The organism is Streptomyces atratus, assembly GCF_040655115.1.
Lineage (GTDB): Bacteria > Actinomycetota > Actinomycetes > Streptomycetales > Streptomycetaceae > Streptomyces > Streptomyces atratus_D.
This window is the reverse complement of the sequence record NZ_JBFAJH010000039.1, coordinates 1-56,945: the sequence shown is the minus strand read 5'-3', so window position 1 is coordinate 56,945 and position 56,945 is coordinate 1. Positions and strand designations below refer to the sequence as shown.

Annotated in this window: 50 protein-coding genes and 6 pseudogenes (1 of these 56 running past the window's edge); 43 read left to right on the top strand and 13 right to left on the bottom strand. The window is 69.8% G+C overall.

Going from position 1 to position 56,945, the window contains the following annotated elements:
• From AB0I23_RS30545 to AB0I23_RS30510, 8 genes and pseudogenes are all read left to right on the top strand, one after another.
• Positions 1-835: the 3' portion of an LLM class flavin-dependent oxidoreductase gene (locus AB0I23_RS30545; RefSeq protein ID WP_359114118.1), read on the top strand. 350 nt of this gene lie to the left of the window's left edge; the window shows 835 of its 1,185 coding nt (coding positions 351-1,185); the start codon falls outside the window, past its left edge; the stop codon is at positions 833-835.
• A gap of 76 nt (positions 836-911) precedes the next feature.
• Positions 912-1,439: a cupin domain-containing protein gene (locus AB0I23_RS30540; protein WP_359114116.1), complete on the top strand. Its 528-nt coding sequence runs from the start codon at positions 912-914 to the stop codon at positions 1,437-1,439.
• Positions 1,436-2,395 carry an isocitrate lyase/PEP mutase family protein gene (locus AB0I23_RS30535; protein ID WP_359114114.1) on the top strand — a complete coding sequence of 320 codons (960 nt, stop codon included), beginning with the start codon at positions 1,436-1,438 and terminating at the stop codon, positions 2,393-2,395. Before AB0I23_RS30540 ends, AB0I23_RS30535 begins: the two co-directional genes overlap by 4 nt.
• Positions 2,396-2,532: 137 nt before the next feature.
• Positions 2,533-3,303 (top strand): SDR family NAD(P)-dependent oxidoreductase, encoded by a 771-nt coding sequence (locus tag AB0I23_RS30530; RefSeq protein WP_359114112.1) that lies wholly within the window; start codon positions 2,533-2,535, stop codon positions 3,301-3,303.
• A 70-nt stretch (positions 3,304-3,373) separates the two neighbouring features.
• The gene (locus AB0I23_RS30525; protein WP_359114110.1) at positions 3,374-4,306 is read left to right on the top strand and encodes an SDR family NAD(P)-dependent oxidoreductase; all 933 of its coding nucleotides are present in this window, start codon (positions 3,374-3,376) and stop codon (positions 4,304-4,306) included.
• A gap of 5 nt (positions 4,307-4,311) precedes the next feature.
• A complete protein-coding gene (locus AB0I23_RS30520) occupies positions 4,312-4,854 on the top strand; it encodes a flavin reductase family protein (protein ID WP_359114108.1) in 543 nt (180 codons plus the stop codon).
• Positions 4,855-4,953: 99 nt separating this feature from the next.
• Positions 4,954-5,724 carry an SDR family NAD(P)-dependent oxidoreductase gene (locus AB0I23_RS30515; RefSeq protein WP_359114107.1) on the top strand — a complete coding sequence of 257 codons (771 nt, stop codon included), beginning with the start codon at positions 4,954-4,956 and terminating at the stop codon, positions 5,722-5,724.
• A 211-nt stretch (positions 5,725-5,935) separates the two neighbouring features.
• Positions 5,936-6,031, top strand: a pseudogene (locus AB0I23_RS30510) (SDR family oxidoreductase); the annotation flags it as partial.
• Between the two features lie 136 nt (positions 6,032-6,167).
• On the opposite strand, the gene AB0I23_RS30505 reads toward AB0I23_RS30510, so the two are convergent.
• Positions 6,168-6,338, bottom strand: coding sequence for a hypothetical protein (locus AB0I23_RS30505; protein ID WP_359114105.1), 171 nt, complete (start codon positions 6,336-6,338; stop codon positions 6,168-6,170).
• A 452-nt stretch (positions 6,339-6,790) separates the two neighbouring features.
• Here AB0I23_RS30505 and AB0I23_RS30500 point away from each other — a divergent pair, with 452 nt between their 5' ends.
• The 3 genes from AB0I23_RS30500 to AB0I23_RS30490 all read left to right on the top strand — a co-directional run bounded on the left by AB0I23_RS30500 (position 6,791) and on the right by AB0I23_RS30490 (position 8,933).
• Positions 6,791-7,735 (top strand): SDR family oxidoreductase, encoded by a 945-nt coding sequence (locus AB0I23_RS30500; protein WP_359114104.1) that lies wholly within the window; start codon positions 6,791-6,793, stop codon positions 7,733-7,735.
• Complete coding sequence (locus AB0I23_RS30495) at positions 7,732-8,247, top strand: MaoC family dehydratase (protein ID WP_359114102.1); 516 nt, start codon at positions 7,732-7,734, stop codon at positions 8,245-8,247. Before AB0I23_RS30500 ends, AB0I23_RS30495 begins: the two co-directional genes overlap by 4 nt.
• Before the next feature lie 146 nt (positions 8,248-8,393).
• The gene (locus AB0I23_RS30490; protein ID WP_359114100.1) at positions 8,394-8,933 is read left to right on the top strand and encodes a nuclear transport factor 2 family protein; all 540 of its coding nucleotides are present in this window, start codon (positions 8,394-8,396) and stop codon (positions 8,931-8,933) included.
• 113 nt (positions 8,934-9,046) lie between these two features.
• Here the strand turns inward: AB0I23_RS30490 and AB0I23_RS30485 are convergent, their stop codons facing one another.
• A complete protein-coding gene (locus tag AB0I23_RS30485; protein WP_359114098.1) occupies positions 9,047-9,838 on the bottom strand; it encodes an IclR family transcriptional regulator in 792 nt (263 codons plus the stop codon).
• A gap of 160 nt (positions 9,839-9,998) precedes the next feature.
• On the opposite strand from AB0I23_RS30485, the gene AB0I23_RS30480 reads away from it, so the two are divergent.
• The 17 genes from AB0I23_RS30480 to AB0I23_RS30400 all read left to right on the top strand — a co-directional run bounded on the left by AB0I23_RS30480 (position 9,999) and on the right by AB0I23_RS30400 (position 31,932).
• Complete coding sequence (locus AB0I23_RS30480) at positions 9,999-12,662, top strand: acetate--CoA ligase family protein (protein ID WP_359114096.1); 2,664 nt, start codon at positions 9,999-10,001, stop codon at positions 12,660-12,662.
• Positions 12,662-13,810: an FAS1-like dehydratase domain-containing protein gene (locus AB0I23_RS30475; protein ID WP_359114094.1), complete on the top strand. Its 1,149-nt coding sequence runs from the start codon at positions 12,662-12,664 to the stop codon at positions 13,808-13,810. Before AB0I23_RS30480 ends, AB0I23_RS30475 begins: the two co-directional genes overlap by 1 nt.
• Before the next feature lie 51 nt (positions 13,811-13,861).
• Positions 13,862-15,466, top strand: a complete 1,605-nt coding sequence (locus AB0I23_RS30470; RefSeq protein WP_359114092.1) for a flavin-containing monooxygenase — start codon at positions 13,862-13,864, stop codon at positions 15,464-15,466.
• Between the two features lie 73 nt (positions 15,467-15,539).
• Positions 15,540-17,066, top strand: coding sequence for a CocE/NonD family hydrolase (locus AB0I23_RS30465; RefSeq protein WP_359114090.1), 1,527 nt, complete (start codon positions 15,540-15,542; stop codon positions 17,064-17,066).
• A 44-nt stretch (positions 17,067-17,110) separates the two neighbouring features.
• Complete coding sequence (locus AB0I23_RS30460; protein WP_359114088.1) at positions 17,111-17,899, top strand: enoyl-CoA hydratase/isomerase family protein; 789 nt, start codon at positions 17,111-17,113, stop codon at positions 17,897-17,899.
• Between the two features lie 534 nt (positions 17,900-18,433).
• Positions 18,434-18,556, top strand: a complete 123-nt coding sequence (locus tag AB0I23_RS30455) for a hypothetical protein (protein ID WP_359114086.1) — start codon at positions 18,434-18,436, stop codon at positions 18,554-18,556.
• An 86-nt stretch (positions 18,557-18,642) separates the two neighbouring features.
• Complete coding sequence (locus AB0I23_RS30450) at positions 18,643-19,200, top strand: nuclear transport factor 2 family protein (RefSeq protein WP_359114085.1); 558 nt, start codon at positions 18,643-18,645, stop codon at positions 19,198-19,200.
• 62 nt (positions 19,201-19,262) lie between these two features.
• Positions 19,263-20,843, top strand: a complete 1,581-nt coding sequence (locus tag AB0I23_RS30445) for an FAD-dependent oxidoreductase (RefSeq protein WP_359114083.1) — start codon at positions 19,263-19,265, stop codon at positions 20,841-20,843.
• A gap of 15 nt (positions 20,844-20,858) precedes the next feature.
• Complete coding sequence (locus tag AB0I23_RS30440; protein WP_359114081.1) at positions 20,859-21,164, top strand: muconolactone Delta-isomerase; 306 nt, start codon at positions 20,859-20,861, stop codon at positions 21,162-21,164.
• 5 nt (positions 21,165-21,169) lie between these two features.
• Positions 21,170-22,297, top strand: coding sequence for a 12-oxophytodienoate reductase (locus AB0I23_RS30435; RefSeq protein WP_436847023.1), 1,128 nt, complete (start codon positions 21,170-21,172; stop codon positions 22,295-22,297).
• A 50-nt stretch (positions 22,298-22,347) separates the two neighbouring features.
• A complete protein-coding gene (locus tag AB0I23_RS30430) occupies positions 22,348-23,607 on the top strand; it encodes a M24 family metallopeptidase (RefSeq protein WP_359114078.1) in 1,260 nt (419 codons plus the stop codon).
• A gap of 84 nt (positions 23,608-23,691) precedes the next feature.
• A complete protein-coding gene (locus tag AB0I23_RS30425; protein WP_359114076.1) occupies positions 23,692-25,875 on the top strand; it encodes an alpha-ketoacid dehydrogenase subunit alpha/beta in 2,184 nt (727 codons plus the stop codon).
• Positions 25,875-27,209, top strand: coding sequence for a dihydrolipoamide acetyltransferase family protein (locus tag AB0I23_RS30420; RefSeq protein ID WP_359114074.1), 1,335 nt, complete (start codon positions 25,875-25,877; stop codon positions 27,207-27,209). The genes AB0I23_RS30425 and AB0I23_RS30420 overlap by 1 nt, the downstream gene beginning before the upstream one ends.
• 156 nt (positions 27,210-27,365) lie before the next feature.
• Complete coding sequence (locus tag AB0I23_RS30415; protein WP_359114072.1) at positions 27,366-28,619, top strand: hypothetical protein; 1,254 nt, start codon at positions 27,366-27,368, stop codon at positions 28,617-28,619.
• 39 nt (positions 28,620-28,658) lie between these two features.
• Positions 28,659-29,588 (top strand): SDR family NAD(P)-dependent oxidoreductase, encoded by a 930-nt coding sequence (locus tag AB0I23_RS30410; RefSeq protein WP_359114070.1) that lies wholly within the window; start codon positions 28,659-28,661, stop codon positions 29,586-29,588.
• 827 nt (positions 29,589-30,415) lie between these two features.
• The gene (locus tag AB0I23_RS30405; protein ID WP_359114068.1) at positions 30,416-30,775 is read left to right on the top strand and encodes a hypothetical protein; all 360 of its coding nucleotides are present in this window, start codon (positions 30,416-30,418) and stop codon (positions 30,773-30,775) included.
• Positions 30,772-31,932 (top strand): FIST signal transduction protein, encoded by a 1,161-nt coding sequence (locus tag AB0I23_RS30400; protein ID WP_359114066.1) that lies wholly within the window; start codon positions 30,772-30,774, stop codon positions 31,930-31,932. Before AB0I23_RS30405 ends, AB0I23_RS30400 begins: the two co-directional genes overlap by 4 nt.
• A 37-nt stretch (positions 31,933-31,969) precedes the next feature.
• Here AB0I23_RS30400 and AB0I23_RS30395 read toward each other — a convergent pair.
• A pseudogene (locus AB0I23_RS30395) lies at positions 31,970-32,557 on the bottom strand (TIGR03842 family LLM class F420-dependent oxidoreductase); the annotation flags it as partial.
• Positions 32,558-32,563: 6 nt separating this feature from the next.
• Between AB0I23_RS30395 and AB0I23_RS30390 the strand changes: the two are divergent.
• Positions 32,564-33,503 (top strand): annotated as a pseudogene (locus AB0I23_RS30390) (ISAs1 family transposase); the annotation flags it as partial.
• 64 nt (positions 33,504-33,567) lie between these two features.
• Here AB0I23_RS30390 and AB0I23_RS30385 read toward each other — a convergent pair.
• Positions 33,568-33,801 carry a helix-turn-helix transcriptional regulator gene (locus AB0I23_RS30385; RefSeq protein WP_359114064.1) on the bottom strand — a complete coding sequence of 78 codons (234 nt, stop codon included), beginning with the start codon at positions 33,799-33,801 and terminating at the stop codon, positions 33,568-33,570.
• Positions 33,802-33,883: 82 nt separating this feature from the next.
• Here AB0I23_RS30385 and AB0I23_RS30380 point away from each other — a divergent pair, with 82 nt between their 5' ends.
• A complete protein-coding gene (locus AB0I23_RS30380) occupies positions 33,884-35,497 on the top strand; it encodes a tyrosine-type recombinase/integrase (protein ID WP_359114063.1) in 1,614 nt (537 codons plus the stop codon).
• 230 nt (positions 35,498-35,727) lie between these two features.
• Here AB0I23_RS30380 and AB0I23_RS30375 read toward each other — a convergent pair whose 3' ends face one another.
• The 3 genes and pseudogenes from AB0I23_RS30375 to AB0I23_RS30365 all read right to left on the bottom strand — a co-directional run.
• Complete coding sequence (locus AB0I23_RS30375) at positions 35,728-36,096, bottom strand: hypothetical protein (protein WP_359114061.1); 369 nt, start codon at positions 36,094-36,096, stop codon at positions 35,728-35,730.
• A 44-nt stretch (positions 36,097-36,140) separates the two neighbouring features.
• Complete coding sequence (locus AB0I23_RS30370; protein WP_240634269.1) at positions 36,141-36,365, bottom strand: hypothetical protein; 225 nt, start codon at positions 36,363-36,365, stop codon at positions 36,141-36,143.
• A gap of 11 nt (positions 36,366-36,376) precedes the next feature.
• Positions 36,377-40,669, bottom strand: a pseudogene (locus tag AB0I23_RS30365) (RHS repeat-associated core domain-containing protein); the annotation flags it as partial.
• Between AB0I23_RS30365 and AB0I23_RS30360 the strand changes: the two are divergent.
• The 6 genes from AB0I23_RS30360 to AB0I23_RS30335 all read left to right on the top strand — a co-directional run bounded on the left by AB0I23_RS30360 (position 40,660) and on the right by AB0I23_RS30335 (position 45,256).
• Positions 40,660-40,794 carry a hypothetical protein gene (locus AB0I23_RS30360; protein WP_359114059.1) on the top strand — a complete coding sequence of 45 codons (135 nt, stop codon included), beginning with the start codon at positions 40,660-40,662 and terminating at the stop codon, positions 40,792-40,794. The pseudogene AB0I23_RS30365 and the gene AB0I23_RS30360 sit on opposite strands and share 10 nt — an antisense overlap.
• Positions 40,795-40,836: 42 nt before the next feature.
• The gene (locus AB0I23_RS30355) at positions 40,837-41,055 is read left to right on the top strand and encodes a hypothetical protein (protein ID WP_359114057.1); all 219 of its coding nucleotides are present in this window, start codon (positions 40,837-40,839) and stop codon (positions 41,053-41,055) included.
• Positions 41,056-41,925: 870 nt separating this feature from the next.
• A complete protein-coding gene (locus tag AB0I23_RS30350; RefSeq protein WP_359114055.1) occupies positions 41,926-42,267 on the top strand; it encodes an ArsR/SmtB family transcription factor in 342 nt (113 codons plus the stop codon).
• Positions 42,268-42,270: 3 nt separating this feature from the next.
• Positions 42,271-42,777, top strand: a complete 507-nt coding sequence (locus AB0I23_RS30345; RefSeq protein WP_359114054.1) for an SRPBCC family protein — start codon at positions 42,271-42,273, stop codon at positions 42,775-42,777.
• Positions 42,777-43,445, top strand: coding sequence for a dihydrofolate reductase family protein (locus AB0I23_RS30340; RefSeq protein ID WP_359114053.1), 669 nt, complete (start codon positions 42,777-42,779; stop codon positions 43,443-43,445). The genes AB0I23_RS30345 and AB0I23_RS30340 overlap by 1 nt, the downstream gene beginning before the upstream one ends.
• A 434-nt stretch (positions 43,446-43,879) precedes the next feature.
• The gene (locus AB0I23_RS30335) at positions 43,880-45,256 is read left to right on the top strand and encodes a DUF6056 family protein (RefSeq protein WP_359114051.1); all 1,377 of its coding nucleotides are present in this window, start codon (positions 43,880-43,882) and stop codon (positions 45,254-45,256) included.
• Here the strand turns inward: AB0I23_RS30335 and AB0I23_RS30330 are convergent.
• Positions 45,231-46,370, bottom strand: a complete 1,140-nt coding sequence (locus AB0I23_RS30330; RefSeq protein WP_359114049.1) for a PP2C family protein-serine/threonine phosphatase — start codon at positions 46,368-46,370, stop codon at positions 45,231-45,233. The two genes, AB0I23_RS30335 and AB0I23_RS30330, sit on opposite strands and share 26 nt — an antisense overlap.
• 150 nt (positions 46,371-46,520) lie before the next feature.
• Here AB0I23_RS30330 and AB0I23_RS30325 point away from each other — a divergent pair, with 150 nt between their 5' ends.
• The gene (locus AB0I23_RS30325; RefSeq protein WP_359114047.1) at positions 46,521-47,021 is read left to right on the top strand and encodes a hypothetical protein; all 501 of its coding nucleotides are present in this window, start codon (positions 46,521-46,523) and stop codon (positions 47,019-47,021) included.
• A 150-nt stretch (positions 47,022-47,171) separates the two neighbouring features.
• Here the strand turns inward: AB0I23_RS30325 and AB0I23_RS30320 are convergent.
• Positions 47,172-47,264 (bottom strand): annotated as a pseudogene (locus AB0I23_RS30320) (monovalent cation/H(+) antiporter subunit G); the annotation flags it as partial.
• Between the two features lie 30 nt (positions 47,265-47,294).
• Between AB0I23_RS30320 and AB0I23_RS30315 the strand changes: the two are divergent.
• Entirely contained in the window at positions 47,295-47,501 is a 207-nt protein-coding gene (locus AB0I23_RS30315; protein WP_436847022.1) for a hypothetical protein, read from the top strand.
• 49 nt (positions 47,502-47,550) lie between these two features.
• On the opposite strand, the gene AB0I23_RS30310 is transcribed toward AB0I23_RS30315, so the two are convergent.
• Both AB0I23_RS30310 and AB0I23_RS30305 read right to left on the bottom strand, forming a co-directional pair.
• Positions 47,551-47,952 (bottom strand): RidA family protein, encoded by a 402-nt coding sequence (locus AB0I23_RS30310; protein ID WP_359114045.1) that lies wholly within the window; start codon positions 47,950-47,952, stop codon positions 47,551-47,553.
• A complete protein-coding gene (locus AB0I23_RS30305) occupies positions 47,949-49,148 on the bottom strand; it encodes an acyl-CoA dehydrogenase family protein (protein WP_359114044.1) in 1,200 nt (399 codons plus the stop codon). The genes AB0I23_RS30310 and AB0I23_RS30305 overlap by 4 nt, the downstream gene beginning before the upstream one ends.
• Positions 49,149-49,236: 88 nt before the next feature.
• Between AB0I23_RS30305 and AB0I23_RS30300 the strand changes: the two genes are divergently transcribed.
• The 4 genes and pseudogenes from AB0I23_RS30300 to AB0I23_RS30285 form a co-directional block, all read left to right on the top strand.
• A complete protein-coding gene (locus AB0I23_RS30300; RefSeq protein WP_359114042.1) occupies positions 49,237-50,859 on the top strand; it encodes an AMP-binding protein in 1,623 nt (540 codons plus the stop codon).
• 9 nt (positions 50,860-50,868) lie between these two features.
• The gene (locus AB0I23_RS30295; protein ID WP_359114040.1) at positions 50,869-51,696 is read left to right on the top strand and encodes a PaaX family transcriptional regulator; all 828 of its coding nucleotides are present in this window, start codon (positions 50,869-50,871) and stop codon (positions 51,694-51,696) included.
• 40 nt (positions 51,697-51,736) lie between these two features.
• Positions 51,737-52,558, top strand: coding sequence for a GNAT family N-acetyltransferase (locus AB0I23_RS30290; RefSeq protein WP_359114039.1), 822 nt, complete (start codon positions 51,737-51,739; stop codon positions 52,556-52,558).
• Positions 52,555-53,001: pseudogene (locus tag AB0I23_RS30285) on the top strand (hypothetical protein); the annotation flags it as partial. The gene AB0I23_RS30290 and the pseudogene AB0I23_RS30285, both read left to right, overlap by 4 nt.
• 14 nt (positions 53,002-53,015) lie before the next feature.
• Here the strand turns inward: AB0I23_RS30285 and AB0I23_RS30280 are convergent.
• Both AB0I23_RS30280 and AB0I23_RS30275 read right to left on the bottom strand, forming a co-directional pair.
• Positions 53,016-55,352 carry a bifunctional salicylyl-CoA 5-hydroxylase/oxidoreductase gene (locus AB0I23_RS30280; protein WP_359114037.1) on the bottom strand — a complete coding sequence of 779 codons (2,337 nt, stop codon included), beginning with the start codon at positions 55,350-55,352 and terminating at the stop codon, positions 53,016-53,018.
• Between the two features lie 4 nt (positions 55,353-55,356).
• Positions 55,357-56,184, bottom strand: a complete 828-nt coding sequence (locus tag AB0I23_RS30275; protein ID WP_359114035.1) for an enoyl-CoA hydratase family protein — start codon at positions 56,182-56,184, stop codon at positions 55,357-55,359.
• A gap of 225 nt (positions 56,185-56,409) precedes the next feature.
• Between AB0I23_RS30275 and AB0I23_RS30270 the strand changes: the two genes are divergently transcribed.
• On the top strand, positions 56,410-56,859 hold the full coding sequence (locus AB0I23_RS30270; RefSeq protein WP_359114033.1) for an ATP-binding protein: 450 nt from the start codon (positions 56,410-56,412) through the stop codon (positions 56,857-56,859).
• The last annotated feature ends 86 nt before the right edge of the window (positions 56,860-56,945 follow it).

Genomic DNA, 56,945 nt, shown 5'->3' with positions numbered 1-56,945 from the left:
CCACGTGCCGTTCTTCCACCCGCTGATGGCCGCCAAGATGGCCTCCACAGTCGACCACATCAGCGGTGGCCGCTTCGGCCTGAACGCGACTGCCGGGTACTTCGAGCCGGAGTTCCGGATGTTCGGCGTGGACCTGCCCCCGCACGACGAGCGCTACGAGGTCGCCGAGGAGTGGATGACCATCGTCGAGCGCCTGTGGAAGACCGAGGGCGCCGACTACGAGTTCGACTTCCAGGGCAAGTACTACAACCTGGAGGGCGCGCAGTCCTACCCCCAACCGGTCCAGACTCCCGGCCCTTTGGTGATGAGCGCGGGCGCCAGCCCGGCCGGCCAGCAGTTCGCGTTCAACCACGCCAACATCCTCTTCGCGCAGATCCCGAACGTGGACGCCGCGAAGCCGATCGTGAGCAAGCTGCGCGCCAACGCCGACGCGGCCGGCCGCGAGGACCTGGCCCTGTGGGCGGGCGTCCACATCGTGTGCAAGGACACCGAGAAGGAAGCCTGGGACTACGTCCGTTACGTCGAGGACAAGGGCGACTGGGAGAGCGCCGTGCGCTACCAGCAGATCTGCATGACGGGCGACGCCCGCAGCATGGACTGGGATGTCTACAAGCAGAGCAACGACCCCCGCCAGGACGAGTCCGTCCGCATCTTCCTGCGCGCCGGCCTGACCCCGCTGGTCGGCACCCCCGAGATGATCGCCGAGGGCCTGCAGAAGCTCTACGACGCCGGCATCACGGGCATCTGCACCGGGATGGTCGATTACGACGAGGGCCTGGACCGCATGGACCAGCAGATCTTCCCCCTGATGCAGGAGATCGGCCTGCGCGCCTGACACCCCACCCTGGCCGGGCGCCGAGGCGCCCGGCCGGTCCCCCCCTTCCCCGTCCTTCGCAAAGGAGCGCAGAGACATGAGCACGTTCCCCGACCCCAAGAAGTTCCGCCTGGTCGTCGCCGGCCGGAACGAGGCGGGCGAGGCAGACTTCCTCGACCCGAGCCCTGCCGCCGAGTTCGACTTCCCCGGTGTGTCCGCCGGCGCCTTCTACTGGGCCGTCGAGGGCGGCCACAGCAAGACCTCCTTCGGGGCACCGCCCACCAAGGTCTCCCTGGCCGGGCCGAACGGGTCCACGTTCGGCGTCAGCAGCTTCCCGGCGCACTCGTCGGGCGAGGTCGACGCCTCGACCCTCGACGAGAGCATGTCCGCGACCGAGGACGACGGCGACGCCGGGATGCACGCCAGCGACACCATCGACTACGAGGTCGTCATCTCCGGCAAGGTCGACCTGGTGCTCCCGGGCGGCAAGAAGCGCACCCTCGTGCCCGGCGACCTGCTCGTCATGGCCGGCGTGCCCCACGCCTGGAAGAACCCTTACGACGAGGACTGCGTCTACATCGTCGTCACCGTCGGCTTCAACACCGCCGAGGGGGCCGCAGCGTGAGCCTGACCTCTCCCGGCAAGGCGCTGCGCGCGGTCTTCGAGAGCGAGAAGACCGAGCTGCTGCCGCTCGGCTCGGTCCCGATCCACGCCCAGATGGCGCAGCACGCGGGTTTCGGCGCGTTCCAGCTCTCCGGCGGGGTGTCGGCTTGGTGGCAGGGCATCTCCGACGTCGGCTGGCTCACCATGACCGAGGTCGTCGACCTCGCGCGCCGCACGGCGCGCGCTGCCGACATCCCGATCTACTGCGACGGCGACACCGGCTACGGTGCGCCCCTCAACGTGCAGCGCACGGTGCTCGAGTTCATCGACGCCGGTGTCGCGGGCATCCACATCGAGGACCAGCGCGAGCCGAAGAAGTCGGGCGGTGTCGCCGGCGTGGAGCTCGTCTCCGACGTCGAGGCGATCGGTCGGCTGAACGCCGCGTGCGACGCGCGTGACAAGCTCGACGAGGACTTCGTCATCGTCGCGCGCACCGACGGGTACGGAGCGGCCGGCGGCGGCCTCGAGGACGCGATCCGCCGCGCGCAGCTCTACAAGGCCGAGACCGGCGCCGACGTCATCTTCTACGAGGGCTTCCACACGTGGGAGCAGGCCGAGATCGCCCTCAAGGAGACGCCTGGCCCCGCGTACGTCGTCGGTGTCCCGATGATCGGGACCAGGACGGTTGCCGAGATGACGGCGATGGGGCAGGCGGTGCAGTCGCTGCCAGTCTTCCTGCCCGGGGTCCGCGAGGTCTACCACTTCATGGTCGACGCCATCGAGAGCGGCGAGGCGACGGGCTTCCCCGAGTACCTCCAGAAGGTGAACGGTGACGCCGGGACGAAGTACGACATCGGCTGGGGCGCCATGTTCGGCCGCCCCTCCTCCGAGGAGGTGCGTCGCATCGAGGAGAAGTACCTCCCGGAGGACGCGCAGCGCGACTACGAGAGCAGCGCGCACGCAGGAGAGACGTACTGACGACCCACCCCGTGGCCTGCCGGGGCCGCACCGGCTCCGGCAGGCCACGGATCGCTCGGCCGGGACCCCTGCCCCCGGCCGGGCGGACCCTGGCGCCCCCGCGTGGTCGCATCCGATCTGACAAGGGAGTCTGATTCGTGGCGAGTTCGATGAGTGGCAAGGCCGGTCTGGTGACCGGCGCAGGGTCTGGGATCGGGCAGGCGGCCGCGGTCGCCCTGGCCCGGGCCCGGGCCTTTGTGATGGTCTCGGACATCGACGAGACGGCCGGTACCGAGACGGTCAGGAAGATCGAGGAGGAGGGCGGCACCGCGGCGTTCCTGCGCTGCGACGTCAGCGACGAGGCACAGGTCGAGGCGCTCGTCGACGCGACGGTGTCCACCTTCGGGAAGCTGGACTTCGCGTTCAACAACGCGGGCACCAACGGTGTCTTCGCGCCGATCGGCGACATGGACAGCGCGGTCTGGGACCGCGTGATGAAGATCAGCCTCTACAGCGTCTTCTACTGCCTGAAGCACGAGGTGCGCGCGATGGAGGAGAACGGGGGCGGGTCGATCGTCAACACCGCCTCCGGCGCCGGGCTGATCGGCATCGCCTACAACGCGCCCTACACCGCAGCTAAGTTCGGCGTGGTCGGCATGACCCGGAACGTCGCCATGGACTACGCGCCCAAGGGCATCCGGGTCAACGCACTCGCCCCCGGATCCACGGCCACCCCAATGATGATGAACGCCTTCGAGCAGAACCCCGGCGAGGAGTTCAGGAACAGCATCCTGGCTGGCATCCCGATGGGAGTGCTGGCCGAGCCGGAGGACCAGGCCCACGCCGTCGTGTGGCTCTGCTCCGACCAGGCGCGGATGGTCACGGGCGTGACGCTGCCGGTCGACGGCGGCTACCTCGCGGGCAAGTAGACGGCCCACCGCGGGGCCGCAGGAGCGGCCCCACACAGACACAGCAGAACTTCTCAGGAGGAGCGCGGACATGACTGCACAGAACCTCGACTTCGGCGGCCGCGTCGCGATCGTCACCGGCGCAGGCCAGGGCATGGGTCGCACGCACGCCAAGATGCTCGCCTCGCGCGGCGCGCGCGTCGTCGTGAACGACCTCAAGGCGGACAACGCCGCCTCGGCCGTTGCCGAGATCATCGCTGACGGCGGTACCGCCGTGGTCGACACCAACAACGTCGTCACCGGCGCGGAGGCCATCGTGCAGACCGCGATCGACGCGTGGGGCCAGCTCGATGTCGTCGTGAACAACGCGGGCATCAACGCGTTCGGCACGTTCTGGGAGATGGACCGCGACACGTGGTGGCGCGTCTTCGACGTCACGGTCAAGGGCGTCGTCGAGGTGTCGCGCGCCGCGATGCCGCATCTCATCGCCTCGGGCACGGGTCGCCTGATCAACATCTCCTCGAACGGCCTCATGGGTGTGCCGCTCGACTCGGCCTACTCCGCGGCCAAGGCCGCGGTGTGGGGCCTGAGCATCGGTCTCGCGGCCGAGGCGCGCGAGGTCGGCGTGCAGGTCACGACGCTCATGCCCGTGGCCTGGACACCGATGACGCAGGACGCGTTCCCGAACCCCATCGTGCAGGAGGCCATGAAGGAGAACGTCCCGCCGGAGGCAGTGTCGGCCTTCGTGACCTACCTCGCCCACCAGGACACCACGACGTACGCCGACACCTTCGAGATCGCGGGTGTCGCGGCGGGCCGTGTGGCCATCGCGGGCATGAAGCGCGTCGATGCTGCGGCGGCCACGCCCGAGGCGTGGGTCGAGCAGACCGAGGCCCTGACGAAGGACGGCGAAATGCGCGTGTTCCACAACGCGAGCGAGTCGTTCCGCGACCAGATGGTGCACCTCGCTCCCGAGCTGGACTCGGTGCTGCCCGAGGACGCCGCGAACGTGGAGAGGGTGTGAGTCCGGTGACCGTCATAGAGCAGGAGGTCAGGTCGGTGAGCAAGGTGCGCGAGATCGTCGGGGACCCTCGAGCCGTGCGCGACGCGTTCGCACAGTTCCCGTCGGGCGTGGCCGTGCTCGCGGCCGACGTCGACGGCGAGAAGCACGCGCTCGTGGCGTCCTCGTTCATGGTCGGCGTCTCCCTGGAGCCGTGCCTCGGCGCGGTCGCGGTGCAGAAGTCGTCCGAGACCTGGGACCGGATCAAGGAGGCGGGCACGCTCGGCGTCTCCGTCTTCGGCAAGGGGCAGGGCGACCTGACTCGCAAGCTGGCCGGCAAGGACCGTGCGGCACGCTTCGACGAGGTCCCGATAGAGGTCGGGGCCGGAGGTGCCGTCTTCCTCGAGGACGCGGCGCTGTGGTTCGAGTGCTCGATCCACGACGTGACCGAGGCTGGTGACCACTGGATGGTGCTGCTCGAGTTCAACAAGCTCGGGGTCGGCGAGAACGAGCCCCTGGTGTGGCACGGCGCGCGGTTCCGCGAGCTCGTCGCGCACGAACAGGCCGCGTGACGCCCACACCCTGACGGTACGGAGCGGGACCAGCAGCAGTCCCGTCCGCACACCCCGACGACCGTGCGACGGCGCACGGCAGACAGAAGGAGGAGAACCATGGGCATCCTGGACGGCAAGGTCGCCATCATCACCGGCGGTGCGAAGGGAATGGGCGAGGCCCACGTCAGGAAGTTCGTCGAGGAGGGCGCGAGGGTTGTCGTCGCCGACCTGGACGTCGCGAGCGGCAAAAAGCTCGCGGACGAGTTGGGCGGTGACGCCCTCTTCGTCGAGCTCGACGTCACCGACCCGAGCAGCTGGGCGGAGGCGGTCCAGGAGACGAAGGCGGTGTTCGGCACCGTCGACGTCCTGGTCAACAACGCCGGGATCGCCGGCCCGATCGTCGGTCTCCTGGAGGTCAGTGAGGACCTCTACCGCAGCATCATGGACATCAACCTGGCCGGGACCTTCTTCGGCATGCAAGCGGTGCTGCCCACCATGGTCGAGAACGGCAAGGGCTCCATCGTCAACATCTCGTCCCTGGCCGGCATGCGCTACGACACGACGGTGAACCCTGCGTACTCCGCGTCCAAGTTCGCCATCCGGGGCTTCACCAAGCAGGCGGCCTTCGAGTTCGGCAAGCACGACATCCGGGTCAACGCCGTCATGCCGGGCGCCATCATGACGCCCCTGACCCGGGCGTCGTTGTCGGACGAGGCGATCGCATCCGTGTCGAAGCACATCCCGGCGAAGCGGTTCGCGGACGCAAGCGAGGTTTCCGAAGCCGTCGTCTTCCTCGCCTCCGACAAGGCCAGCTACATCAACGGCGTCGACCTCGTGGTCGACGGCGGCAAGGGTGCGATCAACCAGGACATCCTCGGGTCCGAGTAGGGCGGCCCCGAGGGCCGCTCGGCCAGACGATCGACGACGCAGCCCGGAGCCACGGGTCCCCTCCGCGGCTCCGCATTCGGTGAGGATCGCGAGGTGCGCCATGATGCGGTCGCGGGTCGCGGGAGCCTTGTCCTTGTCGGCCGCGGCGAGGGCCTGGCCGAGCTGCTCCAAGTCGAGCTCGGTGCAGTAGGCAGGGTTCGAGCCCGAGGACCAGGCCGACGCCGCGGTCTGGCTGTGCTCGGACATGGCGCGCATGGCCACCGGCGTGACCCTCGCCGTCGACGGCGGGTACGTGGCCGGCAAGTAAGGTCAGCCCGCCCCGCCCGCGGCGAGGCACGCACGATGCCGGCCCCGCAACCCAAGCCAGGAGGTGGCGGGGCCGACGTCACGGCCTGGGTACTCGACCGTGTGGTGAGGACCCTGTGCCAGTGTCCGGGCAAGACCTACTTCATGTCGGTGACGGGGTAGCCAACCTCCATGACGGTGGGGATGGCCCACCGCTGCTCCGCCCAGCCCTTGCTCGGCTCGGAGGCGTAGAACGGGCGGGTCTTCAACGACTTGTACTTCCACTTGCCGTCAACCTTGACGTACTTGTCGTAGTAGTGCCCGCACATCACCAGCGCCTTTCCGTTGGAAGCGAGGATCGCCTCTGTCCGGACATCACGACGCTAGGGGACCTGGTGACCCGGGACCGGGTCGAGGCGATCTCACCGAGGTCCTGTCCGGCCCCGACCGGTTCGCGGGAGACCGCATAGATCTTCCGCGAGGTCGCCCTCCGCGACGAGTTCCCGCCGTTCCTGACCAACGCCGCCTACGACCGGTTCCTGGCCCGCTGATGCAGGGTGCGGAACCCGGTGGTCGCCCCGCGGCCCGAGAGGCTCCTCGCTCTCGGGCCGTGGGGCCGCGCCCGTTCCCACGGGGACCTCTTGGGGAGCGACGACAATCATTTTCTGAAAAATGATCGCATTGCGAAACTGACACCCATATTGTGAGCGTAACGGAATTGCGGGGTGCGCCGGCCGCCCCCGCAGCTTCCCCCTCATCGCGCGAACACGAAGGAGTGCTCATGGACCTCACCGGCAAGGTCGCCGTCGTCACCGGGTCGGGCTGCGGGCTCGGCCTGGCCTATGCCACCGAGCTCGCACGGCTCGGCGCGGCCGTCGTCGTCAACGACGTCGACGAGCAGGTCACCGCCGACGCCGCCGCAGGCATCCGCGCGGCCGGTGGCGCCGCCAGCCACCTCGCCGCGCCGGTCGGTCCCACCGCCACCGCCGAGGCCCTCGTGGCGCACGCCGTGGAGACCTACGGCCACCTCGACGTCATGGTCTGCAACGCCGGGATCCTGCGCGACAAGGTGCTGTGGAAGATGACCGACGCCGACTTCGACGCCGTCATCGACGTTCACCTGCGCGGCACCTTCACCTGCGTGCGCGCCGCCGCGATCCAGATGAAGGCCCAGGACACCGGCGGGCGCATCATCACCGTCGGCTCCTCCACCGGACAGCAGGGCAACTTCGGCCAGGGCAACTACGCCGCCGCCAAGGCCGGCATCGTCGGCATGGTCCGCACGTGGGCCATGGAGCTTGCCCGCGACAAGATCACCGTCAACGCCATCACCCCGATCGCCGCCACCGCCATGACCGCCACGGTGCCCGGCCTGGAGGAGCTCGTCGCGGCGGCCGCCGCGGGGGAACCGCTGCCGTCCTTCGCCCGCCGCCTGCTGGGCTTCGGCACCCCCCAGGACGTCGCCGGGGTCGTCGGGTTCCTCGCCTCCGACGAGGCCGCCGACGTCACCGGCCAGGCCGTCAACATTGGCGGGGACCGCCTCGGCATCTGGTCCCACCCCCACGAGCTCACCACGGGCTTCAACACCGGAGGCTGGACCGCCGAGCAGATCGCCGAGGACTGGAACAGCCTCCTCGCACCCTGGCACCAGCCGGTCGGTTCGACCCTCGTGCTCCCGGAGATGAAGAAGCCTGCCGCTCCCGTCGCAGAGAAGAACAACGCATGAGCACCCGCACCATCACCACCATGGACGAGCTCCCCGGCCTGGTCGGCCAGCAGCTCGGGCAGTCCGACTGGCTCACCATCGACCAGGAGCGCATCAACAGGTTCGCGGACGTCACCGAGGACCACCAGTGGATCCACGTCGACGTCGAGCGCGCGAAGGCCGGGCCGTTCGGCGGCACGCTCGCCCACGGCATGCTCACGCAGTCCCTCGCCGTGGGCCTGTCCACCGACCTGCTGCAGGTCACCGACGCCGCGAGCGCCGTCAACTACGGCACGAACAAGGTCCGCTTCCCCAGCCCCGTGCTGGGCGGCTCCCGTGTCCGTCTGACGATGCCCCTGCTCGACGTCACCCCGATCCCGGGCGGCGTGCAGGCTGTCACCTCCTACGTGATGGAGGTCGAGGGCTCGGAGAAGCCGGCGCTCGTCGCCGAGCAGGTCATCCGCTACTACCGCGCCCCGGAGGAGCCCGCTCCGCCCGACGACGCCCTGCAGGCCGCCGACACCGCGGCGTGAACGACAGCGCCGAACTTTTTGGCGTGCAATCTCGTGGGGATGTCGTCTCTTCGCAACACGGTCCCCGGCGGCCTCCTCATACCGTTGTTCCTGGCGAGGGTCAGCAGCGACGCGGCCCTCGACTTCACAGGAGGACGAGGCATCCGATGTCTTTGACCGATGCTCAGCTGATGGAGCTGTGGGACAAGCAGGCTCTCCACGACAACCTGATGATGTACGTCCGCGGTGCCGACCGCCACGACCACAACCTCATCCTGTCGACCTACTGGCCCGACTCCTGGGACGACCACGGAGCGTACGTCGGTGACGGACCGGGCTGGGCAGATGCCGCTCTCGCCTGGGAGAACCAGGTCCTCAGCTGCAACCACCACGTCACGAACGTCCTGTCCGAGATCGACGGCAACCGCGCCAAGCGCGAGTCGATGTTCATCTGCGTCGTGCCGTTCAAGGAGACCGGCGTGACGATGTACCAGGCGGGCCGCTACCGCGACCTGTGCGAGAAGCGCGACGGAGAGTGGAAGATCCTCCACCGCACCTGCGTCTGGGACTGGATCGACGTGAGGGAGACCAACACCGACTGGGGCATCGTGGGCGTCCCCCGGGTCTCGCACTGGGGTTCCTGGCGCGAGGACGACCCGGTCTACAAGGACTGGATCAAGAGCGCCCCCACCGAGTTCACTCGGTGAGCGCGCCCCGCCGTGCCTGATCACGCGGAGGCGCGGCGACGGGGTGGAGAGCGGCGCCGCCCTGCATCCTGTCACCGCACCCCCGGCGGGCCTCGGGCTCGCCCCAGGCAGGTTCAGCCCATCGACGCGTCGAGCTCCCGCACCCTGCGCAGGGCCTTGACGTACAGCTCGCGCTGCTCGGGGTCCTCGTAGCGGTGCAGCGGCGTCGTGATCGCCAGGGCCGTCTGCGGCCACCGCGCGCCCTCGAAGAGCGGGACCGCGAGCCCGCACGCACCGGTCACGTACTCCTGCTCGTCGATCGCGTACCCGCGCTCGCGCGTCCCCTCGAGCTCGACGACGAGGGCCTCGCGGGACGTCAGCGTGTTCTCGGTGCGTGCCGGCAGGTTCCCGTCGGCGTCCCCGAGCCTGTCGACCGCTGCCGGCGGCCCGTACGCGAGCAGCGCCTTGCCCGACGCGCGCGCATGGATGTCTCCGGACACCCCCACGCGCAGGTCGGCCACACGCACCGAGTGCGACCCCTCCTGGATCGCCACGATGGTCACGTCTCCGTCGTGCCACGCCGACAGGTACGCCGTCTCGCCGATCGCGCTGACGACCGTTTCCAGCATGTCGTAGGCCTCTCGGCTGGGCCGCCAGTCCGCCTCGACGCGCGAGCTCAGGGAGAGGATCTTGCGACCCCCGAGGCTGTACTCGCGCTCGTGGCGCTGCAGGTAGCCGGTGTAGACGAGGGTGGACAGCAGATGCGACACCGTGGCCAGGTGCAGGCCCGCGCGCTGCGCGATGACCTGCGCACGCAGCGGTGTGTCGCTCTCGGCGACGATGTCGACGATGTCGAGGGCCCGGACGACCGACTGGACCAGGTCGCGAGGTGCCGCAGGGTCAGATGCAGGGTTCCTGGCCGTCATTTCTCCAGGCTATCACTCACATGGTGAGAGTTTGGCGATGATCGATCGCAATGTGGTTGCGCTCACCTGTTGACATCACACTTCGCCGCCCACTAAGAATGCCATCACGAAAGCTGCTATCACATGACGATAGTTTTCTAACGGCGGAACTGGAGACACCATGACGGCAACGTCGCTGGCAGCCATCCCCATGGTCTCGACGCCGATCGGCGACATCGGGCAGATCGGGATCCTCGTCAACGACTTCGACGCCGCGCTCGACCGCTACGGCCGTATGTTCGGGATCGAGGAGTGGACCTGCTACCACTACACCCCTGAGTTCTTGCGCTGGTCCCGCTACGGCGACGCCGAGGGCAGGTTCGAGATGCTGCTCGGCATGGGCGGCTCCAGCCCGCAGGTCGAGCTCATCCAGCCGCTCGCCAGCCCGAGCATCTATCAGGACTTCCTCGACGCGGGCCACGTCGGCCTGCACCACCTCGGGGTCTTCGTGGACGACCTGGACGAGGCGATCGCCCGCATGGCCGAGGCGGGATACCACGTGACCCAGACGGCCCGGGGCTACGGCCTGAACGGTGATGGCGGGTTCGCCTACTTCGACACCGAGAACGACCTCGGCGCCGTGATCGAGGCGATCGAGGTCCCCAGCGTGCGCCGCCCCGGCGAGGTCCGCCGGACCGCCGGGGCGGCGGAGCCGGCCCCGGCACCGGTCGTCGAGGCTGGCCCGCGGGCGCCCCGGATCGACAACCCCCTCCGGGCCGAGAGCGTGGCCGTCGTCGGCCCCTCCCGCGACCCGTGGAAGACGTCAGGCCGCACGCTCGACTACCTGTCCCGGCTCGGGTTCGACGGGCGGTACTACGCGGTCAGCCCCGTCCACGACGAGGTGCTCGGGGTCCCCACGTACCCGTCGCTCTCCGCCCTGCCCGAGGTCCCGGACGTCGCGGTGCTCGTCGGCCCCGCAGACCGCGTGATCGAGGACCTGCGCGAGTGCGTGGCGATCGGCGTCCCCTTCGCGGTCGCCTTCGCCAGCGGGTTCGGCGAGACCGGCCGGCACGACCGCGACGAGAAGATCCGTGCGGTGCTCGCCGAGGGCAGCACACGCCTGGTCGGCCCCAACTGCATCGGCTTCATGCACGTCGGCCGGTCCCTCACCGCGACGTTCTCGTCGGTCCTGCAGCGCACCCCTCTCCCGGCCGGCCACGTGGCGCTGTTCAGCCAGAGCGGCGGCCTGGGCAACGCGCTCATGCAGTCCCTGGTCGCGCGCGGCGTCAGCGGGCTGAGCGCCTGGGCCAGCTCCGGCAACGAGATCTCGCTGGGCTTCACCGACTGGGTCGGCTGGCTCACCGCCGAGGAGGACACGCACGTCCTAGCCTCCATCGTCGAGAGCTTCCGCCCGGGCGACGACCTCGAGGCCGCGGCCGCGGCAGCCGGCGAGCGCGGGGTCCCCGTGGCGGTGCTCAAGCTCGGGCGCTCCGCCCGCGGTGCGCTCGGCGCGCAGTCGCACACGGGGAAGCTCGCGGGCAGCGGCCGGGTCGCCCAGAGCGTCCTGCGCCACCGCTTCGGGACGGTGTGCACCTCGCCCGAGCAGCTCCTCGACCTGGCCGAGACGTTCGACGTCTTCGCCGGCAGGCTCGCCAGGGACGACCACGAGCTCACGGTCGTCACGACCTCCGGCGCACAGGCCGTCCTCTGGAACGACCTCGCCGAGGACCGCGACCTCACCTTCCGCGACCTCGGTACCGAGGCGGCCGCCAGGATCGCCGTGGCCGTGGGCAGCGACCACGTGGGCAACCCCGTCGACGTCGGGGTGCAGCTGACCACCGCCGACTACGTGCGCATTGTCGACAGCGTGGTCACGACCTCGACGGGCGGGTGGGTCATCGTCACCGCGACGCGCCTGGCGCACGACTTCGACGAGCTAGCCGCCGGCATCGCGGCGATGGACGTCCCGGAGGGTGTGCGGGTCGTTGTCGTCCCGCTGTCCGAGGACGACCGTGTCACGACCGAGCAGGCGCAGGTGTTGCGCGCCGCGGGAGCGATCGCGCTGCCGACCGCCGCACGCGCCCTCGACGCGATCGCGTCCGCGGCCTCGTGGGCGAAGGTCCAGCGCACGCGTGCCGCGCGCGGCCAGCTCGTCGGCGCCTCCCTGCGCTCGGCGGCCGCTGCCGGCGGCACCGAGCACCTCACGTTCCGCGAGGTCGCCGAGGAGCTCGCTGCGGCTGGAGTCCCCGTGCCCGCCAGCCGTGCCGTGCGCGACGTCGAGTCCGTCGTCCGCGCCGCCGAGGAGATCGGCTTCCCCGTCGCGATCAAGATCGACGACCCCGACATCCTCCACAAGGCCGACGCGGGCGGCGTCTTCATCGGCGTCGACAGCACCGAGGCCGCGCGCGACGCGGCGGTTCGCCTGACCGCCATCCAGTCCGAGAACGCCACGATCTCCGTGCAGACCATGGCCCCCGGCAAGACCGAGGTCCTCGTGGGCCTGCGCCGCGACCCCGAGTTCGGCCCCGTGCTGGTCCTGGGCGCCGGCGGCGGCATGACGGAGGCGATCGACGACATCAGCATCCTGCCGCTGCCCACCTCGCGCCCCGAGGTGCGCGACGCGATCGCCGCCGTGCGCGTCGTCGCCGCCGGGCTGCGCAAGGACCCCGGCGCGCAGACCCTCGACGCCCTGACCGACGCGGTGAGGGACGTCGTCGCGTGGGCGGAGCAGCGCGGGGACGTCCACGAGTTCGAGTTCAACCCGATCCTGGCAGACCCCGAGACGGCCACCGTCACGGTCGTCGACGCCGTTGTGTCTGTCCTCACCCTGGAAGGAACCAACTGATGAGCACCGCCACCCCCACCGGCAAGGCCGTCCCCAGCAAGCAGGTCAGCGACGAGGACGTCGCCTACATGAAGAGCTTCCTCGGCCAGTCGGCCGTGATCGTCCAGTGGAACGAGGAGGCAACCGCCGACACGATCCGCCACTACGCGTGGGGCATCGGTGACGAGAACCCCCTGTGGCTCGACGAGACCTACGCGAAGAACACCCGCTTCGGCACCCGCGTCGCCCCGCCGACCTTCCTGTACTCGGTCTGCGACGCCGAGCTCGCGATGGGCATGTCCGAGGGCCTGCAGGCGCTCCACCTCGGCGCCGACGTCGAGTTCCACCGCCCGATCCGCCTGGGCGAGCGCATCCGGGCCCGATCCTTCGTCGAGGACGTGCGCGAGCGCGAGGGCCGCCGCTCCGGCCGCCTGGTCGAGCAGGTCGGCCGCACCGACTACTTCGTCGGCGAGGAGCTCGTCGGCACCGTGCGCAACACGATCGTCTGCGTCGCCCGCAGCACCGAGAGCACCCGCATGCACGAGCCCCGCGACCCGCACGTGTACACCGACGAGGAGATGGCCCAGATCCGTGCCGAGATCCTCGCCGAGGAGATCCGCGGCCCGCGCGCCCGCTTCGCCGGCACCGTGCACGTCGGCGATGTGATCCCCAAGGTCGTCAAGGGCCCCCTGGACCTGATCACCATGACCGCCTACTACGCGGGTGCGATCGGCACCGCCGGCTACCGCGGCGTCGAGACTCGCGTGCGCCAGCAGGAGCGCGTGCGCAACGGCGACCCGACGGCGCCGACCAACCTCGGCCCCGAGCACTTCCTGTCCGAGCCGTTCCCGAGCCTCGGCCACCAGGACGCCGCGATGGCCCGCGCCATCGGAATGCCCGGCGCCTACGACAACGGCAACCAGCGCGTGTCCTGGATGACGCACTGTGTGACCAACTGGATGGGCGACGACGCCGACCTCCTGAAGATCTCCGTGCGCATCAAGCAGCCCGGCGTCTTCGGCGACACCCAGTGGATCGGCGGCGAGGTCACCCGCGTGTTCGAGGACGAGACGCACGGCGCCTGCGCCGAGCTCACGCTCAAGGCCGTCAACCAGCTGGGCGTCGAGACCACGACCGCCGTCGCGATCGTCTCCCTGCCCGAGGCCTGAGCGACCCGCACCCCCGGTGCCCGAGGACGTGCACAGAAGAAGGAGTGACCAGTGAACGGTCAGGTTGAGGAGTATTCGGTCGTCGTGGTCGGCGCGGGGATGGGCGGCATCTACGCCCTGCACCGCTTCGCCGAGCTGGGGCACTCCGTGCACGGCTTCGAGGGGGCGCCCGGTGTGGGCGGCGTCTGGTACCACAACGCCTACCCGGGCGCCCGCGTCGACATCGAGAGCGACAGCTACTCGTACATGTTCGACGAGGAGCTCTACGCCGGCTGGGACTGGAGCGAGCGGTACGCCGCCCAGCCCGAGATCCTGCGCTACCTCAACTACGTCGCCGACCGGCTCGACGTGCGCCGCAACCTCTCGCTCAGCACCCGGGTGACGTCGGCAGAGTGGAAGCCGGGGAAGAACAGGTACCTGATCACGACCGACACCGGCCGCACGGTGCGGGCGCGCTACCTGGTCATGGCGACGGGCAACCTGTCCCGTCCCAAGGACCCCGAGTTCGAGGGCCTGGGCGACTTCGAGGGCGAGTGGTACCAGACGGCCCACTGGCCGCAGACGCCCGTCGACTTCGCGGGCAAGCGGGTTGCCGTCGTCGGCACGGGTTCCTCGGGCGTCCAGGCGGCGACCGAGATCGCCAAGACCGCCGGGCACCTCTACGTCATGCAGCGCACCCCGAACTACGTCGTCCCGGCGCTCAACCGCCCGGCCGACCCGGTGAAGAAGGAGCGCCTGTCGCGGAAGGTCCTGGAGTTCCGCGACGAGAGCTACGCGACCCCCGTCGGGTACGTGATGCCGCCGCCCGTGGGCCGCGGCGTCGACTACTCGCCCGAGCAGCGCCTGCAGATCCTGGAGACCCGGTGGGCGTTCGGCGGGCAGTGCCTGCTCGGCACGTTCACCGACCAGGGAACGAACATCGAGATCAACGACGTGGTCTCGCAGTTCGCTCGCAGCAAGGTCGCCCAGCAGGTCGACGACCCGGAGACCGTGGCGAAGCTCATACCGACGTCGTACCCCCTCGGCACCCGCCGACTGGTCATCGACACCGGCTACTACCCGATCTTCAACCAGGACAACGTCTCGCTCGTCGACCTGCGCAGCGACCCGATCGAGCGCATCACGGCGACCGGTATCAAGACCCGGGACGCCGAGTACGAGGTCGACGTCATCGTGTTCGCCCTCGGGTTCGAGGCGTTCACCGGCGCCCTGGACCAGGCCAACGTCCGCAACGAGCACCGGCAGCAGCCCAGCGACCGGTGGACGTACAAGCCGCAGACCTACCTGGGGCTCATGTCGAACGGGTTCCCCAACCTATTCACCCTCACCGGGGTCCAGAGCCCCAGCGTGCTGGCGAACTTCTTCACACTGAACAACTATCACGTCGACCTCGTCGGCAAGATCATCGGCCACGCCCAGGAGGCGAGGGCCGAGCGCGTCGAGCCGACCCTCGAGGCCGAGAAGAAGTGGGGCGACCGCTGCAACGAGATCGCCGAGCCGATGATCCGCCGGGCCGTGGACAACTACATGGTGCACGTCAACCGGTACGACGGGTCGCGCTTCTTCCTGCCGTACGCGGGCGGGTTCGACCGCTACGTCGCTGACGTCGACGAGTACCTCGGCGAGAAGTACGACGGGCTCGAGTTCACCAGCTGACCCGGACCCGCCGGTCGGCGGGCCAGCCCGCTGGTCCGCCGACCGGCACCAGAGACACCACGAGGAGGTGGTCATGAGTCTCGTCGTCGACAAGCACGTCCCCGTCGCCATGCGCGACGGCACGGTCCTCGCGGCCGACGTCTACCGGCCCGAGGGGGCGGAGCCCCGCTCCACCGTGCTGATCCGCACCCCCTACAGCAAGGACGACCCCGCGCACGCCAACACCTGGATCAACGTGCTGCGCGCCGCCGAGAGCGGGTGGGCCGTCGTCGTCCAGGACGTGCGCGGCCGGTTCCGCAGCGGCGGAACCTTCGACCCCTTTGTGCACGAGGCCGACGACGGAGCCGACACGATCGCGTGGGTCCGCGAGCAGCCGTGGTCCGACGGGCACGTCGGCATGGTCGGCGGCTCGTACGTGGGCATCACCCAGTGGCTGGCCGCCACCCGGGCGCCCGAGGGGCTCCTCGGCATCGTGCCGGCGAGCACCGCGGACGACGTCACCACCGGCTGGACGCACGAGGAGCAGAACCTGACGTTCGGGTTCCTCGCGCACTGGGCGTCCGTGCTCGCGGCCAGCAGCAAGGATCTCTCTCCCGAGGACCGCGCCCGTGCCGCCGCGCTCGTGCAGGGCGTGACGGACGGGCGGTACCGCACATTCGACGACCTCGTCGAGGCCGCGGGCGACCTCGCCCCCTACCTGCCGGACTGGCGGGACCGGAGCGGGGAGATCGTGGACCCCGAGGCGGCCGGGCGCGTCCGCGTGCCCGCGCTCGTGATCGCCGGGTGGTTCGACATCTTCGGCCCGGGAGCCGTCGCCAGCTACACCCGCCGCGACGCCGCCGGCACCCGGCAGCCGCACGACCGGCTGCTCGCCGGTCCCTGGGCGCACGGCGTGATGGGCGGCTGGTTCCCCGGGCGCACCTACGGCCCGGCGGCGTCGTTCGACGCCCTCGACCCGACCGGGCTCCAACTCGGCTGGTTCGAGGCGCTGCGCGACGGCGGCCCGGCCGCCGCCGACCCCGTCACGGTGTTCGTCATGGGTGCGGACGAGTGGCGGTCCTTCTCGACCTGGCCTCCGCAGGAGGCCCTGCCGGTCGAGGTCCCGCTGCGCGTGGACGGTTCCCGGCACGCTCTCGTGTCGGCCGAGCCCGTCCCGACGATCGGCGGGCGCACGTTCTTCCCCGGGTACAAGGTCGCCGCGAACGCCGGCCCCCGTCCCCAGGGATCCCTGGGCGAGCGCGACGACGTCGTCGTGCTCGTCTCCGACCCGCTGCCCGAGGACACCGACGTCCTCGGGGGCATCACCTGCACGCTCACCGTGGCGAGCGATGCACCGACCGCGGTCGTCGTCAAGCTGTCGACGGCCGACCACGACGGCGAGGTGGTGCTGCTGGCCGAGGGTTCCAGCCGCACCACCGCGAGCGCCGGGCAGGGCGAGACGATCAGCGTGGATCTCGGGCCGACCGCCGTGCGGCTCGCCCGGGGAACGCGCCTGTCGCTGACCGTCGCCGCGTCGGACTTCCCGCGTCTCGAGGACGGGCCCCGCGCGGGCGTCTCCGTGCTCGAGCCGGCCCCGGCGCTGCACCTCGACGTCGTCTGACCCTCCCCCCCAGGGCAGCACCCCACCACCAAGGAGAAGGCACAATGGCTGTGACTCGCTTCGACGACTACAAGGGCAAGTACAAGCACCTCAAGCTGGAGCGTGACGAGGACGGCATTCTTCTCGTCACGATCCACACCGATGGTGCCGAGGTCTACTGGGGCACGGACGTCCACGACAACCTGTCGTCGGTCTGGGGCGACATCGGCAAGGACCCAGAGAACAAGGTCGTCATCCTCACCGGCGCGGGCGAGACCTTCATCGACCGGGAGGTCCCGATCCCGGACAAGAGCTGGATCACTCCGGAGATCTGGCTCAAGCTCCACGCCGACGCGAAGCGTCTCGTGCTCGACCACCTCGAGATCGAGGTGCCCATGATCGCGGCGATCAACGGTCCCGCGCGCGTCCACAGCGAGCAGGCGCTGCTGTGCGACATCTCGATCGCATCGGAAGACACCGTGTTCGGCGACCACCCGCACTTCTCGGTGGGCGTCGTCCCCGGTGACGGCATGCAGGTCATCTGGCCGGCCGTGATCGGCCTCAACCGCGCCCGCTACATGCTTCTCACCGGCGTGGAGATCGACGCGCAGAAGGCCCTCGAGTGGGGTGCCGTCAACGAGGTCGTCCCCAAGGACCAGGTGGTGCCGCGCGCCTACGAGCTGGCCCGCCAGATCGCCAAGCAGCCCCAGCTGACGCTGCGCACCACGCGCATGCTCATGCTCACGGAGCTCAAGAAGGTCATGCTCCACGGCGTCAGCCACGGCCTGATGACCGAGGGCCTCGTCGCCATCGGCACGGGCTGGCAGCCCACGAAGGTGGAGGAGTCGGCCTGAGCCGACCCCGCTGCGTGGGGGCCGTGAAGGCGTTCGAGGTACGGCGCATCGCCGAGGCCGGCGACTTGTCCGCCTGACCGACCTGCTTCCTCGCCCTCTGGCCTTCGCGGTACTGACGGCGCAGCCTGCCGTCGTCTCCGTGTAGGGCCACCGCGGCCACGCCGTGCCCGAGCACGACCAGCTCCACGATCTCGAGCCGGAAGGTGCGTGACCCTGTGCTGAAGGTGATCGAGAAGAGCACGGCACCCCGGTCCCGTCCACGCAGGACGGGACCGGGGAGCCCGTTGAACGGTCCGTCCACTCCTGGGTCGTCCAGCCATCGCCCTGGCCAAGGTTCGCCGGGGCCGCTGTCGGCGTGTCCCCGCAGGTCCCGCGCGAGGTCGTCGGCGTCCTGACCATGGTCCTTCTGCTGTTCCTGAAGGTGTCGGTGGCCTTCGCGATGGTCGTCTCGTCACTGCTCGGCATGTACGTGCTGTGCGGCGAGACGCTCGTGCGAGGCCAGCCGGCCACCGTGCCGTACGCCGAGGTCGCCAGGTGGTCGCTGACATCTTCTCGGCGACCTTCTGGCTACTGCCCGTCGCCGTCCTGGTCGCGGTGGTCCTGATCCTCTTCCCGGAGATCGTCACCTGGCCGCCCGACCTGGGCGCGACGCAGTAGTGCCACGACGCGGCAGCACCACCCGTCCCCGGGGCCTGCCGTGGCTCCGGGGCCGCCCCGACAGCACACGCAAGGAGGCATCGAAGATGGCCGACACACCATTGCCGAGCGCGACGGACCCTTTGACGGGCGCCGAGCAAGAGCAGCTGCGCACCCTGCTCGCCAAGCAGGAGCTCTCCGAGAACATGGCGCGCTACTGCCGCGGCATGGACCGCAAGGAGCTCGGCCTCATGAAGTCGACCTACTGGCCCGAGTCGACCGAGAACCACGGCATGTTCGTGGGCACCTCCCACGACTTCTGCGACTGGACGATGGAGCTCCAGGAGCAGCTCGGCCACCGGGCCAACCACTACGTGACGAACATGCTGGTGGACCTGGACGGCGACCGCGCACGGCGGGAGACGGCGTTCATCTACGTGCGGGTGCGTCCGGGCGACGACCCCTCGGACGTGCTCTGCGGGCGCTACCGGGACCTCTGCGAGCGCCGCGAGGGCGTGTGGAAGGTGCTGTCGCGCACATGCGTGTGGGACTGGGCGCAGCGCCTCGGCCCCGAGGCGGATTACGCCGAGCTGTTCAAGATCCCGCCCACGTCGACCTTCGGTGGCCTGTACCCGGACGACCCGACCTACGACGCCGACTGGTGAACCCACCTCGCGCCAGCACAACTTTCATATTGTGACGGCTGCTTTCATGTTAGGATAGTTTTATGAGTCGCATCGATGTTGCTGTGGTCGGCGCCGGCCCCGTCGGGCTGAGCGCGACGATCGACCTGGCCCGCCGGGGTGTCAGCGTCATGGTGATCGACAAACATGCCGAGCCTGCGCTCCACCCGAAGTCCCGCGCCGTGAACGTCCGCACCATGGAGATCTTCCGCTCGTGGGGCATCGAGGAGCGGGTGCGCGCCGCCGGGCTCGCGACCCCTCCCGTGCGCTATCTCGGCAAGGACGCCGCCTCCCCCTGGAGCGACGTCGTCGAGTCCTCGGTGGTCGCCGACGGGGGCGAGAACGACCTCTCCCCGCTCCCTCTCGAGGTGTTCCTGTGCTCGCAGGACATCCTGGAGCCGGTCCTGCGCGAGGCCGCGCTGCAGCCTCCCGTGGACGTCCGCCTGTCGACGGAGGTCCTGTCGGTGATCGAGATCGAGGACGGTGTGCGGCTCGAGCTGCGCTCCCGGCTCGACGGCAGCACCGAGACGGTCGAGGCGGCCTACGTGATCGGCGCCGACGGTGCGCAGAGCGGCATCCGCGAGCAGCTCGGCATCGAGCGTGACGGCGAGCCCTCGCTGCAGCAGTCGGTGAGCGTGCTGTTCCGCTCGGACCTCATCACGTCGCGCACGGACAGCGAGTCCGCCTTCATCTACATCGACAACCCCGACACCGTCGGCACCGTGGTGTTCGTACCGGTCGACACCGAGGGACGTGTGGCGATGCTCGGCCGACCTCCGGTCCTCGACCGTCTGCCGGTCGACCAGGTCGACTGGCAGGAGCAGGTCCGCCTGGCCGCCGGGGACCCCGACCTGGACGTCGAGATCATCGACTACCGCACGTGGGAGGTCGGCGCCTGGGTGGCGAGCGACTACCAGAAGGGCCGGATCTTCCTCGCGGGAGACGCGACGCACGTCATGCCTCCTTACGGCGGGTTCAACCAGAACGCCGGCATCCAGGACGTCCACAACCTCACCTGGAAGCTCGCCGCCGTCCTGCGGGGCTGGGCCACCCCCGCGCTGCTCGGGACCTACGGCCCGGAGCGGCGCCCGGTCGCGCTGTTCGACCGCGAGGAGGCGGTCCTGAACTTCCGGTCGCACGTGGGGGCCGAGCACGATGGCCCGCGCACGTTCCGCACCGAGAACTTCCACCACCTCGGCCTGGACATCGGCTACCGCTACGACCAAGGCGCGGTCGTCCTGGAGCCCGACCAGCCCCGCGGCCCGTGGCCGGTCAGCACGTACACCCCGAGCGCCGCCCCCGGCGAGCGGGCCCCGCACGTGTGGCTTGACGAGGCGCGCACCACCTCAACGCTCGACGTGCTCGGTTCCGGGGTGACGGTCTTCGCGGCCATCGGGGCGCGCGCCGCGGGCGAGGCGGTCCGTGCGGCTGCCGACCACGGCGTGCCCGCCACGTCCGTCGACCTGGCCCCAGGGGCGCTGGCCACCTACGGGATCGACGCCGACGGCGCCGTGCTCGTGCGCCCGGACGGCCACGTCCTGGCCCGCGTCACCGACGACGCCCCCACCACTGTCGCGAAGGCGCTGGCCGCGATCACCGGTGCGCCGGTGGTCCAGCCCGCGTGAGAGAGGAGAACAGACATGCTCTTCCTGGTGGACATCCAGGTCCGCAAGCCCGAGACGCTCGACGCCGACGCGTGGGAGGCGCTGACGCAGGCCGAGAGTGACTACGGGATGGAGGCCCGGCGCGCGGGCAAGCAGCTGCACGTCTGGCGCAAGGCCGGGGCGTATGCCACGCTCGCAGTCTGGGACGTCGAGGACAACGACGAGCTGCACACGCTGATCAGCGGTTTGCCGCTGTTCCACTACCTCGACATCACGGTGACGCCGCTGGTCGTCCACCCATCGACGGTCCGGTGGGAGCAGATCCAGGCGGGCGGTGCGTGATGGGCATGCACACCCGCGGCACCCTGGATGCGCTGCACTCGCCCCTGGACGTCAGGTCGCTCCACCTGCGCAACCGGTTCGCGCTCGCCCCGATGACCCGCGAGATGTCACCGGGCGGGATCCCCGTGGCCGAGAACGCCGAGCACTACCGGGCCCGCGCTGCGGGCGGGGCCGCGCTGATCATCACCGAGGGCACATACGTCGGCGGCGAGGCGTCAGGGCACAGGGTGACGGTGCCGCACCTCACCGAGGCCGCGGCCGACGGCTGGAGACAGGTCGTCGACGCCGTGCACGCCGAGGGCTCGGCGATCGTCTCGCAGCTCTGGCACGTCGGGGCGCTGCGTGGCCCCGCCTCCCCGCTCAACCCGGGGGTGCCACCGCAGTCGCCGTCCGGCCTCGACCTCGACGGGAGACCGCTCGGCGAGCCCCTGACGACCGCCGGGATCGACGCGGTCGTCGCGGGCTTCGCCGAGGCGGCCGCGCTCGCCCGCAGGATCGGGTTCGACGGGGTCGAGCTGCACGGCGCCCACGGCTACCTGCTCGACGAGTTCCTCTGGCACCGCACTAATCAGCGCGAGGACCGCTACGGCAGCCGCACCGTCCTGCCGACGGAGGTCGTGAAGGCCGTGCGGGGCGCCGTGGGCGACGACCTCGCGATCGTCTTCCGCTTCTCGCAGTGGAAGGCCGACCGCTACACGGAACGCATCGCCGAGACTCCCCGCGCGCTCGAAAGCCTCCTCGTACCGCTGGTCGACGCCGGGGTGGACATCCTCCATGCCTCCACCCGGCGCCACTGGCTGCCCGAGTTCCCCGAGGACGACCCAACGCTCAGCCTGGCCGGGTGGGCGAAGCACCTCACCGGGGCCGGCGTCATCACCGTCGGGTCCGTCGGGGTCGACACCGAGTTCCGCGGCGCCGGATCCTCTGCCGAGAAGGTGCCCGTCGTGATCCGCGAGTCGCTCGAGGAACGCCTCGAGCTGCTCGCCGAGCAGTTCGACGCCGGCGAGTTCGACGTGGTCGCCCTCGGCCGCGCCCTGATCGCCGACCCCGCGTGGGTCGAGAAAGTCCGCGACGGCGCGCTCGACCGAGTCGTCCCGTTCGACCGGAGCCGGCACACGCTCAGCGGCGCCTGAGCCCACCTTCCCCGCCCCGCGCGGTACCAGTACACGGAGAAAGGCACCCGATGCACCCTCGACACCACCAGAAGCTGCACTTCGGCCCCGCCCGCTCCGAGCTCCACGTCGGCGTGGACGTCGACCGGATGCGCCGCGAGCGCGCGGACCGGATGCGAGCCCTGATGCACGAGAAGGGTGTGCCGGCGCTCCTGCTGGCCGGGGCCGACAACGTTCGCTACCTGACGGGGTTCCACTGGGGGGAGTACCAGCTGCAGACCGGCTACGCCCTGTTCTTCGCCGAGGGCGACCCGGTCGTGTTCTCCCCCGCGGGCTCCCTGCAGCAGATGCCCGACCAGGCGCCGTGGGTGCCCGAGTGGCGTCCGGCCATCTCCTGGCTGGGCGGGGTGGCCCCTGCGTCGGCGATCGCGGAGCTGTCCGTCGCCTTCGCCGCGCAGATCCGTGACGAACTCGCCGAGCGGTCCCTCACGGGCGAGCAGCTCGCCGTGAGCGAGATCGACGAGGCGGGGATGCGTGCTCTCCACGCCGCGGGCATCGACACGGTCCCGGGCCTGCCGCTGCTGCTCGAGTGCGGGACCGTCAAGACGGCCGACGAGATCGCCTGCATCTCCATGGCCGCCAGCCTGACGACCGCCGGCTACGAGACAGTCCGTGCGAACCTGCGCCCCGGCGTCCGCCAGGCACAGCTCTCGACCGCAGCCCGCCGCGCCATCGAGGACGCGGGCGCCGAGATCGGCGCGGCCCGCCTGCTGTCGGGCCCGCTGTCTTTCCCGCGGGGCATCAGCGGCGGCGACCGCATCGTCGAGTACGGCGACCTCGCCTACCTGCTGACCTGCGGGACGTCCTACATGGGCTACACCGCGTGCCTGTACCGCCAGTTCATCGTCGGCCGCGCGCCATCCGCGGCGGAGAGTTCGTCGTACGCGAAGCTCACCGACCGCCTCGACCACGCGATCTCCCTGATGCGCCCCGGCGCGAGCACCGCGGACGTCGCGGCCGTGCTCGCCCCCGCCGAAGAGCTGGGCTTCGGGTCCGAGACCGAGTGCTTCAGCCTCGAGCTCGGGCACGGGGTCGGCCTGGTCAACGCCGGTTCGCGCGCCATCCACTACAACCCCCCGGTGATCACCCGCGAGTGGTCCTTCGACCACCCCGAGCAGATCAAGGAAGGCATGGTCATCGCGATCGAGGGCATCGAGGGGCAGCACCGTGTGGGCGGCGTCCGGCTCGAGAACCTCCTCGTGATCACCGCCGACGGCGCCGAGCTGCTCGACCACTACAAGCGCGAAGAGATGATCCAGACCGTCGGCTGAGACCGGCGGGGCACCTTCTTCCACCCGACCCGCACCACTTCCACGAGGACGACGCGCACGCTGGCGTGCGTTGAAGGGACGACCATGGCGAAGCATCGCCGACTCGACACACAGACCCCGTGGGTCGAGCTGAGCACCACCCCCGCGGACTGGAAGCGCGCCGACCCGGCGCTCCTCGCGGGCATGCTGGCACAGCTGCACCTGGTCCGCGCCTTCGAGGAGACCGTGCTGGAGCTCGCCGGCGAGGGGCTCGTCCACGGGCCTGCCCACTCGAGCATCGGCCAGGAGGGCGGCGCGGTCGGCTCGATCATCGGCCTGCGCTCGACGGACGCCGTCAACGGGTCCCACCGCGGGCACCACCAGTTCCTGGCGAAGGCGCTGACCCACGTGGGCGGCGTCCGCTCCGACCTCACCACCCTCGTCACGACCGAGATACGCGACGTCCTGCAGAAGACCCTCGCCGAGATCCTCGGTCTCGCGCAGGGGTACTGCCGTGGGCGCGGCGGGTCGATGCACCTGCAGTGGTTCGAGGCGGGGGCGCTCGGCACCAACGCGATCGTGGGCGGCGGCGCCCCGATGGCCACCGGCAACGCGTGGGCGCAGAAGCACGCGGGCACCACCGACCTGACAATCAACTACTTCGGCGACGGAGCCAGCCAGATCGGCTCTGTGCTCGAGAGCATGAACCTCGCCGCCACGTGGAAGCTCCCCACCGGGTTCTTCATCGAGAACAACCTCTACGGCGTCTCCACGCACGTCTCCGAGATCACCGCCGACACCCGTCTGTCGGTGCGCGGCCAGGGCTTCGGCGTGCCGGGCTGGCGCGTCGACGGCATGGACCCCCTCGCCGTGCACCTTGCGACGACCGAGGCCGCCGAGCGGATGCGTGCGGGGGAGGGCCCGGCCGTCATCGAGGCCACGGTGTACCGCTTCTTCCACCAGAACGGCCCCTACCCCGGCAGCGCCTTCGGCTACCGCACCAAGGACGAGGAGGATGCCTGGCGCGAGCGCGACCCGCTGCTGCGCGTCGCCGCCGAGATGCAGGGGCTGGGCCTGGTGAACGAGGCCGAGGTCGCCTCGGTGCGCGAGCAGACGCAGCAGGCGATGCGGGAGGTCGCCGCGCAGTTGCTCGAGGCCGACCCGGATACCGACGGCAAGCGGCGCATCCGCCCCGAGCTGTGGCCCGAGCCCGAGTTCGTCGACGTCGGCCTGCGCGGCGACACCAGCGAGCTGGACGGTGCGCGCACGCTCGACCCGGCGACCGCTCCGTTCACCGGCAAGGGCGGCAAGTTCATCGACGCCGTCTCGGCCGTGATGGGCCGCCGCATGGAGCAGGACGACCGGATCGTCGTCATGGGCGAGGACGTGCACCGCCTCGGCGGTGGCACCAACGGTGCTACCAAAGGCCTGGCCAAGCGCTTCCCCGAGCGGGTCCTCGGCACCCCGATCAGCGAGAACGCCTTCGTCGGACTCGGGGGCGGCCTTGCGCTCGACGGCCGCTTCCGCCCCGTGGTCGAGTTCATGTACCCCGACTTCATGTGGGTCGCCGCCGACCAGGTCTTCAACCAGATCGGCAAGGCCCGCCACATGTTCGGCGGCGTCAACCCCGTGCCGCTCGTGCTGCGCACCAAGGTCGCGATGGGCTCCGGGTACGGCTCCCAGCACCTCATGGACCCCGCGGGCGTCTTCGCGACCAGCCCCGGCTGGCGGATCGTCGCACCGTCGACGGCCGCCGACTACGTCGGTCTGATGAACGCCGCGCTCGCCCTGGAGGACCCGGTGCTCGTGATCGAGCACGTCGACCTGTACGCCCGGGCCGACGAGGTCCCCGAGGACCTCGACTACCAGCTGCCGTTCGGCAAGGCCGCACTGCGGCGCGAGGGCTCCGACGTCACGATCATCAGCTACCTGTCGATGGTCCACTACGTCCTGGAGTCGGTCGAGGAGACCGGTCTCGACGCCGACGTCGTCGACCTGCGCTGGCTCGACCGCGCCTCGATCGACTGGGAGACCATCGAGGCGTCGGTGAAGAAGACCAACGCCGTGCTGATCGTCGAGCAGGGTGCCGAGGGCACCTCGTACGGCGGCTGGCTCGCCGACGAGATCCAACGCCGCCTCTTCGACTGGCTCGACCAGCCCGTACAGCGGGTCACCGGCTCGGAGGCCAGCCCCAGCATCTCCAAGGTGCTCGAGCGCGCCGCGATCGCCCGCACCGAAGAGGTCATCGCGGGGATCGAGCAGGTCCGCGCCGGGATGGGGGGTGCCTGATGGCCACCGTCGTGCGCATGCCCGAGGTGCTCGCCGGCACCACCGAGGCCGCGATCACCACCTGGCTGGTCGCGCTCGGCCAGGAGATCGTCGTCGGCACAGCCCTCGCCGAGATCGAGACCGACAAGGCGGTCGTCGAGTACGCCTCCGAGGTCGAGGGGACCGTGCTGCACGTCTTCGCCGACGAGGGAGCCCCCGTCGCGGTCGGGGACCCGATCGTCGCGGTCGGCGCGCCGGGCGAGGCCGTCGAGGGGGTGCCCGACGGGGACGCCCCGGTGGTCTCGGCACCGGCCGCCTTCTCCCCCGCGGCCGCTGCGCCTGCGCCTGCCGCCCTCTCGGCGGCGGCAGGGACCGCGAGCGCCGTGCCGCAGTCCTGCCCAACCCCCGGGGGGCCGGGCGATCCCTTCGGCCGACCCTTTTCCAGCCCGCTCGTGCGCAGGCTGGCGAAGGAGCGCGGCATCGACCTCGCCACGATCACGGGGACGGGACCGAACGGCCGGATCGTGCGCCGTGACATCGAGAGTGCGGTCCCGGAGGGACGCGACGTCCCCACGCACACGGCGGCGTCCGGCGCCGAGCCTGCAGCGGCTGCGTCGCCCGTCGCGGCACCAGTACCGGTACCCGCTGCGCCGGTTTCTGGCGCCGCAGTCCCGGACGGCGTGGAGGAGGTCCCGCTGACCTCCATGCGGCGCGCGATCGCGCGCCGTCTCACCGAGAGCAAGAGTTCGGTGCCGCACTTCTACCTCGTCGCGGACGCGCGGGTCGACGAGCTGTTCGCCCTGCGCAAGCAGGTCAACGCGGTCGCCGACGTCAAGGTGTCGGTCAACGACTTCGTGCTCAAGGCCGTCGCGGGAGCCCTGCGTGCGGTCCCGGAGGCGAACGCCACCTGGGGCGAGACCGTCCTGCACCGCCACCTCACGGTCGACGTCGCGGTGGCCGTCGCGATCGAGGGCGGGCTCGTCACCCCCGTCGTGCGCGACGTGGACCGGCTGGCCGTCAGCGAGATCGCGCGCACGGTGCAGGACCTCGCCGAGCGCGCACGGGCCGGGCGCCTCAAGCAGCACGAGCTCGAGGGCGGCTCCTTCTCCGTGTCGAACCTCGGCATGTATGGCAGCCAGGAGTTCTCCGCGATCCTCAACCCGCCGCAGGCGGGGATCCTCGCGGTCGGCGCGGCCCGCCAGGTGCCCGTCGTGGACGACGGGGAGCTGGCCGTGGGCACGGTGATGACGGTGACGCTCTCGGCCGACCACCGCGTCATCGACGGCGCGCTCGCCGCGCAGTGGCTCGCGGCGTTCGTCGAGCGGATCGAGAACCCGATGCTGCTGCTGGTCTGACCCGCTCCGTCGGGTACCTACCCAGCCCAGTCGCACGCGTATGGTGAGAGCAACCCTCGGAAGGCGGATGTTTTGAGGAGGCTCCCGGTAACGGTCCCAGGTCACGACGTCATCCCTGTGCGGTGCTCCTCGTGCCCATCACACAGAGGCGTGGACATGACTGCACACAACGATCGGGGCACAAGGACGCGCCCAGCAGGTGCCGCAGCGGCAACCGCCGCGCTGCTCGCGCTCGCCAGTCGCTGCGCGGGCGGCAGCAGCGCCGACACCGGCGCAGGCTCCGCCGGAGGAGCAGTACGTCGCGGCGTTCGAGGGCATCGAGCCGATCGAGCTCTACGCCCAGACCCCGCCCCGCAGGGGGCGGCGAGCCACCTGAACACGGAGAACTTCCTGGCCCGCATCGAGGAGTGGTCGGGCGGAAAGATCACGTTGGAGATCGCCTACACCAACGCGGCGGCCGGTGCGACCGAGATCGACGACGCGCTCGCCGACGGGCGGCTCGACGTCGGCAGCGTCCTCATCTACTACGAGCCCAGCGGCTACCCCGCGACGAACGCGCTCATCGACGCGGGCATACTCAACGAGGGCTCGCCTGTCGTCGGGGTGTTGCAGTCCAACACCTGGGCCAACGAGGTCGCGTTCAGCACCCTCGAGATCATGGCCGAACGGGACGCCCACTGCCTCGTCCCCCTTGTGCCGGTCTGGAGCGGCGGTGCGAACGGGCTCCTCTGCACCGAGGAGAGCGGCTCGCTCGAGCAGACGCTGGGGGTCGCCGTCGCGGCCACCAGCACGATCCAGAACCAGCCGGTCGAGGCACTCGGTGCTACCCCCGCGTCAATCGTCTACACGATTTCTTCGAGAGCGTGCAGCGCGGGTGGTCGACTGCATCATCGCGGACGGCCCCGCGGCCCTCCTCGGTGGCGTCGCGCCGGAGGCCCCTCACGGCGTGTTCGACTCCGATGCGACGTTCGCCGCCGTCGGAGGCGGCCTCGCGTTCAGCAACGGCCGGTAGGAGATCCTGCCCCTCGTCGCCCAGCAGCTGATCCGGGACAGCACGAGCGTCTACTTGAGGAGAACATCACGGCCATAGCCTGGCCCACCTGGCCGAGGTCGCGACAGAGGCAAGACGGGGCGTTCACCCGTCTGGACGAACCGGCGCGGGCGGCCCTGGCCGCGACGAACGAGGAGGTCCTCCATGGCCTGCGCGCCTCGACCGTCCGCGACGGCGAGGAGCTCGTGGAGGAGTCCACCGCTGCCGCCGAGAGGTGGACGGACAAGGTCGAGGATCTCGGCTTCGACCAGGACGTCGACTACTCGACCTTCACGGAGTGGTGGGACGACTCCGACGACCTCTCCACCTACACCGACACGGTGATGACCAACGGCTTCGGGCCGCACCGGTCCAAGTGACCGGACGCCCAGACCAGCTCAGACAAGGGAGTTTGAACCATGACCAGCACGGGAGTCCTCCAGGGCAAGCACGTCCTCATCACCGGCGCAGGCCGCGGTCTCGGCGAGGCGTACGCGCGCGCGGCCGTCGCCGAGGGCGCGCGCGTGGTCATCTCGGACATCAACGCGGAGGCCGTCGAGGCAGTCGCCGCTTCGATCAACGACGCGGGCGGCGAGGCGCTCGCCGTCGTCTCCGACGTCACCGACTGGGACAGCTGCGAGAAGCTCGTCGCGGCCGCCGTGGAACGCTTTGGCAAGCTCGACGGCCTGGTGAACAACGCCGGCTACCTGAACCCTGTGGTCGCGGGCACCGAGACCGAGGCCGACATCCGCCGGCACATCGACATCGGCGTCTACGGGACCTACTTCATGTCGGTGCACGGGCTCGCCGCGATGCAGGGAAGCGGGTCCATCGTCAACGTCACCTCGGCCGCGCAGGTCGGTCTGCGGATGATGAACGCGTACGCGGCGGCCAAGGGTGCGGTCGCCTCGCTCACTTACGCCTGGGCGAACGAGTTCGGCGCCCAGGGCGGGGACATCCGTGTCAACGCCATGGCCCCGCACGCCTCCACCCCCATGATGGACGCCGGTACGGCCGCCTACACGAAGTACTTCGGCGGGCAGGCGGTCGCGCCGCCGCCCGCGACGAACGCGCCCATCGTCCTCTACCTGCTGTCCGACCTAAGCAAGGGCGTCAACGGTCAGGTCGTACGCCTCGCGAACGGGCGCGAGCTGCACCTGATGACCCACCCCCAGGTCCTCGACCAGCCGCTGACGCGCGACTCCTGGACCGTGCAGGACGTCGAGCGGGCCTTCGACGACGTGTTCCGCGACCGCCTGCAGCCGTACGGCACCCTGACCAACACCGACGCGCGGCTAATCGAGCCTGGCGTCGTCGCGTTCGACCCTGCCACCGCGTCCGCGGGCTGACAGGCCGACGCCCCGGTACTGCCTGTACTTGGTGACCCCACCGGCGCGAGCGCGACGGAAGGCGAGAAGCTCGTCACCCGCTGGGCCGCAGACTTGATCAAGGCGTTCGACGCCCACTTCGGCGACCTGGCCGACCGCGGGAAAGCGAGCGGACATACGTCAGTGGTGATGTCTCAGATCGAGACAGTTATGAGTGTGTCGACCGGCGCATAGTGCTCCTCCCGCCCCGTGCCGCACGAGCTGCCCCGCACCGTGCGCCACGGGGCGCATCCGATCCACTCTCAGCGCTCTGGAAGCCGGTGTGACAGACGCCTATCCCCCTCCCCCGCGGCCGTCCGCCGAGAACCTGCGCACCGTGCAGTTCTCCTGTCAGCTGCTCTTCCGCAGGGAACACGAGTTCGTCGAGCTCTTCTACGCCTGCATGATCGACATCCTGCCCGCCATCCGGGAGTTGACTCCTCAGCAGGGGCGGCCGCTCTGCGACGGGCTGGTCCGCTCGGTGCTGTGGGCGGCTCTCACCCAGGACACCCCGGAGGTCGTCGAGTCGACCCTGCGCCGGGTCGGCGCCGCGCACCAGCGCCAGGGCTTTCCGGAGGCCTGGTACCGCTCGTCCGGGCGAGCGTTGCTGGACGCCGCTCACGAGATCCACAAGGGCGAGTGGGGCTCGCTGCTCAGCTCCCATTGGATCGCCTGCTACACCTGGTTGAGCGCGAGCCTGGTCTCGGGCTCGGCACGGGCCCGATCGGGGGGGCGGTCACGACGAGCCGCCGCGATCCGGCACGGGTGCGGCGTTCACGACGGCCGGGCCCGTCGACTCGCTCGGCGACGTGTTCACCGAGCTCCGCACCCGCCACTTCCCCGGCGACGAGCGTGCCCTCGCCGCCATCTGCACGCGGGTGGCTCTGCGCACCGGCGCGGACCTGCGCAATCCGCGCCCGGACCAGCACACCGACCCATCAGTCGTCCACAACGTCCTGCGCATCCTGCTCGTCCTGGGCTACTCCCTGCCGTCGTTCGCGCCCGATTCCGTCCTCCCCGGCCCGGACACCTCCGGCCGAACCTCGGACTCGTACGGCGCCACTCACCCGTCCTATCCCGCCACCGCCCTGGGCACCTCAGCCAGGTCCGTCCCGGCCGACGGTCCGCTGCGGCGCTGGAAGCGGCTCTTCTCCAAGGCGACCCGATGACCTTCCCTCCTCCCTCACGCTCCGGTGTTGTCCGCGCCCACGCCACCGGTCCCGCGCCACAGGCAATCGCCCGGCTGTTCCGCGACCTCGACCACGGCCTGGCCGGACGCACGCCCACCGCGCTCCTGTACTTCGCTTCCAGCGCGTACGACCCCGGCGTCCTCGCCCCCGCCATGAGCAGCCACTTCCCCGGCACCACGGTCGTCGGCTGCTCCACCGCCGGCGAGTTCACCGACCTACGCAACGGCACCGGCGGCATCTCCGCCGGAGCGCTGCCTGGCGACGTGCTCAGCACGGCCACGGCGGTGCTCGGAACGATCGGCGCGGACGCGGGCGAGGGCACCGCCGCAGCGGTACAGGCCCTGGAGGAGCGCATCCGCATCCAGCTCCGCCATATCGACCCCACCCACCACTTCGGCTTCCTCCTTGTCGACGGCATGCACGCGGCCGAGGAGCAGGTCAACGACATGCTGGGGAACGCCGCACCCCTGCTGGACTTCGTCGGCGGCTCCGCCGGCGACGATTTCGCCCTCCAAGCCACCTGGGTGGCGGTCGGTGCGGAGGTGTCGTACGAGGGCGTGGCCCTGATGCTGTGCCGCAGCGCCGTCCCCTTCCAGATCGTCAAGACCTGTTCCTTCACGCCGACCGGCACGGTACTGCGCGTCACGAGCGCCACCCCGGCTCTCCGCACGGTGCACGAGTTCGACGGACGGCCTGCGGCCCAGGTCTACGCCGACGCGGTGGGTGTGGTCGTCGAGTCTCTGGACGTCGACATCTTCATGGAGCACCCAGTGGGGCTGATGCTCGACGGTCAGCCCTGGATCCGCACCCCGCAGGCGAGCACCCCCGATGGCAGCCTGCGGCTCTGGGCGCAGATCCTGCCCGGCATGCAGGTGGACGTGATGCGCTCCGGCAACCTGCTCGCCGACACCCGCACCGCCCTCCGTCGAGCACGCCTGGACCTCGGCGGCACGTCCGGCGCGGTCCTGTTCAACTGCGGATTCCGGCGCCTGGAGATGGACGCCAAGAACCTCTCGGCGGCCTTCCCCTCTGCGCTGGACGGCATCCCTACGGCCGGCTTCCACACGTACGGCGAGAGCTGGCTCGGACACGTCAACCAGACCCTGACGGGGGTGGTTTTCGGTCCCGGGCAGTGAGGGCAGCAACCAACGTGCCGCCCAGCGTCTACGAGCGTCAAACGAAGGACGGGATGATGTCGGTGCCGTACGCGTCGATGGTCCCCTCGCGGTTGTCGTGCATGTCGTAGACGGCAAACTGATCGACGCCGAGGTCCTTGAGGTGCCGCAGCTTCTCGATGTGGGCCTCGGCGGGGCCGAGGAGGCAGAAGCGGTCGACGATCTCGTCGGGCACGAAGGTGGTGTCGGGGTTGTCGGCGCGGCCGTGGTGGGAGTAGTCGTAGCCCTGCCGGTCCTTGGTGTACGCGGTGAGCTCGTCCGGGACCATGGCGGAGTGCTCGCCGTACTTGGACACCAGGTCGGCGACGTGGTCGCCGACCATGCCGCCGAACCAGCGGCACTGCTCGCGGGCGTGCGCCAGCGCCGCCGGGGAGTCGTCGGCCGTCACGTACGCGGGGGCGGCGACGCAGACGGTGAGCGCGTCGGGATCGCGGCCGGCCTCCCGCGCCGTCTCCCGGACGGCCTTGACCATCCACTCGGTCGGGAACGGGTCGGCGAGCTGGAGGATGAAGCCGTCGGCCTTCTGCCCGGCGAGGGCGAGCGCCTTGGGCCCGTAGGCCGCCATCCACACCGGCAGCTTCCCGTTGGGTGCGATCCCGCCGAGCTGAGCGCGGCCGGGTACGCCTATCTGCACCCCTTGCTCTCCGATACGCCCGTGGCCCCGACCCGGCAGATGCCGCACGGCGGCATCGAGCGTGAACAACGCCGCGCCCACCAGGCGTTCCTGACCACCGGTCCCGCCCGCACGCGGCGCCGGGCGATCGAGATCGACGGCAAGGCGCGGAGCCAAGCGCGACGACGGCAGTCAAGTCTTCGTCCTCTCCGCGGTCCGGCACGGCGACGGCACCACCCTCGCCTCCCGCGAGATCGGCGCGAAGACCAACGAAATCCGGGAGTTCCAGCCCCTGTTGGAACAGATCGACGACGCGGTCCTGACCGGCGCCGTCATCACCGTGGATGCCTTGCAGGCACAACGCACCCACGCCATCTACCTGCACGAACGTGGCGCCCACTACCTTCTGACTGTCAAGGGCAACCAGAAGAACCTGGCCCACCAGCTGCAGGCCCTGCCCTGGAAGCAGGTGCCGGTCATCCACCGCGACGACGCCCCGGGTCATGGCCGCGACGAGGAGCGACACGTCCAGGTGGTCAGCGTCGCGGGCCTGCTCTTCCCCTACGCCGCCCAGGTCCTGCGCATCCGCCGCAAGCGCCGCCTCTACGGTGCGAAGAAGTGGTCCACCGAGACCGTCTACGCGATCACTGACCTGCCCGCCGAACAGGCCACCGCCGCCGAGATCGCCACCTGGGCCCGGGGCCACTGGACCGTGGAGAACACCGTCCACTGGTGCCGAGATGTCACCTTCAACGAAGACAAATCCCAGGTCAGGACTCATAACACGCCCGCTGTCCTCGCCGCGATCCGCGACCTGATCCGTGGCGCCCTGGACCTGGCCGGCTACGTCAACATTGCCGCCGGACGCCGGGCCCACACCGACCGCCACCGCACTCTCAGCCTTTACGGCCTCACGTGATCAACCGGACATCTCCGGCACACGCCGGGGCCCTGACACAAAGGCACAGGCCTATTCCACCAATTCAGACCGCGCGATCCACCACCTGAGCTTCCAGCCATGCCTCCACCTCCGGCCAGCGGTAGCGCAAATAGCGGCCGACCTTGTGGGCTCGCGGACCCTGGCGTCGGTGATTCCATACGTAGACCGTGTTCAGCGGCACGCCGAGGAAGTGGGCCAGTTCCTCAGCGCTCATCAGCGGGCGGCGGTCCCCCGCATCACTGGCGGCTTCTGCCGCACGGGCAGTGGTTCGACGCATGGGTGCTCCAGAACGGCTCGGAATCGGGCAGGAAAGAACCACGCGAGCGATTGCCCACTGTGGCGGTGCACGGAACAGTGACATGAGATTCCAGCCGCGCCAAATAAAAGGGCTTGCCGTGAAATTCCTGAGACTCTGCAGAACTCTCGAAAGACACCAGCGAACCCTCGGCGAGGGCTCGCTGAATCCTCACCGATACCTCAGCGAGGATTCAGCTAGGGCGAGATCCTTCCCCACCACTCTGGATCCCCATGTCGCAATAACCCAGAAAATACGTTTGACATTTCCGTTTCCCTGGATCAACATTCCATTCAATCAAGCCGCGATGAACGACCACACGATTTCACCCTCGATGACGACCCTGATACGAGAGAACCCCACCAACAACATCAAGGCCGCCCGACAATTAGGAGTTAAGTCCATGCCGTACGACCGTTGGCACAAGTCACGCCCGAAAGCCGGAGCGTCGACCTGCAGGGAACACGGCAAGGTTCCGACGATGGATCATGGGGTCGGGAAGCGGTGGCAGGCCCGTTGGCGTAACCGGGAAGGTATCCAGCAGACGGAGTTGTTCCGCACCGAGGCCGAAGCCCGCAGGCACGAGACCAAGATGCGGTCCGGAGTGGACGACGGGTCATATATCAACCCTCGCGCCGGAGAGGTCAGGGTCGGTGAACTCGCCCTCACGTGGCTCAAGGGGCACGAGCACAAGAACCCGCGCACATACCGACGCCACAGGGAGCGGGTTCACCTACACATCGTCCCTACCGCAGTTGGGAAGATGCGTGTAAAGGACGTGAACGCGTCGTCTTTGCTGAACTGGCTACACGACCGTCGTCGGCTGCTCGAAAGTTCCACGCTGCGCCTGGTCTTCGACAATCTTCGGGCTGTCTTTGACCTGGCTGTGGACGACAGCCTGATACCCAAAAATCCATGCCTCGCCAAATCAGTGCAGGACGCCAAGCCGAAGCGAGGAGATGGCGGCCGGGCAGAGCTGACCCTGACGTGGGAGGACACCGAGAAGATCCGGGCCGAACTTCCCGACCGCTACAAGGCACTCGTCGACTGCGGTCGCGGCCTGGGCCTCCGTCAAGGAGAAATATTCGGCCTGTCACCAGACGACATCGATTGGGCACATCCGGACGGCCCGATGGTGCACGTGCAACGGCAAGTAGTCCACGACGGCTCGTTCCTGGCATACGCCCTCCCCAAAGGGGGAGGCGACGAGGACCCGAAGGACCGGTGGGTCGAACTGACCGACGACGTGGCCATCCCCCTGCGCGAGCACATGGAGAAGTACCCGCCCGTCGAGGTGACCCGACCGTGGGGCAGCAAAGGCGGCGACCCGGTCACGGTGCAGCTGATCTTCTACACTCGAGAGAAGACCGCCATTCAGTCGAATTGGTTCAACTCCTACCGCTGGAAGCCTGCTCTGGCGGCGGCCGGCCTCATCAAGCCCCTCGACCCCAACGCGAAGGGACGGCGCTGGGAGAAGTCCCGCGACATGATGATGCACGCCCTCCGACACCTGTACGCGTCGATGATGATCAACGGCGGGGTAGACGTGTACACGCTCGCGGATCGGCTCGGACACGCCGATCCTGCCTTTACTCTGCGTAAGTACGTGCACCGGATCGTGGGAGCCGGTTCCAAGATCCGCATCGCGGTCCAGAGCGCCTACACGAGGGCCGCGTGACTCCTGCGCTGTTCGGCTTGTGCAACGACCGTGCAAGATGATCTTCGGACGGGTTCGTTTGCGCAGGTCAGATACGTCGTATAGGAGTTCCGCGACATCTAAGCGTTCTCTGACAGATAGCCGCGCCCGGTCTGACCTGCGCAAATGCGTGTCGGGAACGGGCGTAGCGGCCCTGTGGGATTTCTCGGGGACTTTGGGCCGGAACGGAGCTGTTCCCGGAGCGTCCCGGGCTACGCGAAGACCGCGTCGATGGCGGTGTTGCTCCCCGACACAAGACCTGTCCGGGGTGTCTCCTCCAGCGCGGCGATCACGCCGGACTCGGCCAGGGCGGGGTTCGCCGACGCCAGGTCGAACCAACCGGCGGGCAGATAGCGCGAGATGAAGGACGGGTCGCCGTCGTGCACGTGCAGCACGTACACCGTGAACAGCACCTGATTGACGTAGACCAGACCGGTCACCAGCGCCGGCGCGGCGGCGGGTGAGACGGAGCGGCCCGCCGCCGCGGCCGGAGGGCCGGGGCGGCGGGCCAGGACACGCGGGGTGATCGCGAGGGCCGACACGGCCGAAGCGACCACCACCACGTCCACGAGTGCCCGCATGTTCATCACCCGTGCAGGTGTGCCTGCACGGACGTGCCGTTCGCTCAGAACCGGCGCGGACCCTCGAAATTCCAGTGCTCGATCAGGGAAGGAACCTGGGTCCAGACCACGATGAGCACTACCAGAAGACTCAGGGACACTCCCCAGGCGGCCTTCCACCTGCGGGACACCACGGCGGCGGCCAGCAGAAAGACGGCGGCGAACAAGAGGATGAAGTTGGCCCCCGCAACGTCGTCGGGGTCACTCGTGGGTCCGATTTCCTCGCCCACGAACGGAAGGCTCAAGGCCAACCAGAACAACGTGGCAAGGTACAGGCACGCGGCAACGACCGCCCTGGACCACAGGCCCCCTCGACTTTCAGGGAAAAGCACTCGCCACTCCTTTCGGTTCGAAACTCGCTGTGCTGCACCCGGACCCGGGTGCAGCACAGCGACCGTGGAGCCTGCCCCAGGAGATCTCGCAGCATCGGCTGCCACCCGACTATGCGAGCGCCGTAGCTCCTCGAACTGCGAGCGGTGGCATAGAAATCAGGCCCGCCCTGATAGTAGGCACCGACATTCTGCGTGTCCGCGTCCGTGAAATCTCCCGCCCCTCGGCCCGGAGCAACCTTGTCCCGGGCGTCGGACAGATACCTTGCCGCCAGGAAAATGTTCTGGACATTGTCCTGGAGCGAACTCTTGGTCTCACTCCGCTGATAACCGCTCAGATTACGGGGGTCATATCCGAGCAATTCGGCGGCTGCGTCGATCTGCATGCTGATGTTGCCGTACGAGGCGTCGTCACCGTTCATCACCTCTCCCGCGAGTTCCGTGATCGGCGGCTTGCCCGAGACCTCGTTGTAGGCGACACCGGCCAGCAGCGTAGCCGGGATGTCGTTCTTCGCCGCGGCAGCCTTGATGGTGTCCGCGTATGCGGCGACGAAGTCCCCCTTGTACTGGGCCCGGTCCTCGTCGACACCACCGAAGACCCAGTTCCAGGTCTGTGCCGCCGCGTCCCAGTCGCTCCAGACGTCGAGGTCCTTCTGCGAACCGTACTTGTCGGACAGGCCCATCAGCAGCAGGTGCTCCACCGTGAGCTGCTTGGTGGGCGTACTGCACGCCGGCGGGCAGCCGGCGCCGATGGTGACCAGCGTGGAGTCAGCGGCAGGGGTCTTCGCCCCTTCGGCCATCTCATGCTTGATCATCGGTGTTTCGCGGTAGACGCCTCCGCACATCCCGGTGATGTCGCAGCTTGTGTGCCCGTCCATCTCGATGAAACTGCTCGGGTTGCCGCCGGCGAAGGCGTACCGGTTGCCGGTGAACGGGTCGGCTCCGAGGCCCATGTCGGCGAGGGCGCCGTTGTACATGTCCCGGGTGGTGAAGCGGTTCAGGCCCGGGTTGTAGTCGCGGAAGCCCATGTCGTACGTCTCGGACTGGGCGTCCCAGCGCTTGGCGTTGAAGCGGTACGGGTTGTAGGCCTCCTTGGTGGGGTCGGCGGCGTCGGGCTTGTCGATGCCGGTGAACTCGGAGTCGTCGTCCTTGCCGTAGGCCGTGTAGCCGTACGTCGCCTTGGTGTTGCCGTCCTTGTCGGTCAGCGTCTCGACGTCGGTGTGGTTGTTGTAGCCGTAGTAGCCGTCCTCACTCGTGCCGTCGGTGTTGTGCTTGACCTGCGACAACCGCTCGCCCCACGGGCTGTACTGGTAGGACTTGGTCAGCTCGCCTGCCACCTTCCCGTCCAGGACCTCGCCGGACAGGCCGAGGTAGGTGAAGTCGGTGGTCTTGCCGTCGGCGGTCTTGGACGCGGTGCGGTCCAGCGGGTCGAACGTGTACGTCGTCGCCTTCAGCGTGCCGGAGTCGTCCATCTTCTCGGACTTCACGACGTGGTCGAAGCCGTCGTAGGTGCTGCGTTCGATGATCTGGCTGCCCGAGGTGACCGATTCCTGGCGGCCGAACGGGTCGTAGTTGTAGTTCGCCGCGGTGCCGCCGGTGGTGGCGGTGAGCAAGCGGTTGCGGTCGTAGTTGTAGTCGGTGGTGGTGTTGTCGACGGTCTGCCGGATGACGTTGGCGTTGTCGTCGTGGACGTACGTCTCCGTCCCCGCGCCGTTACCGGTCTTGACCGACTCCTTGAGGCGGTCGGCCGGGTCGTAGCTGAAGTTCGTGGTCGAGTCGAGGTAGGCCGTGTTGTTGTCTGCGTTCATCTTCTTCGCCACGTCCTGCGCCTTGTTGCCGTTGGCGTCGTAGGCGTAAGTGTGGGAGGAGACGAGGGTGCCGTTGGCCTTCTTCTCGGCCGACGTCTTCAGCGCGGCGTTGAGGTAGTAGGTGTAGTCGACGGTGTTGCCGTTGGCCTTGGTCTCCTTCAGCGGCTGGCCGCGATCGGTGTAGGTGTACGACGTCACCTTCGGCGACGCGTCTGTCGGGGTCTTGCCGACGGAGACCGTCTTGACCAGTTCGCGCAGGTCGAAGCTGTACTTGGAGAACTGGTCGGGGTGGGTGATCGTCTCCGGCTGGCCGTTGGCGTCGTAGGTGTACGACGTGGCCTTCTTCTCGGTGCCGGAGAGCGCCTCGGTGACCTTCTGGACCTGGTTGAGGCCGGTGTAGGCGACCGTGTAGGCGTCGATCTTCGCGGTCGACGAGGTGTCGTCGATCTTGGTCAGGTTGCCGTTGAGGTCGTAGGTGTAGGCGAAGTTGTTCTTCTCGGTGTCCGCCGGGTCGCCGGTGGTGTCACGCACCAGCTTCACCCCGTCGGCGACCGTGATGCCGCCGCTGTTCTGGAACAGCTGCAGCTTGGCCGCGTTGCCCTGCTTGAAGGAGAACGACCCCAGCGACACCCAGGTGCCCTGGTTCGCAGTCGCGTTCTGGTCGATGGTCTTGTCGGTCGTGCCGGTGGAGTGCGTCACGGTGTACTTCGCCGTGGTCGCCGCCCCGGTGACCTTCGGGAACTTCACGTACGCGGTGTACGCGCCGTCCTTGGGAATGTTCAACGTCCAGGTGAACGCGTCCGTGCCGGTGCCCGCCGCGTGCGTGGCGTGGTCGTAGCCGTGCTGACCGGTGGCTGTCGCCTTCGTCCAGGTGCCGGTGGAGGACGTGTTCTGGGTGTCGGAGTTGTCGACCAGGACGACCGACTTGCCGACCGGGACACCGTCGTCAGAGCGAGCCTTGACGGAACCGTCCGCGTAGTACGACCACGTCATCGTGCGGTTGGAGGAACCGCCCGCCGAGGTCAGGGTGCGCTTGGTCTGCTGCCCCAGTTCGTTGTAGTCGTAGCTGGTGGCGATGTCCCACGGGTCGGTGGAGGATTCCGCCCAGCCGTTGTCGAAGTAGCTGTAGTTGGTGTCGTTGCGGACCGTCTCACCCTCCGACGGCGGCAGTGACGTCTTCGACACCCGGCCCACTTTGTCGTACACGGTCTCCGTGTAGACGGTGGGGTTGTTGTAGCGCGAGTCCGCCGGGTCGTACGGCTGGTACTGCTTGACCGGCCGGTTCAGCACGTCGTACTCGGTACGGGCGGTGAACGCCGTGGTGGTCCCGGCCGCGACGGCGCGCGGCGTGATCACCTTGGTGGTGTTGCCGACCTGGTCGTACTCGTACTTCGTCGAGCGGGTCGTGGTGCCCTCGTAGGGGACCTTGACCTCGCTCTTCATGCCGCGCTCGTCGTAGGTGACGGTCGTGGTGTTGTTCACCGCGTCCGTGGTCGACGTGACCAGCGAGTCCTTGTCATAGGCGCTCTTGGTGGTCTTGCCGGCCGCGTCCGTGACGGTCGTGACCCGGTGGTTCAGGTCGTAGGCCGTCTTGGTCGTGTAGTCGGTGGTGTCCGCGGTCGCGTTCTTCTTCGGGTCGATGACCGTGACGACGTTGCCGACGTTGTCGTACTCGTAGGAGACCTTGTCACCGGCCGCGTTGACCACGGAGGTGAGCTCGTAGATCTCGTCGTAGTGCTGGGTGGTGACGTAGTCGGTGGTGTCCGTCGTCGTCGCCGTGCCCTTGGGCTCGGTCGTCGTCTTCAGATTGCCGACCCTGTCGTAGGTGTACGTCGAGGTGCGCGGGTCGGTCAGGTTGTTCGCCGGCGCGGTCGCCGACGTGACCTGGTCCGCGTCGTCGTACACCGCCGTCGACACCGAACCGTTGGGTCCCGTAGCCTTGGTGACGTTGTCGTTGGCGTCGTACTCCGGAGCCGGAGTGGTGATCAGGACACCGCTGTCCTGCTTCTTCGGCGACGTGCTGACCAGCGGACGGCCGAACGTGTCATAGGTCTGCGTCGTCACCTTCTGGTTCGCGTCGGTGACCTGCCTGACCTGACCGCGTTCGTCGTAGACGAAGTCCGTCAAGTCGGACTTGGCGTCGGTGATCCGGTTCGGATAGCCGGCGGGGCCGAAGTCGAAGAACGTCGTCGGGTTGCCGTTGGCGTCCATCGCCTTGGTCAGCTGACCGTAGGCGTTGTACTCGTACTTCGTGGTGTAGTCGTCCAACGTCGCGGTCGACACGCCCTTGGGGTCGGTGACCGTCTTCAGGTTGCCGAAGGTGTCGTAGCCGAACTGCCAGGCGCGGCCCTCGGGCGACGTCTTGCGGAACAGGTCGGCGGCGAAGCATGGCGCTCGGTGGAACCGGCAGGACCAACCGCACGCTGCCGCGCACCGAGACCTTCTCGCTGACCGGCGTCTCCTGGGCGGACCACACCAAGCGCTTCGACGGCACGGCCCAGACCCGCACCCGCAGCGCCTAGACGGGCGAGTGGACCGACTGGCGCGACCTGGACTTCGACACGGTGGCGCCGGAGACGCACGAGACGAGCGCCGTCGACACGCGCGGCGCCTCGGAGCCGTTGTGGGCAGGGCCCTCCGACGGGGTCGAGGCGCGCGTCCTGGCCGACGGCGCGCAGACGGCCGTACCCGAGGGGCTGCGCCTGAACCTGATCGACCCCGGCACCACGCCCGAGTCCAGTCGGGGAATCCTCCTGCCGGCGTTCGCGGGGCTCAAGGTGTGAGCGCTGTCCGTCTCCGCGTTCGGCTCCGCGCTTGCTGTGCCCACACCGCGCCTCGACACCCCGCACCGAGCCGAAAGAGTGGTCGCGGGGCCTGGAAGGCTCCTGGGACTTCTCTGGGACTTCCGGCTGCATCAACGGGCACGCCGGTGAAACACCCGAAAGGCTATTCGTACTGGTCAGCGTCCCGCGACCGCCCATCGCACCAGGTCACGGGGCCGCTGGGTCTCTTCCGCGACATCTGAGAAACAGGGCAAATCGTCAAAATTGACACATGCGACGATAGCCGCTCAACTTGCCCGTTGACCTGGGAAAACACCCCCCCGATACCTTCCCGCAGTTTCCGGCACCCTGTGCAGTCGATGTGCAAGATGATCAAGGAATGCTGGCGCCGCGTCAGGGACGATTGTCGCGCGACTGAGACCCCGTCACTCTTTACGGAGAGTAGCGGGGCCTCGATATGTTCCCAGGTCAGAGCCACGAAGGCTCTCCCGGCGGGCAGTGGCTCCACCGTCGCCCCCTCAGTCGAACCCTTGGAACTGTTCTTTCCCAGCGGAGCAGGAGGCGCGAGCACTGCCGCACAGCGCAAGGCGCTGGCCATCTGCGCGCGGCAGGGATCAAGCGATCCGCGTCGCACTTGTCGGGTTGGGGCGCTGGAAGCGCGCCACCGAAAACACCGCGGCTGTCACCCGGAACGGATGATCCCTTCACCATCCTGTCCACCGATCGGGCAGGTACACGCAGCCTGTCCGATCGGCGTGCCGCATTGCGGCACCCCGTTCTTGACTCGCCTGCCTGCAATCGTCATCCGACAGGACTCGCCCGATTCCCAACCGGCTTGACGTATTCCGATATAGGAATATGATGGCCGCCATGGCACGAGCAGCGACGACGTCGGACGCGTTCAACGCGATCGCCGAGCCGCAGCGCCGGGACATCCTGGCGCTGCTGCGGGCGGGTGAGTGGCCGGTGACCGACCTGGCCCAGGAGCTGGGGATGAGCCAGCCGCGGGCGTCCAAGCACCTGCGGGTGCTCCGGGAGGTCGGGCTGGTGCGGGTCCGCGGGGCGGGCAAGCAGCGCCTCTACGGCCTGGACGCCCGCGGGCTGCGGCCGGTCCACGAGTGGGTCGGCGGATTCGAGCGGTTCTGGAACGAGAGTTTCGACCGGCTGGACACCTACGTGCAGGACCTCAAGCAGACACGGCAGGAGGAATGACCGATGGCAGGGGCAAGGCAAGAAACGCGGGCGGAGTCGGCGACGGCCGACCGGGAGATCGTGATCTCCCGGGTCATCGACGCCCCGCGGGAGCTGGTGTTCGAGGCGTTCACCGAGGTCCGGCACCTGTCGCGGTGGTGGGGTCCGGAGGGGTTCACCACCACCACGCGGTCCTTCGAGTTCCGCGAGGGCGGGGAGTGGGACTTCGTGCTGCACGGGCCGGACGGGACCGACTACTCCGAGTGGATCCGCTGGCTGCGGATCGCCCCGCCGGAGCGGATCGCGCTGCTGCACGGTGAGTCCCGCGACGACCCGAACGCCTTCGAGTCGGTCCTGACCTTCGCGCCGGACGGCGCGGCGACCCGGATCGTGATGCGCACGGTGTTCCCCACCAAGGAACTGCGCGACGAGGCGGTCGAGAAGTACCACGCGATCGAGGGCGGCCAGCAGACCCTGAGCAGCCTGGCGGCCTACGTCACCGACCTCGCGCGGAAGGGGGCGGAGGGCTGATGGCCGGGAAGGTGTTCTTCAGCGTGTCGATGTCGCTGGACGGCTTCATCGCGCCCGAGTCCGTGCCCGTTGAAGACGAGCTCTTCGCGCCCGACAAACAGGACGACCCGGACGTTCAGCGCTGGATGGCGCAGTGGGCGGAGCTGCAGCAGTGGCTGTTCCCGCTGCGGTTCATCCGGGAGAACCTGAAGCTGGGCGAGGGCGGCGAGGAGGGCCGCGACAACGACGTCGCGCGGGAGACGTTCGAGCGCACCGGCGCGAGCGTCATGGGCAAGCGCATGTTCGACCTCGGCGAGCAGGCATGGCCGGAGGAGGCGCCCTTCCACACTCCGGTCTTCGTCGTGACGCACACCAAGCGTGACCCGTGGGAGCGGCCCGGCGGCACCACGTTCCACTTCGTCAACGACGGCATCGAGCACGCCCTCGACCAGGCCCGCGAGGCCGCCGGCGACCGCGACGTCCGCATCGCCGGCGGCGGCGCGACGATCCTGGAGCACCTGAACGCCGGCCTGGTCGACGAGTTCTCGATCACGCTGTCACCGGTGCTTTTCGGCGCCGGCACCCGCCTGTTCGACGGCGTGGACGCGTCCAGGGTCGCGCTGGAGCCGGTCCGTTCGGAGCCGTCGTCGCGGGTGACGCACCTGACCTACACCGTGCACCCACGGTAGCCCCGCCACCACTCCACCCCAGCGACCCGGGCACCCACGGCGCACACGCTTGAATCAGCCCTGGATATTCAGCGGAATTGGGCGATCTGACGCCCTGATAGCAGAAAGGTGCCGGTGCGGCGGCAGGTGTGGTCGCTGCTGCATCTGCGGCCGGCAGAGCCCCGGCACCGCAATGGATTTCGGCGTCCGCCATTCGGATGAAGCTACGGTCGCCTCTGCGTGTACGGAGACCGGGCCGCCCGCCACGCCGATCAGATAGCGACGATGAGCACGGTTCGAGAGGCACGATGACGGCCCCCGGCCCGGCACGGGAAGCGGCCCCCGGTGCCTCACGGACAGGCCTTCCGACGCAGCCGCGCGAACGGGAACGGACGGTACCCGGCAGGACCGCGAACGCCCGGCCCGTACTCGCGTGGAGGGCACTCTGGCCGGCTGTGCTCTGCTTCCTGCCGCTCGGTCTCCTCGGGGCGGCGGCGTGGTACGGGCGTTGGGTCCGGCCCGGGGCGGACGAGTGGTGCTTTCTGCCCGTCGTGCGGGACGAGGGGCTCCCCGGGATGGTCGGGAAGTTCTATCTCGGCGACAACGGGCGGATCGCGAACGCCGTTCTGGTCTGGGCGTACGGGTCGTTCGGCGTCGCGGGGCACCAGTGGTTCGGTCTGGTCAGCGGCGTGGTCATGTGGGGAATTCTGTGGGCGGTGACCGTATCTGCGCTGCGCCGGGTCGGTCTGACGGCGCCGCGCGGAGTCCCGTTGCTCGTGGCATCGATGGTGACGGCCGTCTTTCTGTTCGCGACACCCAATACGTACAAGACGTTCTACTGGCCCGCGTCGTCCGTCTCGCACACCATGGCGCCGGTGCTCGCCTGTGCCGCGGCCGTTCCGATGCTCCGGGCCCGGTCGCGCGGGGGGAGGCGTTGCGCGCTGGTCGCCGTATTCGTGGCGGGTCTCTGCATGGGGACGCTGTCGGAGGAGACGTCCGTCGTCGTGCTCGTCGTCCTGTCGGCCGTTCTGCTGGTCCTCGCCGGGCGGCGCCGTGCCTGTGTGCGGGGCTGGTGCCTGGTGGGCATGGCGGGGACCGTGACCGGGACGCTCGTCCTCTACACGGCGCCGGGCGCCCGCATCCGGCGAGGGCGATTCGGCACGGACGGGGTGTCCTTCCTCGCGCCCGACTCGCTCCTCGCATCCCTGCGCGGCTTCGGGCACGTCCTGGGGACGCTCCTCACGACGTGGGCCTATCTGGGGGCGGTCGCGGCGGGGGTCCTGCTGGGGCTGCTCATCAGGGGGCCCGGTGGGCGGCGCGTGGTCCTGCCGGAGCGCTGGCCGCTGCCGGCCTGCGTCGGTGTCCTCGCGTTCCTGGTCTCCGGGTATCTCTGCACGGTCGTCGCGTATCCCGTCTTCGGCGAGAGCGTGATGACCTCCTCGCGGATCTGGAACGACTACCTCCTGCTGTACATCGCGGTGCTCGTCGGGGCGGGTGCGCTGCTGGGACTCGCCGTGGCTCTGCGCGTGCGGCGCACCGGTGCGGTGCAGGCGGCCGGTGCGGGGGTGTGCGCCGCCGTGTGCCTCACGCTCGCCGTCCCGCTGGGGCAGCTCGAAGGGGACATGCGCGCAAGGGCGGTGAAGTGGGACCGCCAGGACCGGTGGATGCGCGCGCGTGCGGCGGACGGTGAGCGGGTTCTCCCGTACAAGCCGTTGTCGGTCGGCGGCATGGTGGAACCGTTCCGCCAGCACGGGCGGAAGGTCTGGCCGGCCACATGCGTCGCCGACTACTACCACCTGGAGCGGATCACCTACTCGCTGCGGCTCCCCTGACCGCGCTGGACGTCTTCGCGATCGCGATCAGGACGGCGTCGTCGCCCAGGCGCCCACCGGCGTGACGCAGCAGGTCGGTGTGGAGATGCTGCACGAGGGCGTCGGGGTCGGTGCCCTTCCAGGCGGCGAGCCGGTCCGCGAGCGGGTAGAACGTGCCGCTGCGGTCGCGTGCCTCGATGACGCCGTCGGTGTAGAGGAGCAGCAGATCGCCGGGGTGGAAGCCGAAGGTCTCGACCTCGTACTGGTTCTCCGACACCATGCCGAACCCCAGCGGGAGCGCGGGTTCCCTGACCTCCAGTGCCTCGACGCGGCCGTCGCGGCGCAGCAGCAGCGGAGGGGGATGCCCGCAGTTCACCAGCCGGACGCTGTGGTCCCCCTCGCAAACGTCCAGGACGAGCGCGGTCACGAACGATTCGTCGTACTCCGGATCCGCCTCGGCGAGCTGGGCCATGTTCCAGTACGAGGCGTTGGCGATGTGTGCCACGGCGCCGGGCAGCGAGAGGTTCTCGTACGCCGCCCCGCGGAACGCTCCCACCACCAACGCGGCGTCGTCGACGGCCGGGAGGCCGCTGCCGCGGACGTCGCCGACCACAAGACGGGTCCCGCCGGGGGCGGGCACCGCGGCGTACAGGTCACCGCCGATCTGGGCCTCCGCCTCGGCCGCGATGTACACGGACGCGATACTCAATGGGCCGATCTGGTGCGGCAGTGGGTGCAGCAGGACCTGTTGCGCCATGACAGCCACCGAGCGCACCCGGTCCAGTTGACGCTCGTGCCGGTCGAGGGCATAGCGGAACACCACCAGGAACGCGGAGATCACCACGACGGCGCCGATCTGGGCCTCGTGGTCCGGTGTCCCGACGCCGCCCTGCAGGACGGCGATGATGACCTGGGCCGCGACGGCCAGCGCTCCGACGACGGCCGTGAGGCCGGGGCCGGCGAAGGAGGCGGTGAGCGCGGGCGCGGCGACGAGGAACGGGCCGAGGTGGATGGACTCCGGGGTGCTGATGTCGACCAGCGCGACGGTCGCGATGAGGGCGAACGGCACGGCGAGCAGCCCCTGGCTCAGCCGCCGGGACGGGGTGAGACGGTTGGCTCTGTACCGGACGCGCATGTCTTCTGCTTACACCCCTGGCGCCCGGCCCGCGCCCCCTGGTCGTCAGGCTACCCGCACGTACATCACCCGTACGGACCGCGTGCGTTCGCCGACTCCGGTCGCCCGGTGCACGATCGGGTTCCGTGTACCGAGGGGAGATGACCGATCGTGGACCCATGGGACTGGCAGGACAGCTACGGGCAGCCGCAGCAGCGGACCGGATACCTCCGTCCGGAACCGCCCCGGCTCCGTGTCGATGCGGCGCGGCTGTGGGCGGGCGGCGTCATGACCGCCGTCCTCGCCGCATTCACCGCCGTCGTCGGGGTGGTCCTCGTCCGTGGGGTCCTGGACGTGCCCCTCTTCGCGCCGAAGGGCGACGGAGTGATGGGCGACGCCTCCACTGGGCTGCTGGCCACCGGGGCCGCACTGGCGGCGCTGGCGGCCACGGCGTTGCTGCATCTGCTGATCGTCGCGACGTCGCAGCCGGGCATGTTCTTCGTCGGGATCGTCGCCCTCGCCACTGCCGTCATGGTGCTGCTGCCCTTCACCATGTCGATCCCGTTGAACGCCAAGATCGGTACAGCGGCTGTCTGTCTCGCCATCGGGGTCGCGATCGGTTCCCTGCTGTCCGCCGCCGGGCGCGGCGCGGTGCGACGCTCCCCCTACTGACGGCCGGAGCCGGTCGGCCGGCCCGCCCTCCGCTGCTCGACGAAGCGGCGGGCGCCGGGCGCCGGAAAGCACATCGGTGACCGCGGCCGTGTGCTTCGCGCCGCGTCCGTACGAGGTGTCACTCACGCCGACCGGAACCCGCCGGAGCCGTCACTTCTCCTCGGTCAGCTGGGTGTCGAGTTCATCGAAGAGGAGCTCTCCGTGGTCGGTCTGGCCGGTCCGGTACGCGGAGCGCGCCACCATGATGAGGGCGGTGTACTCGCGGACGCGGCCGTGCTCGCCGAGTCGCTGGACGGCGGGGCCGATGTACCCGCCGCCCTCGCCGCCTGGGAGGCGCGCCGCCGGCCCCGGGACATGTGGGTGCAGTCCATGTCGCGTGCCGTGCTCAAGCAGGAGATGGGCGCCGCGACGACGCCCGAGGAGGACGAGCCGCTGAAGGTCGGCATCCCGGGTGCGGCGCACGTGCTGGTGCAGCCGTAATGGGGCACCTGCCGTACGGGCGTGGCGCAGCGTCACGCCCGTACGGTAATTACGGCAGTACGGCCATGCCGTCGAGCTCGACGAGCGCCTGTTCGTCCCAGAGCCTCACCGCCCCGACCACCGCCATCGCCGGGTAGTCACGGCCTGCCAACCGCTGCCAGATACGCCCGAGTTCGGGTGCGTGGGCGCGGTAGTCGGCGACATCGGTGGCGTAGACGGTCACCCGCGCCAGATCGGCCGGGGAGCCACCGGCCGCGCGGAGCGCGGTGAGCAGATTGGTCAGGGCCGTCGCGAACTGCTCGGGCAGCGTGGCACCGATGACCTTGCCGTCCCGGTCGAGGGCGGTCTGCCCGGCCAGGAGGACCAGGCGGCTGCCGGTGGCCGTGACGGCGTGCGAGAAGCCCCTGGGCGGGGACAGTTCGTCGGGGTTGATCCGGTGGATCGGGCTCATTCGGGCGGCTCCTGATTCACGGCCGGCGTCCGGTGCGAGGTCGGCCTCCGATGCGCGGTCTCCGTCGGCGTCGCGGTCTCCGTCGCCGACGCGTACAGCTCCTTGGCGATGATCGTGCGCTGGACCTCGCTGGCGCCCTCATAGATCCGTGGGGCGCGCACCTCCCGGTAGAGGTGTTCGAGCAGATGGCCGCGGCACAGTGCGCGGGCGCCGTGCAGCTGGACGGCCGCGTCGACGACGTACTGCGCCGCCTCGGTGGCGTACAGCTTCGCCATCGCCGCCCGGCCCGGTACGCCGGGCTCCCCCGCGTCGTACGCCGCCGCGGCCGCGTACACGAGGAGCCGGGCGGCCTCCGTGCGGGTGGCCATCTCGGCGACCTGGTGGGAGACGGCCTGGAGCTCCTTCAGCGGGCCCCCGAACGCGGTGCGTCGCGCGGTGTGGGCGACGGTCGCGTCGAGGGCGGCGCGGGCCATGCCGACGGCGAAAGCGCCGACGCTGGGGCGGAACAGGTTGAGTGTGTTCATGGCGACCCCGAAGCCGCGGTCCGGTTCGCCGAGCACATCGTCGGGCGTGACCGGGACCCCGTCGAAGGCGAGGGCGCCGATGGGGTGCGGGGAGAGCATGTCGAGGGCGGTGCCGGTCAGCCCCGGGCGGTCGGCGGGGACCAGGAACGCGGTGACGCCACGGGCTCCGGCGCCTGGTGTGGTGCGGGCGAAGACGGTGTAGAAGTCGGCCTCGGGCGCGTTGGAGATCCAGCACTTCTCACCGGTCAGCCGCCAGCCGTCCGCGGCGTGCTCGGCAGCGAGGGCGAGCGCCGCGGCGTCGGAGCCGGCGCCGGGCTCGCTCAACGCGAAGGCGGCGACGGCGCGCCCGGCCCGCACCTCGGGAAGCCAGCGCGCCCGGTGGGCCGGGGTACCCGCCTGGACCAACGGGTAGGTGCCGAGTCCCTGGAGGGCCAGTGCGGTCTCGGCCTCCGTGCAGCCGCGGGCGAGGGACTCGCGCAGCAGGCAGAGGTCGAGGGCGCCGGAGGAGAAAAGGCGGTCGAGCAGGCCGAGTTCACCGAGGGCGGCGATCAGCGGGCGGTTGACGTGCCCGAGTTCGCCCTTCTCGGCGAGGGGGCGCAGCTTCTGTTCGGCCAGGGCGCGCAGCTCTTCGCACCAGGCGGTCTGTGCCGGATCGAGTGAGAATGCCGTCATACCGGCGCCTCTCCTGTCCCCTATCGCGAACTATTGACTACCGTCATTCAAACGATACGCTCCAAGGGCGACAAGGGGGCGATCCGTTATGGACCCGAAGACCTCAGCGCACCTCGACACCTTTGCCCGGGAGCATCTGCCACCCCCGGACCAGTGGCCGGAACTGGTCTTCGACCTCCCCGAGCTGAACTATCCGGACCGGCTGAACTGTGCCGCCGAACTCCTCGACGGCACGGTCGCCCGCCTCGGTCCCGACCGCCCCGCCTTCCACACGCCCGAGGGCGCAATCTGGAGCTACGGGGAGCTCCAGGACCGGGTCGACCGGATCGCCCATGTCCTGACCTCCGATCTGGGGATCGTCCCGGGCAACCGGGTCCTGCTCCGCGGCCCCACCACGCCCCACCTCGCCGCCTGCTGGCTGGCCGTGCTGAAGGCGGGCGCGATCGCGGTGACCGTTCTGGCCCAGCAGCGGGCCCAGGAGCTCGCCACCATCTGTTCGATGGCCCAGGTCGGTCATGCGCTGTGCGACATCCGGTCGGTCGACGACCTGGTGAAGGCGGAGGTGCCGGGGCTGCGGATCACGGCGTACGGAGGTGACGCCCCCGACGATCTGCTGCACCTGGCCGAGGGGCGGCCGGGACCGTACCGTGCCGTGGACACGGCCGCGGACGATGTCGCGCTGATCGCGTTCACCTCGGGCACCACCGGACGCCCCAAGGGCTGCATGCACTTCCACCGCGATGTGCTGGCCATCGCCGACACCTTCTCCCGCCACGTCCTGCAGCCCTGTCCCGACGACGTGTTCGCGGGCAGTCCGCCGCTCGGCTTCACCTTCGGGCTCGGCGGTCTGGTGGTCTTCCCGCTGCGGGCAGGGGGTTCGGCTCTGCTGCTGGAGCAGGCCGGTCCGCAGCAGTTGCTGCCCGCGCTGGCCGCCCACCGCGTCTCGGTCCTGTTCACCGCCCCGACCGCCTACCGGGTGATGCTCGACCATCTCGACAAGCACGATGTCGCCGCGCTGCGGCGCTGCGTGTCGGCAGGCGAGAATCTGCCCGCGGCGACCTGGCAGTCCTGGTACGAGCGGACCGGCCTGCGCATCATCAACGGCATCGGCGCCACCGAACTGCTGCACATCTTCATCTCCGCCGCCGACGACGCGATCCGCCCCGGAACCACGGGGGTTCCCGTGCCCGGCTGGGAGGCGCGCGTCCTGGACCGGGACGGCCGCGCGGTGCCCGACGGGGAGCCGGGGCTGCTCGCCGTACGCGGCCCGGTCGGCTGCCGCTATCTCGCCGACACCCGCCAGTCGGAATACGTACAGCACGGCTGGAACCTCACCGGCGACACGTACACCCGTGACAGCGACGGCTACTTCCACTACGTCGCCCGCGCCGACGACATGATCATCTCCTCCGGGTACAACATCGCGGGTCCCGAGGTCGAGGACGCCCTGCTGCGCCATCCCGAGGTCGCCGAGGTGGCGGTGGTCGGGCACACGGACGAGCTGCGCGGGCAGATCGTGGTGGCGCACGTGGTGCTGCGCGAGGGCGCCGGAGCGTCGGCCGACGAGCTGCGCACACACATGAAGAACGAACTCGCCCCCCACAAATGCCCGCGCGTCATCGAATTCGTGCCCGCCCTCCCCCGGACCGCCACCGGCAAGCTGCAGCGGTTCCGGCTGCGGAGAGACGAGGACCGGACCGGCGGGACCTAGAGTGATCACGTGGCCGAGCAGCACACCCCCAGATCCCTGATCGTCACCCTCTACGGCGCGTACGGTCGCGCCCCCGGCAATGCACCGCTGCCGGTGGCCGAGCTGATCCGGCTGCTGTCCGCCGTCGGTGTCGACGCCCCGTCCGTACGCTCCTCCGTCTCCCGGCTGAAGCGGCGCGGGCTGCTCGTCGCCGCGCGTACCACGAGCGGCGCGGCCGGGTACACCCTGTCGTCCGACGCGCGCCAACTGCTGGACGACGGCGACCGGCGGATCTACGCGCACCCGTCGCCGCCGCTCCAGGACGGCTGGGTGCTCGCCGTCTTCTCCGTACCGGAGGCGGAACGGCACAAGCGGCACCTGCTGCGTTCACGGCTGGCCCGGCTCGGCTTCGGCACGGCGGCGCCCGGGGTGTGGATCGCGCCCGCCGCGCTGTACGACGAGACCCGGCACACGCTGGAGCGGCTGGAACTCGCCCCGTACGTGGACCTGTTCCGCGGGGAGCACCTCGGCTTCGCCGCGACACGGGAGTCCGTGGCGCGCTGGTGGGACCTCGACGCGATCGCCCGGCTCCACGTGGACTTCCTGGAGCAGCACGAACCGGTGCTGCGGGCCTGGGAGTCACGCACCGGCGAGCCGGACGCGGAGGCCGCCTACCGGGACTATCTGACCGCCCTGGACTCCTGGCGGCGGCTGCCGTACGCCGATCCGGGGCTGCCGGAGGAGCTGCTGCCGAAGGACTGGCCGGGGGGCCGGTCGGCGGAGGTGTTCGGGCTGCTGCACGCCCGGTTGCGGGACGCGGGGGCGCAGTTCGTACGAGGCACGCCGGGCGGCTCATAAAGCATGTGCACAGCACGGACCCGGCTGGTCATCATGGACCATGACCTGGACCTTCACTGACGACGCCGATGTGTTCCTGAACGCGGCCGGTGCGTGGCTGGCCGGTCGGCCCGCGGAGAACACCCTGGTGCTGACCATCAGCGCGACCCTGCGCACCAACGGCCCGCAGGCCTACGGCGGCGATGCCCCGGTACTGGGCTGGTGGCGCGGGCCGGACGGCGAGGTCGCGGGGACCCTGGTGCAGACCCCGCCGTACCGGCCCCTGCTCGGCGTCGTCGCCCCGGAGGCGCTCGGTCCGCTGGCCGCCGCATTCCCGCTGACCTCCGTCAACGCGGACCGGGCCAGCGCCGAGGTGCTGGCCGCCGGCTGGCCCCGCCACCGGATCGACCAGGAGCAACGGCTGTACCGGCTGATCGAGTTGGCGCCGCCCTCGCCCGCGCCGCCGGGTGCGCCCCGGTCCGCCACGGCAGCCGACCGGGCCCTGCTGGTGGCCTGGCATCGCGCGTTCGCCGCGGACGTCGGCCAGCCGGACACCCACGCCGAGCGCATCGTGGACGAGCGGACGGCGTCCGGCGGTCTGACGCTCTGGGAGGTCGACGGGATGCCGGTGTCGATGGCGGGTGTCTCCCCGCGGATCGCCGGCGCGGTGCGGGTGACGGCCGTGTACACACCGCCGGAGCACCGGGGCCACGGATACGCGGCGGCGGTGACGGCCGAGGTCAGCCGGGCAGCGCGGGAGGCGGGGGCGGACGAGGTGGTGCTGTTCACCGACCTCGCGAACCCGACGAGCAACGGGGTCTATCAGCGCATCGGCTACCGGCCGGTCTCGGACCGGCTGTTGATCACAGCGGAGCCGAAGTGACGGACGGGGCCGAGGAGACGCCGCGGGAACCGGGCTGGCTGATCGCCGCCAATGTGGTGCGGTGGCGACGGTACGGGGAGGGCGGGCAGGAGCTGCGGCCGGGCACCAAGTCCTACCGGGGCGGCTCGAAGGTGTATGTGATCGACACCCACGCGGGGACGGGCCACGAGACGCTGACCACGGTCGGGCGTGGCCGCCACACCGGCAGGTTCATCACGATCGACATGGCGACACGCCATCTGCACACATTCCGGGCCGTGCCGGTCTACAGCCCGACCGTGCTGCGGCTCTGCGCGGAGGCGGACGTGGGCGGCTGCTGGGACTCCCGGGAGCACGCCGGGGAGCTCGCCGCCCGGCTCGAACGGCTGGCGGTCGAGTACCGCGGGTCCTGGTGGGACGGCGTGCCCCATCCCGTCCCCTGCCGCTGCCACGACTGCTTGACGACCCCGGGAGGAGTTCACCCCAGGGTGAGCCGTGGCTTCGGGGCGTCGGTGCGGCCGGTCGGCGGGGTGCGGCTGCCCGCGCGGTACGGAAGCGGCCAGGGCGCACCCGGTCCGCTGTAGCCCTGGTCGGCCGCCGCGTGCAGGGTCCAGTGCGGGTCGTAGAGGTGCGGGCGGGCCAGGGCGCAGAGGTCGGCGCGGCCCGCCAGCAGCAGGGAGTTGACGTCGTCCCAGGACGAGATCGCGCCGACCGCGATGACGGGCACGACCAGGGTGTTGCGGATCCGGTCGGCGTACGGGGTCTGGTACGAGCGGCCGTACTCGGGGCGTTCGTCCGGGACGACCTGGCCGGTGGAGACGTCGATGGCGTCGGCGCCGTGCGCGACGAACGCGCGGGCGATCTCGACGGCGTCCTCGGCCGTCGTGCCGCCGTCGGCCCAGTCGGTGGCGGAGATCCGGACGGTCATGGGCCGGTCTTCGGGCCACTCGGCGCGGACCGCGTCGAAGACTTCGAGGGGGAAGCGGAGTCGGTTCGACAGCGGTCCACCGTAGGTGTCGGTGCGTCGGTTGGTGAGCGGCGAGAGGAAGCCGGAGAGCAGGTAGCCGTGCGCGCAGTGGAGTTCGAGCAGGTCGAAGTCGCAGGTGACGGCGTGCCGGGCGGCTGCGGCGAACTGGGCGCGGATGACCTCGAGTCCGGACCGGTCCAGGGCGTGCGGGACCTGGTTGACTCCTTCCGCGTACGGGATCGGGGAGGCGGCGGACAGGGGCCAGTTGCCCGCGTCGAGCGGCTGGTCGATGCCGTCCCACATCAGCCTGGTGGAGCCCTTGCGGCCGGAGTGGCCGAGCTGGATACCGATCGCCGTGCCCGGCGCCGAGGTGTGGACGAAGTCGGTGATCCGGGTCCAGGCGGCCGCTTGTTCGGGGGTGTAGAGGCCGGCGCAGCCGGGGGTGATGCGGCCCTCGGCGCTGACGCACACCATCTCGGTCATGACGAGCCCGGCGCCGCCGAGCGCACGGGCGCCCAGGTGGACGAGGTGGAAGTCAGCGGGAACGCCGTCGACCGCCGAGTACATGTCCATCGGCGAGACGACGACACGGTTGCGGAGTTCGAGACCGCGCAGCCGCAGCGGGGTGAACATCGGCGGGGTGTCCGGGGCGCAGCCGAACTCCTCCTCGACGGCCGCGGTGAAGCCGGCGTCGCGCAGCCGCAGGTTGTCGTGGGTGACGCGGCGGCTGCGGGTGAGGAGGTTGAAGGCGAACTGGCGTGGCGCCTGGTCGACGTACGTACCGAGCTCCTCGAACCAGCGCAGGCTGGCCGCGGCGGCGCGCTGGGTCGATTCGACGACGGGGCGGCGCTCGGTCTCGTACGCGGCGAGGGCGGCGGGCAGGTCGGGCTGTTCCTCGATGCAGGCGGCGAGCGCGAGGGCGTCCTCGACGGCGAGTTTCGTGCCGGAGCCGATGGAGAAGTGGGCGGTGTGGGCGGCGTCGCCGATGAGGACCGTGTTGGCGTGCGACCAGCGGGCGTTGACGACAGTGCGGAAGGTGAGCCAGGAGGAGTTGTTGCAACGTAGTGGGCGGCCGCCGAGGACATCGGCGAAGATCTTGGCACAGCGTTCCGTGGAGGCGGCGGTGTCCATGGTGTCGAGCCCGGCCGCGCGCCAGACCTCCTCGCGCATCTCGACGATGACGGTGGAGGCACCGGATTGATCCGGCGGCCCGGAGAGCCCCGTCGAGGGGTGGTGGTCGGGCGACGGACGGGCGTACGGGTAGGCGTGCAGCTGCATCACACCGTGTTCGGTCTCGGCGATCTCGAAGCGGAAGGCGTCGAGGGCGAAGTCGGCGGCGAGCCAGATGTAGCGGTTGCGGTGCGCGGTGAGGGTGGGCCGGAAGATGTCGGCGTACGCCTCGCGGGTGGCGCTGTGCACCCCGTCGGCGGCGATCACCAGATCGTGCGTCGCGGCGAGTTCGGCGGCGGGCGGGGCCTCTTCGCGGAAGCGGAGCCGTACCCCCAGCGACCGGCAGCGCTCGTGAAGGATCTCCAGAAGTCGTCGGCGGCCCAGCGCCGCGAAGCCGTGTCCGCCGGATGTCTGGGTCCGGCCGCGGTGGACGATGTCGATGTCGTCCCACCGCACGAACTCGGCCTGGAGCGCCCGGTACACCACGGGGTCGGCGTGCTCGATGCCGCCGAGCGTCTCGTCGGAGAGGACGACACCGAAGCCGAACGTGTCGTCCGGGGCGTTGCGCTCCCAGACGGTGACGGAGCGCTCCGGGTCCAGGCGCTTGAGGAGCGCAGCGGCGTAGAGTCCGCCGGGGCCGCCGCCGATGACCGCGATCCGCCTCGTGCCGTACCGCATCGCGTTACCTGCCCTGCCATTTCGGCGGCCGCTTCTCCGTGAACGCCGCGTGGAACTCGGTGTAGTCGTCGCCGTGCATCAGCAGCGCCTGGGTGGCGGCGTCCATCTCGACGGCGGCGGCGAGCGGCATGTCGAGTTCAGCGGTGAGCAGCGCCTTGGTCTGGGCGAGGGCGAGGGCGGGTCCTTCGGCGAGGCGGTGGGCGAGCGCCGCGGCGCGTGCGTCGGCCTGCCCCTCCTCGGTCAGCTCGCTGATCAGCCCGATCCGTTCCGCCTCGGGGGCGCGGACCTGCTCGCCGAGCATCAGCAGCCGGGTGGCATGGCCGAGACCGACGACGCGCGGCAGCAGATACGCGGCCCCCATGTCTCCGCCGGAGAGTCCGACCCGGGTGAAGAGGAAGGCGAACCGGGCGGACGGGTCGGCGACACGGAAGTCGGCGGCCAGCGCGAGGACGGCCCCGGCGCCCGCGGCGACCCCGTGCACGGCCGCAATGACGGGGAAGGGGCACTCGCGCAGCGCCCGTACGACCTGTCCGGTCATGCGGTTGAAGTCGAGCAGCTGCGCGGTGTCCATCGCCAGGGTGGCGCCGATGATCTCGTCGACGTCGCCGCCGGAGCAGAAGCCGCGCCCCTCGCCGGCCAGTACCAGGGCGCGCACGGAGCGTTCGCGGGACAGCTCGGCAAGGAGATCGCGCAGATCGGCATAGGCGCCGAAGGTGAGCGCATTGAGTTTCTCGGGGCGGGCGAGGGTGACGGTGGCGACGCCGTCGTCCGTCGTCAGTCGCAGATGGCGCCAGTGCTCCGTGCGCGGCGCGGAGCTGGGAAACGGGCTCATGGAGGGTGGTCCCCTTCAGCCGTCGGGCTGCTACCTGTCCTCGAATTTATCACTCATCTGTGACTCCCGTCACGAGTACGCAATAAGACGACGGTGAGGGCAATGTGGCGAAGGTCCCATTAGCACCGGTCGGCCACCCCTTGTCTGCGTCGTTGCACTTCGTATGGTTGAAGCCGAGAAGTCTTGAGCTCCAGAAAGTCGTGACCTCCGGAACGGAAACCCGCTGTGCTCCCCGATGGACCGATCCCTGCCTCCTGGCGTGTCGCACTGCCGCACTCGACGGCAGCAGTGCCGATCGCCCGCGCCCTGATCCGTACGGCGCTGACGGACATCGGTGCCTCGGCCGACTCCATCAACACGACGGAGCTCCTCACCGCCGAACTGGTCGCCAACGCCGTGAAGCACACCGCAGGCGACGATCCGATCGAGCTGGTGGTGGAGCTTCTGGAGACCGGCTGCCAGGTGGAGGTCCACGATCGCGACCCGGCACCGCCGGGCGATCTCTCCCGGCCCGGTCCGGGCAGCCACCAGGACCCCTGGCAGGAGCACGGCAGGGGCCTCCTGCTGATCCGCACCCTCAGCTCGTCCTGCGGTCATCGCACGACGGAGCACGGCAAGGCGGTCTGGTTCACGCTGTCGTCGCATCAGCCTCAGAGCCTGTCGGGTGACCTCTGATCGGGCGGCCACGCCCTGGCACGCACGCTTCCGGCGTTGCCGAAATGCCCTGGTAGCTCCGCTACAAGGCCATCCCGGCGCCTTGG

Bases quoted from the DNA above. Each gene is read 5' to 3' on its own strand.
- AB0I23_RS30540 (WP_359114116.1), top strand. From the start codon at position 912: ATGAGCACGTTCCCCGACCCCAAGAAGTTCCGCCTGGTCGTCGCCGGC.
- AB0I23_RS30525 (WP_359114110.1), top strand. From the start codon at position 3,374: ATGACTGCACAGAACCTCGACTTCGGCGGCCGCGTCGCGATCGTCACC.
- AB0I23_RS30515 (WP_359114107.1), top strand. From the start codon at position 4,954: ATGGGCATCCTGGACGGCAAGGTCGCCATCATCACCGGCGGTGCGAAG.
- AB0I23_RS30505 (WP_359114105.1), bottom strand. From the start codon at position 6,338: ATGTGCGGGCACTACTACGACAAGTACGTCAAGGTTGACGGCAAGTGG.
- AB0I23_RS30500 (WP_359114104.1), top strand. From the start codon at position 6,791: ATGGACCTCACCGGCAAGGTCGCCGTCGTCACCGGGTCGGGCTGCGGG.
- AB0I23_RS30495 (WP_359114102.1), top strand. From the start codon at position 7,732: ATGAGCACCCGCACCATCACCACCATGGACGAGCTCCCCGGCCTGGTC.
- AB0I23_RS30490 (WP_359114100.1), top strand. From the start codon at position 8,394: ATGTCTTTGACCGATGCTCAGCTGATGGAGCTGTGGGACAAGCAGGCT.
- AB0I23_RS30485 (WP_359114098.1), bottom strand. From the start codon at position 9,838: ATGACGGCCAGGAACCCTGCATCTGACCCTGCGGCACCTCGCGACCTG.
- AB0I23_RS30480 (WP_359114096.1), top strand. From the start codon at position 9,999: ATGACGGCAACGTCGCTGGCAGCCATCCCCATGGTCTCGACGCCGATC.
- AB0I23_RS30475 (WP_359114094.1), top strand. From the start codon at position 12,662: ATGAGCACCGCCACCCCCACCGGCAAGGCCGTCCCCAGCAAGCAGGTC.
- AB0I23_RS30465 (WP_359114090.1), top strand. From the start codon at position 15,540: ATGAGTCTCGTCGTCGACAAGCACGTCCCCGTCGCCATGCGCGACGGC.
- AB0I23_RS30460 (WP_359114088.1), top strand. From the start codon at position 17,111: ATGGCTGTGACTCGCTTCGACGACTACAAGGGCAAGTACAAGCACCTC.
- AB0I23_RS30450 (WP_359114085.1), top strand. From the start codon at position 18,643: ATGGCCGACACACCATTGCCGAGCGCGACGGACCCTTTGACGGGCGCC.
- AB0I23_RS30445 (WP_359114083.1), top strand. From the start codon at position 19,263: ATGAGTCGCATCGATGTTGCTGTGGTCGGCGCCGGCCCCGTCGGGCTG.
- AB0I23_RS30440 (WP_359114081.1), top strand. From the start codon at position 20,859: ATGCTCTTCCTGGTGGACATCCAGGTCCGCAAGCCCGAGACGCTCGAC.
- AB0I23_RS30435 (WP_436847023.1), top strand. From the start codon at position 21,170: ATGCACACCCGCGGCACCCTGGATGCGCTGCACTCGCCCCTGGACGTC.
- AB0I23_RS30430 (WP_359114078.1), top strand. From the start codon at position 22,348: ATGCACCCTCGACACCACCAGAAGCTGCACTTCGGCCCCGCCCGCTCC.
- AB0I23_RS30425 (WP_359114076.1), top strand. From the start codon at position 23,692: ATGGCGAAGCATCGCCGACTCGACACACAGACCCCGTGGGTCGAGCTG.
- AB0I23_RS30420 (WP_359114074.1), top strand. From the start codon at position 25,875: ATGGCCACCGTCGTGCGCATGCCCGAGGTGCTCGCCGGCACCACCGAG.
- AB0I23_RS30415 (WP_359114072.1), top strand. From the start codon at position 27,366: ATGACTGCACACAACGATCGGGGCACAAGGACGCGCCCAGCAGGTGCC.
- AB0I23_RS30410 (WP_359114070.1), top strand. From the start codon at position 28,659: ATGACCAGCACGGGAGTCCTCCAGGGCAAGCACGTCCTCATCACCGGC.
- AB0I23_RS30400 (WP_359114066.1), top strand. From the start codon at position 30,772: ATGACCTTCCCTCCTCCCTCACGCTCCGGTGTTGTCCGCGCCCACGCC.
- AB0I23_RS30385 (WP_359114064.1), bottom strand. From the start codon at position 33,801: ATGCGTCGAACCACTGCCCGTGCGGCAGAAGCCGCCAGTGATGCGGGG.
- AB0I23_RS30380 (WP_359114063.1), top strand. From the start codon at position 33,884: ATGAGATTCCAGCCGCGCCAAATAAAAGGGCTTGCCGTGAAATTCCTG.
- AB0I23_RS30375 (WP_359114061.1), bottom strand. From the start codon at position 36,096: ATGCGGGCACTCGTGGACGTGGTGGTGGTCGCTTCGGCCGTGTCGGCC.
- AB0I23_RS30360 (WP_359114059.1), top strand. From the start codon at position 40,660: ATGGCGCTCGGTGGAACCGGCAGGACCAACCGCACGCTGCCGCGCACC.
- AB0I23_RS30350 (WP_359114055.1), top strand. From the start codon at position 41,926: ATGGCACGAGCAGCGACGACGTCGGACGCGTTCAACGCGATCGCCGAG.
- AB0I23_RS30345 (WP_359114054.1), top strand. From the start codon at position 42,271: ATGGCAGGGGCAAGGCAAGAAACGCGGGCGGAGTCGGCGACGGCCGAC.
- AB0I23_RS30340 (WP_359114053.1), top strand. From the start codon at position 42,777: ATGGCCGGGAAGGTGTTCTTCAGCGTGTCGATGTCGCTGGACGGCTTC.
- AB0I23_RS30330 (WP_359114049.1), bottom strand. From the start codon at position 46,370: ATGCGCGTCCGGTACAGAGCCAACCGTCTCACCCCGTCCCGGCGGCTG.
- AB0I23_RS30310 (WP_359114045.1), bottom strand. From the start codon at position 47,952: ATGAGCCCGATCCACCGGATCAACCCCGACGAACTGTCCCCGCCCAGG.
- AB0I23_RS30305 (WP_359114044.1), bottom strand. From the start codon at position 49,148: ATGACGGCATTCTCACTCGATCCGGCACAGACCGCCTGGTGCGAAGAG.
- AB0I23_RS30300 (WP_359114042.1), top strand. From the start codon at position 49,237: ATGGACCCGAAGACCTCAGCGCACCTCGACACCTTTGCCCGGGAGCAT.
- AB0I23_RS30290 (WP_359114039.1), top strand. From the start codon at position 51,737: ATGACCTGGACCTTCACTGACGACGCCGATGTGTTCCTGAACGCGGCC.
- AB0I23_RS30280 (WP_359114037.1), bottom strand. From the start codon at position 55,352: ATGCGGTACGGCACGAGGCGGATCGCGGTCATCGGCGGCGGCCCCGGC.
- AB0I23_RS30275 (WP_359114035.1), bottom strand. From the start codon at position 56,184: ATGAGCCCGTTTCCCAGCTCCGCGCCGCGCACGGAGCACTGGCGCCAT.